The following is a 54,493-nucleotide window of genomic DNA, read 5'->3' as shown; positions in this document are numbered from 1 at the left end:
TCGCGCGGCGATGACGGCGTTCTCGGCATTGACCACGCGCTCGGCGCTGATGGCGAGCTGGTCGCCGTAGAGGCGACCCGTGTTGTGAACAAGCGCCGCCTGAACGCTCACGTTGGCGCCGTCGACCAGGCCGGCATTGTTCAGCTCGCCCGGGGTTTGCACCGACAAGCCCTGGCGGGCCACGATCTGGGCGCCGGCTGCGTTGTCGATGCCGGCGGCCTTGACGCTCAGGTGCCCGTCGCTGTGCACGCTGCCCTTGACCACGAGGCGGCCATCGGTGAGCAGTTCCATCTCTTTCCGGGTAGCCAGGGTGCCGTCCAGGTTGACGCCCAGGCCTTTGTCGGTGCCTCGCAGGAAGATGTGGCGGGCGTACATGCCGCCGATGGCGGCCACGTCGAGCAGGAAGTCCGGTGCGGACCCGGTGCCGGCGATGGGGGTGGCCGTTGCGTCGGCGCCCGAGGCCAGGGCCTTGACTTCGTTGCTGCCGGTGAGCACGGTGAGGTGATCGGCCCAGAGGCCGGCGTTGACTTCAATGGCCCGCGCGAGGATGCGGGCGTGGTCGGCGCCGCTGAGGTCCAGGCCCAGGCCTTCGATGCTGACCATGCCCTGCGTGACACGGAACGCGTCCAGGTGGCCGTTGCTCATCACCGGGACGCCGGTCGTCAGCGTGGCGCCCAGGGCGTTGATGAAGCTGGCGCCGTTGGCGCGGATGCCCGCGGGGTTGGCAACGATCACTTCGGCGCGCTGACCGGCGACTTCGATGGGGCCATTGAGGTGGCTGGGGTGCTGGGAGTTGACCTGGTTGACGATGACGCGGGCGGAGCCGGTGGCCAGGTGCGGGTTGCCCGGAACTGCGCCGCCGATCTGAGTGGATGCGCCCTTGCGGCTGTTGTTGAGAACGGCGCCTTGAGGGCCGATGTCGAACTGGCTGTAGCGGTTGAGCGAAACGCCGCCAGCACTGGGGGTCTGGATGTTGACCAAGGGCACGCCGTTGGCGGTGGAGAGCACCGTGGGGCGGAGCTGGCCGGGGGCATTGCGGTCGGTGATGATCTGCGACCAGGCTTGGCGGCTGGTGAGCGGGCTGCTCAAGGCCAGTGCCACGATCCAATGCAGGGCGCAGGGCAGCCCGTGCGCGGGCTTGCGCTTTTGCTTCTTCTTCACTTGCTCCCCCCCTGATGTCAATCGCCGTGCCCACGCATGGTTCGGGCGATGACATCAGGAAGAGCGCGCGTCCGACATACCGCAGCAGCGGTAGTTCAGCCAGGCTTCATGAATACATCAGCAAAACTGTCGTTCGCCGGCCTCAGAACGAAGCGCTCAAGCTGAAGCCGGCCACGACGGGCGTGGGGCGAAAGGCCGCGGGGCGGCTGATCGGGCGGCCGACGAAGACGTCGTAAGCGAGGACACCGGCACCGCCGCGAATGCCAAGCACGGCGCCCGCCAGGTGATCGCCCGCCAGCCATTCAGCGGAAGGACCGCTGACCTGGCCATAGTCGATGCCGACGTACGCCTCGTGCGCGGTGTCGCCTATTGCTACGGCGAACTCGTTGCGCATCAGCAGACCACGGTCAGCGGACAGGCTGGTCTCGCCGTCGAAGCCTCGCACGGTGTAGCGCCCGCCAATGGCGAAGCGGTCCGGCGCGGCGAGCGGGGTGCCGTTCCATTGGCCGCGCAGCGAGAGTTGGTAGCGCCCACGCCTGTCGGCCAGTCGCCATGGCACCTGCAGACTGGCGTCGAAGGAGGTCACGCGCAGGCGCGAGGTGCCCTCGGCGAATTCTTCTTCCGGCGCCGGCCGCGCATTGAAGGCCGCAGTGCCACGACGGTGCTCGATCTGCAGGTCGAGTGTGGCGTGGTTGAACGCCTGCCGATGGGCGAGGCCGAGCGCCCAACCGCCGGTGGCGCGGCGTTGCGGTTCCACCTCGGCGTCGTTGATGAAGTTGTCGGAGCGCCTGGCCCAGGCCTTCAGGCTCAGGCTGGTCTTGCCGCGAGCGTCGCGATGCAGCACTCGCGAGAGGGTGAGGTCCGCGTTGTCGCTGGAGCCGCTGTAGGTGAAGATCTCGAACGGCCCGGCCACGTTCTGGTGGTAGTTGCTGTGGGACGCCGTGAACCCGAGCAGCCAGCGCCCCCAGGGCAACGAGTAGTGCACGGTCTTGCCGTTGGTGCCGCGAATGCCGGGCACGCCGCCACCCAGGTCGTGGGTGTAGGTCACATAGAACAAGTCATTGAGCGTCCACCAGTGGTCGTAGCTCACGGTGACGCTGCCCTGGTACCGGCCAGTGGCCCGGGTGCCGCTGTCGTCGAGCGAGGCATTCAAGCGCAACGGGTTCGACTGCTGCCAGGCGATCACGAGGTCGCTTTCGTCGGGTGCCACGGCCGGCTCGATGACGATTTCGCTCTCGACGGAGGGCACGCGCTTGAAGTTCTCCAGCGCTTGTTCGATGTCGCGCAGGTTGAGGATGTCGCCCGGTCGTGCGGGCACGGCGTTGATGGCGGTGGCTCGCGCGCTGGTGCCATCGGCGAAGCGCGACGCGCGCAGGCGGCCGGGCACCACGCTCAGGACGAGGCGCCCGGCGTCGAAGCTCTGCGGCTGAACCAGCAGGCGCGTGGTGACGTAGCCGTGAGCGACGAGCGCCCGCTGCGCGCGTTCGGCGGCCACGTCCACCCCCTTGGCGCCCAGACACCTGCCGATAGCCGGGTCGGGGCCGGCGATGAGGTCCTGGAGGATGAACCGGAAGCGATCGCTCCCGGCACCTGTCAGAACGATGTCCCGGATGGGAAAGCACGGCGTTTCCTGCGCAGGCCACTCCAGCGGCGCCAGGGGGGCATCGGTTGCGCCACGCACATCGGCTCCACGCTGAAGCATCTCGCGCTGGCGCTGCTGGCGTTCAGCGGCGCGTCGGTGTTCGATCTGGTCGCGCGAGGCGGTATCGCTAGCGGTCTGCGCCCAGCCAGGCGCGGCGAGCAGATAAAGGACAAAGGCGAGCGAGCGAAGCACAGAGCGGGGTAGGCGGTCCTGAAAGGACGCGCATTACAACCGCTTCGCGCCGTGAAAACCGGTGGGGGGTACGCTGGATCGGCCATTCGCCCGTGGGCCGGTGCGCCTGCATCGCCCACTGTCGCGAACGGCCCCCCCTGGAGCTCGGGGCGTTGCGCCCCGTCACGCCTATTGACGCGGCGCGGTGCCGGCCGGCGCGGCCGGCTGCTGCTGCGTCCCGCTCGACGGCTGCACCGCCGGCTCCGGCGCCAGGCGCTTCAGCTCATCTTCCGACATCACCTCGAACACCCGCACCACGCGCTGCACGCCGTCCACGTTGCGGGCCACGTGGGTGGCGCGCTCGGCTTCCTTGGGCGTCACGCGCCCCATCAGGTAGACGACGTTGTTGTGGGTGGTCACCTTGATGGCGGTGGTGGGAATGTCGCGCGCGTCCACGAAGCCGGCCTTGACGCGGCCCGTGATCAGCGTGTCGGAGGTGCGCTGCGAGAAGCCCGGAGAATTGATCACCTGCAGCTCGTTGACGATGGTGCGCACGTTGTCCACGCCCGAGACGATGCTCTGGGCCTGGGCCTTGGCGGCGTCGTTCTGCACCTCGCCGGTGAGCAGCACCTGGCGGTTGTAGCTGTTGACGTAAACGTTGGCGCGGCCTCCAAGCTGATCGCGCAGGCGGCTGCTCGCGCGCATTTCGATGGTCTGGTCCTCGAGCTGGGTGCCCGAGCTGCGGCGGTCGGACGCCACCAGCGCCGTGCCCACGGCCGCACCGCCCAGCACCAGCGGCGCGCAGGCGGACAGCAGGACGGTGAAGCCGACCGCGCCCAGCACGGCGGTGCCCAGGCGGGATCGGGTCGTGGAAGCTTGAGGCTTGGTCATGCGGGGTTCTCCGTGTCGATGGGGGTGGAATCGGGCAGGCCGAGCAATTGGGAGTCCAGGCCGTCGGCCAGGCAATGCAGCACAAGCAACTGCACCTCGAGCACGCGCGAAGCTTGCTCGTGGGGCACGCTGATGTGCACGTCTGTGTCGCGCAACAGGGTGGCCACGCGGCCGCCGCGCGCGCCGGTGAGGGCCACCACGGTCATCTCGCGCTCGTGCGCGGCCTCGATGGCGGCCACCAGATTGCCGGCCTGGCCGTCGGGGCTGACGACCAGCAACACGTCACCCGCCAGGCCCAGGGCGTGGACCTGGCGCGCGAACATCTGGCGGCCGTCGAAGTCGTTGGCAATGCCGGTGAGCACGGCGGCGTCGGCCGCCAGCGAAAGCGCGGCCAGCCCGGGGCGGTCGCGCTCGTGGCGGCCGAGGATGTGCACCACGAACTGCTGGGCCAGCGCGGCACCGGCGCCGTTGCCGCAGGCGAGGACCTTGCCGCCGCCGGTGAGCCCGGCCAACAAGGCCGACACCGCGGCCTCGACCACAGGGGCCAGGGCCGGTGCGCTCTGGTACTTGAGGTCGGCGCTGTCGATGAATTGCTGCTGAATGCGCTGCAAGAGCATGGGGTGATGATAGCCGTGGGTTTCGTGTCAAAAAGCAAAAGCGTCGCCGGCGTCGAATGCGGCGCGCAGCCATTGAAGTTCGCCACCGTCGCCGTCGATGAGCACGGCGTCGAAGCGCATACGTGGCATGGACCGCTGCCGCGCCAGAAAGTGCCGCGCCGCGAACACGATGCGCCGGCGCTTGGCCAGGCCGATGCTCGCGGCCGCGCCGCCGTAGGCCCCGGAGCGGCGCTGCCGCACCTCGACGAAGACCAGCGTGCCGTCGGGCTCCCGCATAATCAGATCGATCTCGCCGCCACCGCGCCCAGGCGTGCGGAAGTTGCGCTGCACCAGCCGCAGCCCCTGGCGCTGCAGGTGCGCCAGGGCCCTGTCCTCGGCCCGTTGGCCCGCCTCGCGCGTCGCCTTGGGCGCCTCTGATTGAAACCACCGCACGTGTCACCCCCTGTCCTTGAACTGCTTCACGCCGCGCGCGCCGCGGCGGGTGCGCAGCATTTTCCCCAGGGCACGCTGTACATGCTGGCCACCCCTATCGGCAACCGCGCCGACATCGGCCTGCGCGCGCTGCATGTGCTCGATCTGGTGGACAGCGTGGCCTGCGAAGACACGCGCCACACCGCCTCGCTGCTGCAGTCCTATGGCCTGCACAAACCGCTGATCGCCGCGCACGAGCACAACGAGAGCGAGGCCGCGCAACGCGTGATCGCGCTGTTGCGCGAAGGACAGCGCGTGGCCTACGTGAGCGACGCCGGCACACCGGGCGTGAGCGACCCCGGCGCGCGCCTGGTGGCGGCCGTGCGCGACGCGGGCCTGCGCTGTGTGCCCGTGCCTGGCCCGAGCAGCCTCACCGCGCTGCTGAGCGTGAGCGGCCACGCGGGCTGGGACGGCAGTTTCCGTTTCGCGGGCTTCCTGCCGGTGAAGGGGGCCGAGCGCCAGCGCGCGCTGCAGGCCATCGCCGACGACCCGCAAGCCTGTGCGCTGCTGGAGGCACCGCACCGCATGGAGGCGCTGGCGCGCGATCTGGCGGCGGCGCTGGGCCCGCGCCCGGTCACGCTGGGGCGCGAGCTCACGAAACAGTTCGAGGAAGTGGCGCACCTGCCCGCTGACGCCCTGCCCGCCTGGCTGGCCGCCGACGCCCACCGCACGCGCGGCGAATTCGCCTTGCTGGTGCACCCACGCGAGCGCGACACCGACAACGGAGGCGCGCTGCCCGAGGCCGCGCTGCGCGTGCTCGACCGCCTGCTGGTGGACCTGCCGCTCAAGGCGGCCGTGAAGGCGGCCGCCGACATCACCGGCGCACCGCGCAACGCGCTGTACGACGCCGCGCTGGCGCGCCGAGGCGCGTCGAAGAACTAGGGCTCAACCCTGAGGCCGGCGCGGCTCGTCGACCTCCCGGGCCTCCACGTCCACCACTTCACCGCGCGGCGCAGTGTTCGACGACGCCGGGCCGGCGCGCCACACGCCTTGCGAGTACTGGCGCGAGCGCTCGCGCAGGCGGCCGAACACCACCAGCGGCGCGGGCCGGCGCCCGGTGATCAGGGCCCACAACGACATCCCCGCCACCGCCAGCACCGAGGCCAGCAACAGGCTGATGAGGAAGACCGCCGCCGCCAGGCCCAGCGCGAGGCGCAGCACAAGGCCCGCCACACGGCCCAACAGATCGGCGAATGCATTCATGGGAGAAAGAGCGGAAGGGGTCACGTGAGTTCCGGCGTCCCGTGAGGGAAAAGCGAATGAAACCCGCACCTGGGGACAGGCACGGCCATTGCAAGCGCCACCTGTCGGTGCCGCTCATTGGCCACCGGGGACTGCTATTCTCCCCCGGACCCATCCCACACCCATGAAAACGACGCTGACCCGAACCTTCCTGCGCGGCCTGATCACCTTCCTGCCGGCCGCGCTCACGCTGTACCTGCTGTACCTGCTGGTGGTGTGGACCGAGTCGCTGGCCCGCGCCCTGTTCAGCCCCTTCCTGGGCGACTTCTACCTGCCGGGCCTGGGCATCGTGCTGCTGGTGGGCCTGATCTTCGGGCTGGGCGTGCTGGTCTCGCGTCCCGAAGTGACGCGCGTGCTGTCGATCGCCGAACTGCCCTTCACCAACCTGCCGGTGGTCAAGAGCATCTACTCCTCGCTGAAGAACTTCGCCGACTACTTCGCGCCCCACGACAAGGACCAGCCACAGCAGCAGGTGGTGCTGCTGCGCGCGCCCGGCGGCGAGATGTCCATCGTCGGCCTGGTGACGCGCCAGAGTTTCGCCGGCCTGCCCGGCGCCCTCGGCGAGCTCGATCAGGTCGCCGTCTACCTGCCCATGGGCTACATGATCGGCGGCTACACGGTCTTCGTGCCGCGCAGTTGGGTCACGCCGGTGGACATGTCGGTGGAGGAGGCCATGCGCTCCTCGCTGATCGCCTGGATGTCCTCGGCCCGGGAAAACATCCGCGAGCCCTCGCCCGAACCGGGGCGCGAGCCCTACTGAGCCTCCGCGCGGAACTCGCCGGCCCGAACCGCTTCGAAGCGCCATGGCCACGTCCGCCCGCACCCGCCGTTCCCTGCTGCTGGGCAGCGCCGCGCTCATCGCCGCGCCCGCCTGGCTGAGCCCGGCCGTGGCGCAGAAGCCCGGCCTGCGCCCCACCCCGCGCCAGACCGAAGGCCCCTTCTACCCCGTGGCGCTGCCCGCCGACACCGACGCCGACCTGCTGCGCAACGGCCAGGTGCGCTACGGCAAGGGCCAGGCCGCCCGGGTGGAGGGCACGGTGGTCGACCTCGACGGCCGCGCGCTGCAGGGCGCGGTGGTCGAGATCTGGCAGTGCGACGAGGCCGGCCACTACCACCACCCGGGCGACGGCAACCGCGCCGACCCGGCCTTCCAGGGTTTTGGCCGCGTGGCGGTGGACCGCGAGGGCCGCTACCGCTTCCGCACCATCCGACCCGTGCCCTACAGCGGGCGCACGCCGCACATCCACGTGAAGGTGAAGCTGGACCGGATGGAGCTGCTCACCACCCAGCTCTACGTGCACGGTGACCCGGGCAACGAGCGCGACGGCCTCTGGCGCCGGCTCGACGAGTCCGGCCGCGCGGCGCTGACGCGGCCGTTCGAGCCCGATGGCGAGGGCGTGAAGGCCAGGTTTCCCATCGTCGTGCAGGCCTGAGAGGCACGGCAACCCGCGCGCAGCGGCGTGGGGGCCGATACCATCGGCGCCCATCATGGATTCACTCACCCAGATCGCCCTCGGCTCGGCCGTGGCCGTCGCCGTCATGGGCCGGCGCACCGCCGTGTGGAAATCGGCCCTGTGGGGCGCCATTGCCGGCACCCTGCCCGACCTCGACGCCTTCATCGACCATGGCGACGCCGTGCTCAACATGGTGTTGCACCGGGGCGAATCGCACGCGCTGTTCTACCTGACGCTGTTCTCGCCGCTGCTGGCCTGGCTGGTCTCGCGCCTGCACGGCGAGGGCGCGCTGTTCAGACGCTGGTGGCTCGCGCTGTGGCTGGTGCTGATCACCCACCCGCTGCTGGACACCATGACGGTGTACGGCACGCAGCTGCTGCTGCCCTTCACCAACCACCCCTTCGGCGTGGGCAGCGTGTTCATCATCGACCCGGCCTACACGGTGCCGCTGATCGTGGGCGTGGTGTTCGCGCTGGCGGCGCCGCGCATCGGCCTCAAGGCCAACGCCATCGGCCTGCTGCTCAGCAGCGCTTACCTGCTGTGGAGCGTGGCCGCGCAGCAGCACGTGGCCCAGGTGGCGCGCGAGTCGCTGCGCGAGCAGGGCATCCCGGCCGATCGCCTGCTGGTCACGCCCGCGCCCTTCAACACCGTGCTGTGGCGGGTGGTGGCCATGGGGCCGGAGCGGTACGCCGAAGGCCACTACTCGCTGCTCGATGACACGACCACGATCGACTGGCGCCGCTACGACCGCGGCGCCGCGCTGGCCGAACACCACGCCAAGGTCGACGGCCTTCGGCGCATCGCCGCCTTCACCCACGGCTTCTTCCGCGTGCAGGAAGAAGAAGGCCGCCTGTACGTGACCGACCTGCGCATGGGCCAGGAGCCCACCTACACCTTCCATTTCGATCTGGGCACCAAAGCCGAGCGCGCCAACGGCCCACGCCCCGCGCGCCTGGACGGCATGCGCATCGACGTGGAGAAGGGCCTGGACTGGCTGTGGCGGCGCCTGCAAGGCGAGCGCCTGCCGCCGCCTGGCCTGGCGGCGCAGGACGGCTGAACGCCCGGACCGGCGAGCGGCACCGGCGTTCGATACCGGTCGCCGCGATCAGCTCATCAGCAGCGCGATGGCGATGACCAGCACGCCGATGACCAGGTTGACCAGCACCCACTGGCGGATCGAGGCCATCGCCGCGCCGGCGGCCGGCCAGTCGCTGGCCTGCACGGCACGCGACATCCGTTTGAAGAGCGCGAAGCGGATGTGCCCGAAGATCGCGATCATCACGATGCCCAGCGTGGCCATGACCGTCCAGTCCAGCGGCATGGCGAAGTCCACGCCCGCCTGAACCGACTCCTTCGCCACGCGGCCGATCATCCACAGGCCTGTGGCCAGCGCCAGCAGCGCCGCCAGCAGCACGCCGGCAAAGAAGCGCTTCATCACCGCCTGCAGCAGGCGCAGGCGATCGGGCGGCTCCAGCAGTTGCACCGACGGCCGCAGGCACAAGTGCGCGAAAGCCATGCCACCGACCCAGAAGACGATGGACAGGACGTGGAGGAGTTTGAGAACGGCGTAGATCATGGGGGTGCACTATGCCTCACACGTCCGCCGTCACCCCGGCCTGCCGTCGCTGCAGCCGGTAGGGCGGAAGCCCTTGCAGCATGCGCCGGCCGTACCCCTGGCGCAGCAGGCGCGCGTCGTAGCAGACCACCGTGGCTTCGTCGGTCTCGGTGCGCAGCGCGCGGCCGGTCCACTGCAGCAGTCGGGCGCCGGTGGCCGGCACCACCAGCTCGCTGAACGGGTCGCGCCCCTTGCTCTTGAGCCATTCCGCGCGCGCCTGGCCCACCGGGTCGCTGGGCGACGCGAAAGGCAACTTGGTGATGAACACCCACTCGCAGAGCTCGCCCGGCAGGTCCAGTCCCTCGCCGAAGGACTGCAGGCCGAACAGGATGGACGCCTCGCCGTCGCCCACGCGCTGCGCGTGCCGCTTGAGCAGCACCGTGCGCGAGGCCTCGCCTTGCGCCAGCACGCGCTCGCGCAGACGCGCGTGTTCGCCACGCTCGAGCAACTGCTGGGCCGATCGCATCTGCGCGCGCGAGGTGAACAGCACCAAGGCGCCGCGCTTCACCTCACGCAGGTCGGCCAGCAGCAGATCGAGCATTTCCCGCGTGTAGCCGTCCACGTCCTTGGGGTCGGCGCGGGTCTGCACCACCACCAGACGGCCCTGCTTCGCGTGGTCGAAGGGGCTTTGCACCTCGCGCGTGGCCACGGCCGCGTCCCAGGCCAGGCCGGCCTCGTGCAGGAAGTGGTCAAAGCCGCCGCAGGTGACGAGCGAGGCCGAGGTGACCACCGCGCCGCGCACCTGTTGCCACAGGTGGCTGTGCAGCAGGCTGCCCGGCTGCAGCGGGCAGGCGTGCGCGCTCATGGCCACCAGGCCGCGGTCCACGCGCGCCTGCAGCCACTTGGCCTGGGGCGGCGCGCCCTCGCTGGCCATCAGCAGCCACTGGCTCGCGGTTTCGTGCAGGCTTTGCAGGCGCGGCGCGAAGCGGCCGATGCGCGCGTAGTGCTCGGCGCTGCGCGCGGCCTCGCCGGGGTTGTCGCGCGCGTTGGCGCGCAGTTGCGTGGCCAGGGCCTCGGCCAGCTTGAGCAGCCCATGCGCGTGCGCCTGCAGGCTGCCCAGGGGCTCGGTCCAGCCGGGGGGCAGCAGCCCGGCGTCGAAGCGGTGCACCAGCGGCGGCGCCTCGGCGGGCAGCTCGCGCACGGCCGGGCCCAGCAGGTCCATGCCCAGGCGGGCGAGCTCGGCCAGGGCGGCCTTGGCGGCGCGCGCGGCCTCGGCCACGTCGAGGTTGTGCCGGTGAGAAATGGCCTTCGCCACCTCGTCGAAGGCTTTGGGCAGGGGGTCGAGCCAGCCCGGGCGCATCAGGTCCATCTGCGAGGTGAACTGGCCCTGCGCCACGCCGGGCAGGTGGTGCGCCTCGTCGAGCACGAGGTAGCAGTCGGACGGTGCCGGCAGGGCGTGCAGGCCCAGGGTGGCGAGCAGCAGGTCGTGGTTGACCACGATCACCTGCGCCTGCGCCAGGCGGTTGCGCGCCTGGTAGTAACTGCAGCTGTTGTAGGCCGGGCAGTGGCGCGCGGTGCAGGTGTGGCGCTCGGCCGCCACGGGCGCCCACAGCGCGGCGTCGGGCGGTTCGTCCAGGCGGTCGCGGTCGCCGTTCCAGTCGCCCTGGTCGAGCGCGATGGTCCATTGCGCGTACTGGCGCGCGCGCTGGGCCCAGTCGTCTTTCGCGGCGGCGCTGGCCGCGCCTGCGGCTTCCTCGCCGAACAGATCCGCGTCCTGCGCGCCGCCTTCGGCGAGCTGGTCGAGCTTGAGTCGGCAGACGTAGCGCCCGCGGCCCTTGGCCAGCGCGAAGGCAAAAGGCTGCGGCATCAGCGCCGCCAGGGCCGGCAGGTCCTTGTTGATGAGCTGTTCCTGCAGGGCCACGGTGGCGGTGCTGATGAGCACGCGCTTTTGCTGCGCCAGCGCCAGCGGAATCACGGTGGCCGCGTAGGCCGCCGACTTGCCGACCCCTGTGCCGGCCTGCACCACGGCGATGCCCCGGTCGGGCGCGCCCGCCTCGCCCGAGACGCTGTCGTCGCCCAGCTTCACGCCCGACAAGGTCTCGGCGATGAACGCCGCCATCTCGCGCTGACCGGCGCGCGCCCGGAACCCCGGGGCGTGCGAGACCATGTGGTCGAACGCCGCCAGCGCGATGGCCTCGCGCGCCAGCGCCCCCTGGGGCAGGTCCTCTTGGTCGTGGCGGGGCTCGGCGTTCATCATGAAGCCCGGCATTGTCCCAGAGCCGGGCTTTCACCCCGGATGCATGTTGCAGTGCAACAATGGCTCATGGCCACGCTCCCTTCCCACTCTGCGAAAACCTCGCTCGATCTCGCCCTCCAGGGCGGCGGTTCGCACGGCGCCTTCACCTGGGGCGTGCTCGATCGCCTGTTGGAGGACCGCTCGCTGCGGCTCACCGGCATCAGCGGCACCAGCGCGGGCGCCATGAACGCCGTGGCCCTGGCCAGCGGCCTGATGGAGGGCGGCCGCGAAGGCGCGCGCGCCGCGCTGCGCCGGCTGTGGACACGCATCGGCGAGATCAACCCCTTCGGCGGCCTGGCCCACGCGCCCGGCGCCCCGTGGGTCGACCCCGACAGCCCCTGGGCCGCGCCCTGGCTCGGACCCATCCGCTCGTACGCGCAGTGGCTCAGTTCGCAGGCCTCGCCCTACCAGCTCAACCCGCTCAACCTCAACCCGCTGCGCGACATCCTGCGCGACACCATCGACTTCGACCGCGTGCGCGCCTGCCACCGCACGCAGCTCTTCATCGCTGCCACGCGCGTGAAGACCGGCGAGCTGCGCATCTTCCGCCAGGACGAGCTCTCGCCCGACGTGATCCTGGCCTCGGCCTGCCTGCCGCTGCTGTTCCAGGCGGTGGAGATCGACGGCGAGGCCTACTGGGACGGCGGCTACGCAGGCAATCCGTCGCTGCTGCCGCTGGTGCTGGAGAGCCCGGGCGACGACCTGCTGCTGGTACAGATCAACCCCGCCCAGCGCGATGAGCTGCCGGTGCGAGCCAACGACATCCTGGACCGCATCAACGAGGTGACCTTCAACGCCAGCCTGCTCAAGGAGCTGCGCAACATCGTGCTGCTGAAGCAACTCCTGGCCGCCGAGGGCTGGGCCGCGCGCCGACTGCGCAGCCCGGTGTTTCGCCGCATCGCGGCGCTGCGGTTGCACCGGGTGGATGGCGGCCCCGAACTCGCCGCACTGGGCGCGGGCAGCAAGACGCGCACCGACGCGGCCTTTCTGGAGCGTCTGTTCCAGCAGGGCCAGGCGGCGGCCCAGGCCTGGCTCGAACGGCACCGCGCCGACATCGGCACGCGCGGCACGCTGGCGCTGGACCTGGACGCGGCCGGCATGAACTGAGCCAGGCGTCCCCGCTACCCCGGCGAGCGTCTCCCCCGCCAGGGGTAGCGCAAGCGCCCAAGTGCTGATAAGGTCTGCGCCCCTGTTACGTTCGGTCACGCTGATGGGTAAGCACTCGCCGCCCGCCGACACGGGCACCCGACTGCACGCGCTGGACAACCTGCGCGCGCTGCTCATGTGGCTGGGTATCGTGCTGCACGTCGAGGCCATCTACGCCGTGCAGCGCATGCCCAACGCCTGGCGCGACGACCAGCGCACCCTGGTCGCCGACGTGGTGGTGTCGTCCATCCACGCCTTCCGCATGCCGGCCTTCTTCATCCTGGGCGGCTTCTTCGCTGCCTTGCTGGTGCGCTCGCGGGGGCCGGACGGCCTGCTGCGCCACCGCCTGATGCGCCTGGGCCTGCCCTTCGCGCTGTTCTGGCCGCTGCTGTGGCTGGCCTCGGGCGTGGCGGCGCTGTTCTTCATGAACCTCATGGTCCGCGACGAATGGGGACTGGACACCCATGTGGTGCCGCGCCTGCCCATCCTGGACAGCCCCAACACCATCCACCTCTGGTTCCTGTGGATGCTGCTGTGGTTCTGCGTGGCCACGGCCGCGCTGTGGCGGCTGCCGCGCGCCTGGTTCGCGCCCATCGAATCGGCGCTGGCCTGGCTGGCGCGCCAACCGTGGGGCTTCGTGGCGCTGGCGCTGCCGCTGATGCTGGCCAGCGCCGCCTACCCGCGCGGTGTGCTCGCCCCCGCCGGCGCCTTCCTGCCCGAATGGAACGAGTGGCTCTACCACGGCAGCTTCTTCGTCTTCGGCCTGATGCTGCACGGGCGGCAGGCCGAGCTGTTCGCCTTCTTCCAGCGCCACTGGCTGGCCTATGCGCTGGGGGGGCTGGTGTGCTACCTCCTGGCCACCGCGGCCGCGCTTGTGCAGGCCCCGATGCTCCTTTGGGCCTATGCCTACCACTGCATCAGCTGGCTCTGGAGCTTCGCCGCCATCGGCCTGGCGCTGCGCCTGGTGCCCCGCCGCCACGTGGTACTGGGCTACCTGTCGGACAGCGCGTACTGGGTGTACCTGATGCATTACCCGCTCACCATCCTGTTCGGCGCCCTGCTCTTCGAGCTGAGCCTGCCCGTCACAGCCAAGGTGCTCATCAACATCGCCGCCACCACGCTGGTGTGCCTGGGCAGCTACGAGCTGTTCGTGCGCCACGGCTGGATCGGCCAGTTGCTCAATGGCAAGCGATACCCGCGCCGATCGCCCGAAAGCGGCCGCGAGCACCGCGTGACCTGACGCATGCGGATCTCGGCCAGCGTCACGAACCGACCCGGCCAGCACCGGGTCGTGCTGCGCACCGGCGATGCCGAGCACACGCTGGACGTGGCGCCCAAGGCCTCGGGCGCCGGCTCCGCCACCAACGGCGGCGAGTTCCTCATGCTCGCCCTGGCCACCTGCTACTGCAACGACCTTTACCGCGAAGCCGCGCGCCTGGGGGTGGCGCTGGACCGCGTGGAGGTGTGGGCCGAGGCCGAGTTCGAGGGCATCGGCCTGGCGGCGCGCGACGTGCGCTATCACGCCCGGGTACAGTCGCCGGCATCCCCGGACGCCATTGCCCGGCTGCTGCGCGAAACCGACGCGGTGGCCGAGGTGCACAACACGCTGCGGCAAGGCGTTCCGGTCCAATGGATCGCCACCACCCCAGACACCCCATGACCCAGCCCATCGAGCACCAGGAAGCCAACTCCACCGGCGCCTTCTTCGTCCAGCAGAACGGCGAGCGCCTGGCCGAAATGACCTACAGCCGCACCAACCCCACGCTGATCATCATCGACCACACCCACGTCGACGAGCGCCTCAAGGGCCAGGGGGTGGGGCGTCAGCTGCTCGACGCATTGGTGGCCTGGGCACGCGAGACGAAGACGCGCGTCGTGGCCCTGTGCCCGTTCGCCAAGGCGCAGTTCGACAAGGACCCGTCGATCCGCGACGTGCTGGTCTGAGCGCGCTCAGAAGGCGGCTGTCGGAGGACGACTGCGTGGGTCGGCCTCGGGTGTCATCGGCAATGTGCCTCCTCAGGGCTTCGGCGGCTCGACCATCTCCCGCATGCGGCGGCGCAGCGCGCGCTCGCGTCGGGCTTCCTCGCGCCAGTCGTCGCGCACGCCGCGCCACAGTGCCACCGCCATCAGCACGATCACCATCGCGAAGGGCACCGCGAACACGATCGTGGCTGTCTGCACCGCTTTCAACCCACCCGCGAGCAGCAGCGAGATCGCGATGCCGGAGATCAGCGCGCCCCAGATGATCTTCACGCGCGCCGGCGGGTTCTCATTGCCGCCCGTGCTCATCATGCTGAGCACCAGCGTGGCCGAGTCGCCCGAGGTCACGAAGAACACGATCACCAGCACCGTGGCCACCACGCTCATGAGCGCGCCCAGCGGCAGCGCGTCGAACATGGCGAACAGCGCGGTGGACACGTCGGCACTCACCGCCTCGGCCAGCGGAAGGCCGCGCATCACCTCCAGCGTGAGCGCCGTGCCACCGAACACCGAGAACCACAGGAAGCCGGCGAGCGTGGGCGCCAGCACCGTGCCCAGCACGAACTCGCGGATGCTGCGCCCGCGCGAGACGCGCGCGATGAACAGGCCCACGAAGGGCGACCAGCTCACCCACCAGGCCCAGTAGAAGATCGTCCAGCCGCCCACCCAGCCGCTGTCGCGAAAGGGCGTGGTGCGCAGGCTCATGCGCACGAACTCGCTCACGTAGCTGCCCAGCGTGGTGGTGAAGGTGTCGATGATGGCCACCGTGGGACCGAGCACGAACACGGTGAGGGCCAGCAGCGCGGCCAGCACAAGGTTGGTGTTGGACAGCCACTTGATGCCGCGCCCGACGCCGGACACCGACGACACCACGAACAGCACCGTCGTCACCACGATGATGCCCACCTGCCACGCCGGGTTCACCGGCAGGCCGGCGAGCGCGGCCAGGCCGCTGTTGATCTGCAGGGCGCCCATGCCCAGCGAGGCCGCCACGCCGAAGGCCGTGGCGATGACGGCCAGCACGTTGACCACCGGCCCCAGGCCCTTGGCGAAACCCCAGGGCAGCGATTCAACCGCCGTGCTCACCAGCGCCGAGCCGCCCCTGCGGAACTGGAAGAAGGCGATGGCCAGCGCCACCACGCTGTACACGGCCCAGGGGTGCAGGCCCCAGTGGAAGAAGCTGTAGCGCATGGCCGCGTTGGCGGCCTCGGGTGTCTGCGGCGCGATGCCTGGCGGCGGCGAGCCGTAGTGCGAGATCGGCTCGGCCACGCCCCAGAACACCAGGCCGATGCCCATGCCGGCCGCGAACAGCATGGCGAACCAGGACATGAGCGAGAACTCGGGCTCTTCGTCCTCGCCACCGAGCTTGAGGTCGCCGTAGCGGGTGAGGGCCAGTACCAGGGCCATGATCACCAGGCCCAGCACCACCCACAGGTAGAGCCAGCCAAAGTCGCGCGTGATGACGGCCAGCAGCGTGTCGAACACCGAGCCCAGCGAGGCCGGCGAGATCACGCCCCACAAGACGACGGCCAGGATCAGGCCGACCGAGACGATGAGTTGCATGGTTCTTCTCCTCGAATGCGGGACCACACCATACACGCCTGCCCGGCGGAAAAGTCTTTTTCAGGGCGCCCGTCGCGGCGCATCGGAGCGATTCTGGCGGTCCAATCGCACATCGGCCAACAACGAACAGAGGAGAACCGGTGAAGGAGTTGCAAGACGCGCAGCGCAGTGGCGCAAGGATCGAGGTAGACGTGCTCGTCGCGGGCGCGGGCCCGTGCGGGCTGATGCTCGCCAACGAACTGGGCCTGCGCGGCATACGCTGCCTGCTGGTGGACCCGAAGGCCACCACCGCCTTCAACCCGCAGGCCAACGCCACGCAGGCGCGCACCATGGAGCACTTCCGCCGCATCGGCATCGCCGACCAGATCCGCGCCCTGGGCCTGCCGGGCGACCACCCCACCGACATCGCCTACTTCACGCGCTTCGCCACGCACGAGCTCGCGCGGCTGCGCCTGCCCACGGCCGCGCAGGCCAGCGAGCACGTGCGCGGCCTGCGCGGCGCCTGGAACGCGGCCGAGCTGCCGCACCGCGTGTCGCAGAAGTTCGTGGAGGCGGTGCTGCGCGAACACGCGGAGGCCCGCACCGGCCGGCCCGTGGCCTTCGGCTGGAAACTGGTGGACTTCGATCAGGACGACGAAGGCGTCCATGCGCGCGTGGCGCCGGCCGGCGATGGCGGCCCCGCCGTGACGGTGCGCGCGCGCTACCTGGTGGGCGCCGACGGCGCGCGCAGCGTGGCGCGCCAGGCCCTGGGCATTGCCTATGGCGGTGCCACGGGCGTGCAACGCCAGTTCATGGGGGGGCGAATGTTCGCGGTCTACCTGCGCGCGCCCACCTTCTATCAGGCCCTGCCGCACGACCTGGCCTGGATGTACGTCAGCGTGAACCACGAGCGGCGCGTGTTCATGGCCTCGGTGGACGGCCAGGGCGAATTCGCCTTCCACGCCGCCGTGCACGCGCACGAGGACCCGTCCGACTGGACGCACGACGACGCGAAACGCCTGTTCGCGCAGGCCAGCGGCATGGACATCCCCATCGAGGTGCTGTCCACCGGCACCTGGATCGCGGGCCACTCGCTGGTGGCCGATCGTTACCAGCAGGGCCGCGTGTTCCTGGCCGGCGACGCGGTGCACCTGTTCACGCCCACGGGCGGGCTGGGCTACAACACCGCGGTGGGCGACGCGGTGAACCTGGGCTGGAAGCTCGCCTCGGTGGTGAAGGGGCATTCGAGCCCCGCGCTGCTCGACAGCTACGAGACCGAACGCCGCCCCATCGGCCTGCGCAACACCAGCTACGCGCGCGGCTTCGCCGATTCGATCGGCCTGTTCCAGACCACGGCCACGCTGGAAGCCGAAGGCGCTGAAGGCGAGGCGCTGCGCGCACACGCCAGCGAGGTGCTCAACGCGCACGTGCGGCGCGAGTTCAACATCCCGGGCGTGACGTTCGGCGAGCGCTACGACGACTCGCCCATCGTCGTGAGCGATGGCGGTGCGCCGCCACCGGACAGCGCGAACGACTACCAGGCCAGCACCTGCCCCGGTGGGCGGCTGCCGCACGTGTGGCTGGGTGGCGAGCGCTCGCTGTACGACGAACTTGGCTTCGAGTGGACGGTGCTGGCGCCGGGCACGCGGCGCGATGCGGCGCAGGCCCTGGCCGCGTCCGGCGCGGCGGTGGGCCTCGACGTGAAGCTGCGCCTGTGCAACGAACCCGAGGCGCACGAGGCGCTGGGCGACACGGTGCTGCTGGTGCGGCCGGACCAGGTGGTGGCGTGGCGCGGAACGACCGCCGCGGACCCGGGCAAGCTCTGGCAGCGGGTGGCCGCTGGCGCATGAGCGGCCGCCCGCCCGTGTCGACGACAAGGGCGGGCCCGCCATGAGCGCTTGGGTCGGGCGCGCGGGCGTGGCACGATCCACCGCACGCACAACCACGCCCGTCCTGCCATGACCCTGCTGCTGTTTATCGCCGGCCTCGTCGGCCTCATCGCTGGCGCCGAACTGCTCGTGCGCGGCGCCTCGAAGCTCGCGCTCTCCTTCGGGCTGTCGCCCCTGGTGGTGGGGCTCACCATCGTGGCCTTCGGCACCAGTTCGCCGGAGCTGGCGGTGTCGGTCGGCGCGGTGGCCGGCGGCCAGAGCGACATCGCCATCGGCAACGTGGTCGGCAGCAACGTGCTCAACGTGCTCTTCATCCTGGGCGTGTCGGCCCTGATCACGCCGCTGGTGGTGCACGTCCAGCTGGTCCGCCAGGAAGTGCCCATCATGATCGGCGCGGCCCTGCTGCTGGCGCTGTTCGCACTGGACGGCCGCGTGAGCTGGTACGAAGCGGCCATGCTCACCGCGGCCATGGTGGCCTACACCGTGTTCCTGGTGGTGCAGTCGCGCCGCGAGAGCCGGCAGGCGCAGGGCGACTACGACGCCGAGCTGAAGCCCGCGACCGCCGGTGCCTGGGATTCGACACCGCCGGTGCAGATCGGCCTCATCGTGGTGGGCCTGGCGCTGCTGGTGCTGGGTGCCGAGGGTCTGGTGCGAGCGGCGGTGGTGTTCGCACAGCACCTGGGTCTGTCCGAACTCGTGATCGGCCTGACCGTGGTGGCCCTGGGCACGTCCATGCCCGAGGTCGCCACCTCGCTCATGGCCGCGTTCAAGGGCGAGCGCGATCTCGCGGTCGGCAACGTGGTGGGCAGCAACACCTTCAACATCCTGGGCTGCCTGGGCATCTCCGGCCTGGTGGCCGGCGTGGGCGGCCTGCAGGTGCCGGCCTCGGTGCTGGCCTTTGACCTCTGGGTCATGCTGGCCGTCTCGCTGGCCTGCCTGCCCGTGTTCATGACCGGCCGGGAAATCGCGCGCTGGGAGGGGGCGGTGTTCGTGGGCTACTACCTGGCCTACGTCACCTATCTCATCCTCGCCGCGCAGGACCACGCCGCCCTCGGCGCCTTTTCCGTCGCCATGCTCAGCTTCGTCGTGCCCCTCACCGTCGTCACCCTGGTGGCGGTGATGCTGCGGCATACGCCGCGGCCGTGATCCGCCGCGCCTCAGGCGCGGGGCGGGGGCCGGTGACCGCGCCAGTCGTCCCACAGCGGCACCAGCGCCACCACCGTGAGCGCGACGGCGATCGGCACCGTGAAGCCGAAGCCCAGGCGCTTGAAGCCGTAGGCGCCCACCACGCCACCGCCCACGAAGGCGGCCAGCAGCCCGCCCAGCACGCGCATGCGCTCGCGGTCGGCGCGCACGAAGGGGGTGATGTCCTTCACCCGGTTCCAGTACAGCAGCTTGCCCAGCTCGATGCCCAGATCCGTCACCACGCCCGTCATGTGCGTGGTGCGGATGACCGCGTTCGACAGCTTGGTCACCACCGCGTTCTGCAAGCCCATGATGAAGCACAGCAGGGCCACGGTGGCAGGGATCAGCAGGCCCTCGAACCGCGCGAGCCAGGCGCCCATCAGGCCGAAGCAGAGGATCAGCAGGGCCTCCAGCAGCAGCGGCAGCGCGTACTCGCTGGCCAGGGCACGCCGGCGCGCGAAGTTGACCATCACCGCGCAGCACATGGCGCCCAGCAGGAAGGCCAGCACCGCCGCCAGGGCCGCGGCCACCAGCTGGCCTTCGCCCAGCACCAGGTGGTCGGCCACGGACGAGACCAGCCCCGTGACGTGCGAGGTGTACTGCCGCACCGCCAGGAAACCACCCGCGTTGATGGCCCCGGCCACGAAGGCCAGCAGCCAGCCGACCTGCCGGTTGGCGGCCACCGTGCGGTCTCGGCCAACGAGGAAGCGGGCGTAGCGCAAGGGCATGGCGGTATCCAGTTCACAAGGGCCAGACGATGAGCAGCAAGGGCAGGCTGACCGCCACCACCAGCGCCTCCAGCGGCACGCCCAGCCGCCAGTAGTCGCCGAAGCGCAGGCCACCCGGCCCCAGGATCATGGTGTTGTTCTGGTGCCCGATGGGCGTGAGGAAGGCGCAGGAGGCCCCAATGGCCACGGCCATGAGGAAGGGGTCGGCGTCGACCCCCAGCGTGGCGGCGCTGCCGATGGCCACCGGGCACATCACCGCGGCGGTGGCGGCGTTGTTCATCAGGTCCGACAGGAACATGGTCACCAGCAGCACCGTGGCCAGGGCGATCACCGGGTCTCCGCGCGCCACCCAGTCCATCAGCGCGCGGGCCATCAGGTCGGCCGCGCCGGTGCTCTGCATGGCGTTGGCCAGCGGGAACAGCGCGCCCAGCAGCACGATCACCGGCCAGTCGATCGACTCGTAGGCCATGCGCAGGGGCAGCGTGCGCAGCACCAGCGTGGCCAGCACGCCGCCCATGAAGGCCACCGCCGCCGGCACCAGGCCCAGCGCCGCCACGCCCACGGCCAGGGCCATCACCAGCGAGGCCTGAATGGCCTTGCGCCGGTTGGGGATCTGCAGGTCGCGGGTGGCCAGTGGCACGCAGCCCGCTTCGCTGGCGAACTCCGTCATGGCGGCCGTGGGCCCCTGCAGCAGCAGGATGTCGCCCGCGCGCAGGGACATGGCGCGCAGCCGTTCGATGGAGCGGCTGCCCTGTCGGGAGACCGCCAGCAGGTTCAGGCCGTGGCGCGTGCGCAGGCCGATGTCGCTCGCCGATCGCCCCACCAGGGCCGAGCCGGGCAGCACCACCACCTCCATCAGGGCAATCTCTGCGGCATCGCCGCGCGGCTTGTCCGATGCGCGCTCGCCGTCCGACTCGCCTTCGTCACGGCCTTCATCGCGGCCTTCGTCGGCCGATGTCGCCGCGGCCTGGGCCGCCTCCGCCGGATCGGCACCGCCGCCCTCGCCCTCCTCCTCCTCGCGCGCGGGCGGACGCACGGACTCTTCCAGCTTGAGCCCGAGCGAGGACAGCACGGAGGACAGGGAATCGGCCGCCGCCTCGATGACGAGGATGTCGCCGGCCCGCATCACGCGCTGCAGGCTGGGCGCGGTGATGCGCATCTCGTGGCGCACCAGGCCCACCACCTGCGCGCCGGACTTCTCCAGCACGGCCTCGATCTCGCCCAGGGTCTTGCCGACGGACGCGCCGTCCTCGAGCAGGCGCGCTTCGGTGAGGTAGGCCGCGGTGTCGAAGCCCTCCATGCCGGCCGGCTGGCGCCGGGGCACCAGCCGCCAGCCCACCAGCGCGATGGCCAGCACGCCCAGCACGGCCACCGGCACCCCGATCCAGGCGAAGTCGAACATCGCGAAGGGTCCCGGCCCTCCGTCCAGCCCCGCGCGGAAGCCGGCCACGATGAGGTTGGGCGGCGTGCCGATCAGCGTGGTCATGCCGCCCAGGATGGTGCCGAAGGCCAGGGGCATCAGCACCTGGCCCGGGGGCAGCTTCAGGCGCTGCGCCAGCTTGATGCCCACCGGCATCAGCAGGGCCATGGCGCCCACGTTGTTCATGAAGCCCGACAGCAGCGCGCCCACGCCCATCAGCGCGGCCAGGCTGAGCACCGGCCCGGCCTTGTCGGGCAGGGCGCGGCGCGCCAGCACCTCCACCGCCCCGGAGGTCTGCAGCGCGCGGCTCATGATGAGCATGCAGGCCACGGTGATCACGGCCGGGTGGCCAAAGCCCTGGAAGGCCTGCGCGGGCTCCACCAGCCCGGTGAGGACGCAGGCGAGCAGCGCGCTGACCGCCACCAGGTCGTGGCGCCAGCGGCCCCACAGGAACAGGCCCACCACCAGACCGAGAATCGCCAGAACGCTGATCTGATTGCCGGTCATCAAAGCTCGTCGTCCGGGTTGTCGCGCGCCAGGGGCGCGGCCCCTTCGATCAGGGCGTCGGCCCTGGATTGCACGTGCGCCACCATGGCGTCCAGCGCCTGGCGCTGCGGCGGTGAAAGCCCCTCCACCAGCGCGTGGTTGATCGCCGCGATGCGGGGAAAGATGTCGCCGTGCACGCGCCGCCCCTCTTCGCTCAGGTAGATCTGCACCTCGCGCCGGTCGTGCGGCTTGGGGCGGCGCTCGATCAGGCGCTTGCCCGCCAGCGAGGTGATCGTGCGCGAGGTGCGCGCCCGGTCCAGCATGGCGCGCTCGGCCAGCTCGGACGACAGCACGCCCTCGTTCTCGGCCAGGAAGGACAGCACGCGCCATTCGCGCCGCGTCATGCCGTGCCGCTCCTCGCACATCTGCACCACCTTGCGCCCGGCGGTGATGTGGATGCGGTACAGGCGGTAGAGCAGGAAGTCGGCCTGGCGCGCGGGATTGAGCAGGGTGTCGGGGGCGGGCATGGCAGGGACCGAGGGTAATCCCGTAGTACGGTTGATTTCTGCAATCGATTGTGAATCCCTAGCATGGCCGATTCCAAGCGGGACCACCCGCGGCCTGTGCCTGCATCGACACCACACAACGGAGACAAGACCATGACCCTCACCCGCCGACTCATCCACGCCAGCCTGCTCGCCGCCCTCACCGTGGGCGGCAGCGCCTTCGCGCAGGACAAGACCCCGCTGAAGATCGTGGTGGGTTTCCCGCCCGGTGGCTCGGCGGACACCCTGGCGCGCCTGCTCGGCGAGCACCTGAGGGACCAGTACGCCCCCATCGTGGTGGAGAACAAGCCCGGCGCGGGCGGACGCATCGCACTCGGCCAGGTCAAGCGCGCCGAGCCCGATGGCCAGACCGTGATCGTGCTGCCCAGCGGCCCCATGGTGCTGTTCCCGCACGTCTACAAGAAGCTTGACTACGACGCGGTGAAGGACTTCACGCCGGTCTCGCTGATCGCCAACTTCCAGTTTGGCGTGGTGGCCGGCCCGGCCAGCAAGGCCACGAAGATCGGCGACATGGTGCAGATGGCCAAGGCGCAGCCGGGCGTGGCCTCGTACGGCACGCCGGGTCTGGGCACGCTGCCGCACTTCATGGGCGTGCTGTTCGAGCAGCAGGTGGGGGCCAAACTGAACCACGTGCCTTTCCAGGGCGGCGGCCCCGCCAACACCGCGCTGCTGGGCGGCCACATCGACTACAAGTTCGACGTCGTCTCCGAAACCGCCGAACTGCACCGCACGAACAAGGTGCGCATCCTGGCCGTGACGGGCGCGCAACGCGACCCGCAGGTGCCCGAGGTGCCCACGCTCAAGGAAAGCGGCATCGACATGGTGGCCACCGCCTGGTTCGCCATGTACGGCCCCGCCAACATGAACCCCGCCGCGCGCGACCGCCTCTCCAAGGCCGTGGCCGCCGCGGTGAAGGCGCCCGCCCTGCGCGAGCGCCTGCTCGGCCTGGGCTACGAGCCCGTGGGCTCCACGCCCGCCGAACTGGCCGCCGCGCAGGCGGCCGACCTCAAGCGCTGGGAGGCCCCGATCAAGGCCACCGGCATCCAGCTCGACTGAGCATCCGTTTCGATCCAAGGAGTTCTCTTTCATGACCGCACGACGCGCCTTCCTGGGCCTGGCCCTCGCCGCCGCCTTCGCCAGCCCCGCATTGCACGCGCAGGCCAACTGGCCCACGCAGACCGTGCGCTTCGTGAACAACTTCCCCGCCGGCGGCCCCTCGGACATCCTCGCGCGCTCCGTCTCGCAGGTGCTGCAGGAGCAGTTCAAGCAGAGCTTCGTGGTGGACAACAAGCCTGGCGCGGCCGGCAACATTGGCGCGGCCGACGCCGCCAAGGCCGCGCCCGACGGCAACACCCTGCTGTTCGGCATCGACACCACCTTCACCATCAACCCGCACCTCTACCCCAACCAGGGCTTCAAGCCGACGGACCTCAAGCCCGTGATCATCATGGCCTCCTCGGGCCTGCTGATCGGCGTGCACCCGTCCACCAGCCTGAAGACGCTGCCGCAACTGGTGGAGCAGAGCAAGTCGAAGAACTTCAACTTCAGCTCGGCCGGCAGCGGCAGCCCGGGCCACCTGGCGGTGGAGGTGTTCGCCGAGGCCACCAAGCACAAGCTGGGCCACATCCCCTACCGCGGCAACACGCCGGCCGTCACGGCCGTGCTGGCGGGCGAGGTCGACGGCGGCACGCTCGCCACGCCCGGCATGCTGCCGCACGTGAAGGCCGGCAAGATCACCGCCCTGGCCGTCACCAGCCGCCAGCGCTCCACCCTCGCGCCCGAGATCCCCACCGTGGGCGAGCTCGGCCTCACGAGCCTCGAGCAGGAGGTGCTGTACCTGGTGATGGCGCCCGCCGCGACGCCCGACGCGCTGGTGCAGCAGATCGCCAAGGCCATCGCCGACGCGCTGCAACGCCCCGACGTCAAGGCCCGCATGGCCAGCCTGGACCTGTTCTCCGAAGGCCTCACCGGTGCCGCGGCCAGCAAACGCCTGGCCGACATGAACGCGCGCTACGGCGCGCTGGTGAAGGCCACCGGCATGAAAGTGGAATGATCTCGAGATGAGCCGCCCCAACATTCTTTACATCGTCTGCGACGACCTTGGCTACGCCGACCTGGGCTGCTACGGCGGCCGCCAAGCCGGCTTCGGCCGCGTCTCACCGAACATCGACGCGCTGGCCGCCGGCGGTCTGCTGTTCACCGAGGGCTATGCCAATTCGCCCGTGTGCTCGCCCACGCGCTTTGCGCTGATGACCATGCGTTATCAGTACCGCTTGCGCGGCGCGGCCGAGGAGCCCATCAACAGCAAGGCCCGCAAGAGCCAGACCCTGGGTCTGCCGCCCGAGCACCCCACCCTGCCCTCGCTGCTGCGCGCCTCGGGCTACCGCACGGCCCTCATCGGCAAGTGGCACCTGGGCTACCCGCCGGCCTTCGGGCCGCTGCGCTCGGGCTATGAAGAGTTCTTCGGACCCATGGCCGGCGGCGTGGACTACTTCACCCACTGCGCCAGCACCGGCGACCACGACCTGTGGTTCGGTGAAGAGGAGAAGGCCGAAGAAGGTTACCTCACCGACCTGCTCAGCCGCCGCGCCGTGGACTACGTGGACCGCATGGCCGAGGGCGCCAAGGCCGGCACGCCCTTCATGCTGAGCCTGCACTACACCGCGCCGCACTGGCCCTGGGAAACGCGCGACGACGCCCACGTGGCGCCGGACGTGGCGAAGAACCTGTTCCACCTGCACGGCGGCAACGTGGAGAGCTACCGCCGCATGATCCACCACATGGACGAAGGCATCGGCTGGATCATGGACGCGCTCAAGCGCCATGGCCTGGCCGACAACACCATCGTCGTCTTCACCAGCGACAACGGCGGCGAGCGCTTCTCGGACAACTGGCCCCTGGTGGGCGGCAAGATGGACCTCACCGAGGGCGGCATCCGCGTGCCCTGGATCGTGCACTGGCCGGCCCAGGTGCCGGCCGGCGGCAGCACCGCGCAGCACGGCATGAGCATGGACTTCTCGCGCACGCTGCTCGACGCGGCCGGCGTGGCGCCGGCCGACACGCACGCGCCCGACGGCGTCTCGCTGCTGCCCGTGTGGCGCGATCCGCAGCAGCGCATCGAGCGCCCCATGCACTGGCGCATGAACCACCGGGGCCAGCGCGCGCTGCGCGAAGGCGACTGGAAGTACCTGCGCGTGGACGGCCATGACTACCTCTTCAACATCGCCAGCGACGCGCGCGAGCGCGCCAACCTGGCGACGCGCGAGCCCGATCGCCTGGCCGCCATGCGCGCGCGCTGGGAGGCCTGGAACGGCACCATGCCCGCCATTCCCGATGACGCGACGGTGAGCCTGGGCTATTCCTACAAGGACATGCCGCAGCGTTGAGTCGGGCGGGCGCACCCAAGCGCCCGCTACGATCGCCCCCATGACCCGCTGGCACCGCCTGCTTCCCTTCCTGCACTGGCCGCGCCCCGACGCGGCCCTGCTGCGCAACGAGGCACTCGCCGGCCTCACCGTCGGCCTGATGGTGATCCCGCAAGGCGTGGCCTACGCCGCGCTCGCCGGCATGCCGCTGATCACCGGCATCTACGCCGCGCTGCTGCCGGCGCTCATCGCCGTGCTCTTCTCGGCCTCGCCGCGCCTGTCGGTGGGGCCCACGGCCCTCACCTGCCTGCTGGTGAGCGCGTCCCTCACGCCGCTGGCCACGCCAGGCAGCGCCGACTGGGTGCAACTCGCGGTCTGGCTGGCGCTGCTGTCGGGCGTGCTGCAGGTGCTGCTCGGCCTGGTGCGCTACGGCTGGCTGCTCAACCTCGTCAACTCGCCGGTGCTCATGGCCTTCACGCAGGCCGCGGCGGTGCTGATCATCGCCTCGCAGTTGCCGGCGCTCACCGGCTTTCGCAGCTGGCACGCCATTGCCGAACAGGCCGGCTGGCACGCGCCAGGCCTGGCCTTCGGACTGCTGTCGCTGGCCGCGCTGATCGGCGTGCGCCGCCTGCGCCCGGGCTTTCCCTCCGTGCTGGCGGTGGTGCTGATCAGCGCCGGCGTGAGCCGCGCGATCGGCTTCGAGGCAGGCGGCGGCGCGGTCATCGGCACCCTGCCTCAGGGCCTGCCGGCGCCGTTCCTGCCCGGCTGGCCCGGTTGGGAAACCCTCGGCGGCCTGGTGCTGCCCACGCTCATGATCACGCTGGTGAGTTTTCTGGAAACGGCCAGCAGCGCCAAGGTGGACAACGCGCGCCAGGGCCGGCGCTGGAACCAGGACCAGGACCTCATCGGCCAGGGCCTGGCCAAGCTCGCCGCCGGGTTTTCCGGCGCCATGCCCACCAGTTCCTCGTTCTCGCGCTCGGCGCTCAACCTCTATGCCGGGGCGCGCACCGGCTGGGCCACGGTGTTCTCGGTGGTGGTGGTGGCGGTGGCGCTGCTGGTGGCCATGCCGCTGCTGCACCATGTGCCGCTGGCGGTGCTGGCGGCCATCGTGGTGCTGCCGGTGTGGGGCCTGCTGCAACCGGCGTCCTTCGTGCGCCTGTGGCGCCTGTCGCGCGTGGAGGCGGTGATCGCCGGTGCCACCTTCGCCATCACCCTGCTGGCGGCGCCGCGCCTGTACTGGGGCGTGCTGGCGGGCGTGGTGATGGCGCTCACGCACTTCCTCTATCTGCGGCTGCACCCGCGCATCATCGAGGTGGGCCTGCACCCCGACGGCAGCCTGCGCGACCGCCACCTGTGGCAACTGCCGCCACTGGCCCCGCGCCTGTATGCCCTGCGCATGGACGCCGCGCTGGATTTCGCCACCGCGAACGCGCTGGAGCGCGCCGTGGCCGAGCAATTGCAGGTCTACCCCGGCACGCAGCACGTGCTGCTGATCGCCCACCCCATCAACTGGATCGACGCCACCGGCGCCGAGGCCTTCGGCCGCCTGCGCGAGCAGCTCGACGACCGCCGCGTGCACCTACACCTCGTGGGCGTGAAGCTGCCGGTGGAACGCGTGCTGGCCGCGGCGGGCCACCTGGACCCGAACGAGCGCCTGCACCTCTACCGCACCGAGACCGAGGCGCTGCAGGCGATCGCGGGGGGCGCCCTCGTCGGCCCCGGGCACGCGCCCACGAACTGACGCCGACCTGTCGATCGGCTCAAGACCGGCGCGGTCGCGCCGAAATGGCGGTTGGTCGTACATTTCGAAACAGCCCGGTGCTCACACCCGCTCGGAGGAACGGTTGAACCTCGTTCACGGATCCGCGGAGGCTTCAGACGAGTTCGCTCAGCTCGACGCGTTCGCGCAGCTCGTGCAGGGCGCGCTGCTGCGCTACGACTTCGACGCCCGGGGCCAGGGCGCGCTGGTCTACATCAGCGAAGGCTGCGTCGACCTGTGGGGCGTGGACGCGCGCACCATCCTCGCGCACGAGGCGGTGATCTGGCTCATGGCGCCGCGTGAGCAGCGCCGCCTGCTGCGCGGCGGCTTTCGCGAGGCCACCCGGCGCGGCACCCCCTGGGCGCACGAGTGGCGCATCGTCGACGCGCAGGGCCGCCACAAGTGGCTGCGCGGCATGGGCAAGCCGCGCCCCCAGCCCGATGGCCGCGTCCACTGGACCGTGCTGGTGAGCGACGTGACTGACAGCGTGCGCGCGCGTTCGCTCGACCTCGCCAGCGACGACCGTTTCCGCCGCATCTTCGACAGCCTGCCCAGCGTCGCCGTGCAGGCCTACGGGCCCGACATGGTGGTGCGCTACTGGAACAAGGGCTCCGAGCGCGTCTACGGCTACCGCGCCGACGAAGCCATCGGCCGCAGCATGCTGGAGCTGGTGATTCCGCCGGCGCTGCGTGGCAGCTTCGACCGCAACTTCCACCGCTCGCTGGACGGCCGCGCCACGCTCAACACCGGCGTGCACTGGCTGCTGCGCAAGGACGGCAGCACGGTCGAGGTGCACGCCAGCGAGATCATCACCGAGCACCCCGAGCGCGGCGTCGAGATCTTCTGCATCGACTTCGACCTGAGCGACCGCCGCAAGGCCGAGGACGAGCGCCTCACACTGGAGGCGCAGCTGCGCGAATCGCAGAAGCTGGAGGCCCTGGGCACGCTGGCCGGCGGCGTGGCGCACGACTTCAACAACATCCTCGCGGCCATCCTGGGCAACGCGCGCCTGGCCCTGGACGACGCGCGCGATATGCCTGCCGTGGCCGAGAGCGTGGGCGAGATCCTCAAGGCCGGCGCGCGCGCCAAGGAACTGGTGCGCCGCATCCTGGCCTTCAGCCGGCGCCAGGCCTTGCAGCGGCGCGTGATGCCGCTGCAGTCGGTGGTGGACGAATCGGTGCGCCTGCTGCGCGCCACCATCCCCAAGGGCGTGGAGCTGCGCGTGCTGTGCGACCCCGACACGCCCTACGTGCTGGCCGACCCGACGCAACTGCAGCAGGTGCTGCTGAACCTGTGCACCAACGCCTGGCAGGCCATGCCCGAGCGCTCGCGCGGCTGCCTGCAGATCGAACTGCAGCCGCACGCCGGCCCGCCGCCCGCCGCCGCGGGCGTGGTGCTGGCCCAGGGACCGGCCGAGGACTGGCCCGCGCTCAACGTGCGCCTGAGCGTCAGCGACAACGGCGTGGGCATGGACGAGGCCACCATGGCCCGCCTGTTCGAGCCCTTCTTCACCACCAAGCCGCCGGGCGAAGGCACGGGCCTGGGGCTGGCGGTGGTGCACGGCATCCTGCGCGACCACCAGGCGGCGGTGCAGGTGCGCAGCCGGCCCGGCGAGGGCACGGTGTTCGACCTGTATTTCCGCGCGGCGGCCCTGGAGGCGGGCGAAGGGGAAGCGCCTGCCGTGCCGGGCCCCGCGCGCGCCACGCCGGCGGCGCGCGGCACGCGCATCCTCTACGTGGACGACGACGAGCTCATCGCCGACCTGATGCAGCGCCTGCTGCGCCGCGCGGGGCACGAACCGCGCGTCTTCACCAGCCCCATCGAGGCGCTGCGCGCGGTGCGACACGACGAGGTGGACTACGAACTCGCGATCCTGGACTACTCCATGCCCGGCATGAACGGCGTGGAGCTGGTGCGCGCGCTGCGCGAGCGCCACCCCGGCGTCGCGGCGGCCATCACCTCGGGCCACATCAGCGCCGAGCTGCGGCGCGAGGCCTCGGCGGCCGGCGTGACCGAGCTGATCGACAAACCCAACACCGGCGAGGACCTGCTGGAGGCGATCGACCGGCTGATCGAGCGGCTGCACCAGCCCTGCGCGCCGGAGTGAGGCCGTCGGCCGGCGCCTCAGGCGGTGCTGCCGTCGCGCGCGCCCAGCGCGTCGTCGAGCAGGCGCCGCGCGGCAGCGAAATCCAGGTCGTCAATGGCCCGCGCGAGCGCCCGCACACGCTCGTCACCGAGCCGCACCGCGAGCGCGGCTCGGCAGGCTTCGAAGGTCTCCACGCCGTCCAGGTCCTGCGCCTGCAGTTGCTCGGCCAGGCGCTCGATCCGCGCGGCGGTCGCGGCGGTCTCGGCTTCACTGGCGGGTGCCGCCGACACGGGCGGTGGTTTCACCGCCCCGTCCGCGGGCGCGGCAGCCCGCACGGCGTCGAACGCGGTGCGCACGGCGGCCAGCGCGGGCGTGGCTGGAGCGGGGTCGGCGCCCGGCTCCAGCGCGGCCTCCAGCGCGGTGGCTGCGCGGGCCAGGCCCTGAGCCCCCAGCACACCGGCGCTACCGCGCAAACGGTGGGCGCGGGCGCGCCAGACCGCACGGGCGGCTGCGTCCCAGCCGGTGGCGACGTCGGGTGTCAGCGCAGCCCAATCGCCGTGTTCGGCCAGCAGGCGCGTGAGCAGGCGCTGGAACAGCACGTGGTCGCCACCGAGCTGGCGCCGCGCGGCCTTGATGTCGATGCCGTCGATGGCCGGCCAACCCGCTGGCCCCGGTGGTTGCGGGACCGGCCGCGGCTCGGCGGGCACCGCCAGCGGCGCGGGCGCCGTCGTGGCCCGGCGCGCCGAGGCGGCGCGGCGCACCGCCTCGATCAGTTCCTCGGGGTCGATCGGCTTGGCCAGGAAGTTGGTGAAGCCCGCCTGCAGCGCGCGGCGGCGCTCGTCGGCCAGCGCGCCGGCCGTGAGCGCGATCACCGGCAGGTCCACCAGGCGCAGGTCGTTGCGGATGCGGTCGGTGGCCTCCAGGCCATCCATCACGGGCATCTGCACGTCCATGAGCACCACGTCGAAGGCGGCCGGCGAGGCGCGCAGCCAACCCAGGGCCTGTTCGCCATCGCCACAGGTCTGCACGCGCGCGCCCTGACGCTCCAGCATGCGCCGCGCGATGTCCAGGTTGATCTCGCTGTCGTCCACCAGCAGCACGGTCAGGCCCGCGAGGCTGTGGGCGTCGCTGGACGCCGGGGCCGGCGCGGGCTGCGGCAGGTCCGAGGCCTCGGCCGGGCGCAGCGCCACGCGCAGCCAGAATTCGCTGCCGCGGCCGGGTTCGCTGTTCAGCCCCACCTCGCCGCCCATGAGCTCGACCAGGCGGCGCACGATGGACAGGCCCAGTCCGGTGCCACCAAAGCGGCGGGTGGTGGTTTCGTCGGCCTGGGTGAAGGGCTGGAACAGCCGCGCCTGCACCTCGGGCGGTATGCCGATGCCGCTGTCGCGCACGCTCAGGCGCAGTTGCGGGCCCTCGCCGCCGCCCAGCACCTCGGCGCTGATGACGATGCCGCCCTGCTGCGTGAACTTGAGTGCGTTGCCCACCAGATTGACGAGCACCTGGCGCAGCCGCGCGGCGTCGCCACTCACGTAGGGCGGCACGTCGTCGGGTACGCGCAGCGACAGCGTCAGGCCCTTCTCGCGCGCCGGCAGCGCGTAGACCGATTCCACCTCGCGCAGCAGGCCGCAGAGCGCAAAGGGCTCGTCGGCCAGGCGCATTTCGCCCGCCTCGATCTTGGCCAGGTCGAGCACGTCGTTCACGATGCCCAGCAGCGAGCGGCCCGCCGTCTGGGCATTGGCCAGCAGCGCGCGCTGCTGGGCGTCCAGCGGCGTGTCGGCCAGCAGGTGGGCCACGCCCAGCACGGCGTTGAGCGGGGTGCGGATCTCGTGGCTCATGTTGGCCAGGAAGGCACTCTTGCTCTGGCTGGCGGCCTCGGCCGCGCGCGTGGCTTCGCGCAGGCTCTGCTCGATGGCCTTGCTCGCGCTGATGTCCTGCGCGGTGCCATACATCCATTCCGGTTCACCGTCGGCGGTGCGCGTCTGCAACTGGCCGCGGTCGAGGACCCAGATCCAGTGGCCATCGGCGTGGCGCATGCGCACCTCGCACTCGTAGAACGGCAGCTCGCCCTCGATGTGGCGCCGCAGGCGCTGGCGCGCCAGGGCCAGGTCCTCCGGGTGCGCGTGGTCTGCCCAGGCCGTCACGTGCGAGGGCCGCAGCTCGTCGTAGTCGTGGCCCAGCATCTCGGCCCAGCGCTCGTTGAACCGCGCCTCGCCGGTCTGGATGTTCCATTCCCAGGTGCCGGCGTTGGTGCCGGTCAGGATGCTCTCCAGGCGCCGCCGTTCCGTGGCCTGCAGCGCCAGCGCCGCCTCCAGTTCGCGGCGGTTGCGGTTGCGCTCGGTCACGTCGTCGACGATGGCGTACCAGCCGTGCACCACGCCGTGGCGCGCGTCCGGCAGGTAGTTCAACCGCAGTTCGCGCGACTCGCCCGTGGCGGGGTTGGCCACGGACACCTCGAACACCTGCTGGCGGCCGTCCAGCACGGCCTCGATCCGTGGCCGCAGGCGCTCGTAGATCGTCTCGCCCACGGCCTCGCGCACGCTGAAGCCGGCCAGCGCGCCGCCACGGGGCCGGTGCCAGCGCAGGTTGGCGCGGTTGGCCACCCGGTTGATCTGATCGCGGTCCCAGTAGCTGATCATGGACGGCACGGCATCGAGCACCGTGCGCTGGAAGCGCTCGGCGTCCTCCAGCCAGCGCGTGCGCTCGGCAACCCGCTCTTCCAGGTGGGCGTTGAGTTCGGCAGTCAGGCGGTGGCGGCGGCGCAGGCTCAGCCAGAGCCACAGCAGCGCGGCGACCAGCAGGGTGCCCAGCGCCCCGATCCAGGCCACCAGGGCCGGGCTCGGCAGGTTGAACTGGGCGGCAAAAGAGGGCCGCGCCTCCGTGTGGATGGCCCAGGAGCGGCCGAACGGCACCCGCAGCAGGGCCTGGGTCGCGGCACCGGCCTGCGGCGCTTCTCCCAGGGCCGCCGTGCTGAAGAAGGGCTCGGCCCGTTCGGGCTCGGTGATGTCGGTGAGCGTGAGCGCCAGGTGCTTCTCATGCAGGGCCAGGCTGTCGATCACCTCGCCGAACACGAGCGGCGCATAGACCCAGCCGTAGGCGGCCGCGTCGCGGGCCTGCGGGGTGTCGATGGGCGCACCGCGGCGAAACACCGGCAGCATCACGACGAAGGCGGGCGCCCCGGGGGCCTGCACCAGCGTCGTCGGGCCCGTCATCAGCGGCCGGTTGCGCTGCACGGCAGCGCTGGCCATGGCGCGGCGGCCCGGCTCGGGCGCGACATCCAGGCCGACCGCCTGGTGGTTGCGTTCCAGTGGCTCCACCAGCTCGACCACGATGCGCTCGCCCGTGTTCGGCTCGTGGCTGCGGATCGGTGCGTCCGCCACGCCCAGGCGCTGGCGCAAGGCGCGGTAGGCCGACTCGCCGCCGGCCGGCACGCGGCGCATGAAACCGAAGCCGCGCACGCCGGGGTACTCGCGTTCGAGGTCACGCGAGCGGATGTAGTCGCGAAAGTCCGCCACGTCGAGTCCGTACTCCCCGGCCTGCTGGGCCACGCCGCGCGCCGCCCGCAGGCCGTGTTCGACGAGGTCGAAGCGCTGCGCGATGTCGTCGGCCAGTTCGCGCGATTGCTGTTCGAACCGGGCCTTCACATAGGCTTCATTGGCGCGCTCGCGGTGCGCCACGGCGGCGGCCGTGAGCAGGCCGCCGCACACGATGGTGAGGCACACCCACAACCAGGAGCGGGAGTCGACGCGCCAGATCTGCATGCGGCGTTCAGAGTTTGAAGACGCGCACGGTCTCGGTGACGGTGGCGGCCTGGGTCGCCAGCGAGGCGGCGGACGCGGAGAGTTGCTCGACCATGGCCGCATTCTGCTGCGTCAGGCTATCCAACTGCGCCACGGCCGCGTTCACCTGACTCACCCCCTGGGATTGTTCGTTCGAGGCGGCGCTGATCTCGGCCACCAGCGCGCTCACGCGGCCGATGCTGCCGGCGCTGTCCTGCACGGTCACGCGCGTCTCGCCCACCAGCTGCGCGCCGGCCTGCACCTGCTGCTGCGAGGCCTGGATCAGCGACTTGATCTCTTTCGCGGATTCGCGCGCGCGCGCCGCCAGCGAGCGCACCTCGCCCGCCACCACGGCGAAACCGCGGCCGTGTTCGCCGGCGCGCGCGGCTTCCACTGCCGCGTTGAGCGCGAGCAGGTTGGTCTGGAAGGAAATGCCATCGATCACGCCCACGATCTCGGTGATGCGCTCGCTGGCGGACTGGATGTCGGCCATGCGCCGCGCCACCGCCTCGATGGCCTCGCCACCGCGCTCGGCCTGGCCGCGCGCCTCGCGCGCCAGCTCGGCCGCGCGGCCCGCCGAATCGGCGTTGGCCTTGATGGTGGCCGTCATCTGTTCGAGCGAGGCCGCCGTCTGTTGCAGGTTGCTGGCCTGCGCCTCGGTGCGCGAGCTGAGGTCGGCGCTGCCCGCGCTGATTTCGCGCGTGGCGTGGTGCATGCCCTCGACCTGCGTGCGCACGTCGCTCACCACGGCCTGCAGGTTCACGTTGAGTTGGGACAGGCCGCGGTGGATGCGCCCGATCAGGCCGCTGGCGCTGTCGGCGCGGCGCGTGGCCAGGTCGCCGGCGGCGAGCCGGTTGGCCGACTGAAGGATGCGGCCCAGCGGCTGGTCGCCCCGGCGCTGCAGCCAGGCCCCCGCGGCCAGCGCGGCCACACTGGTGATGCCGATGGCGGCGGCGTGGCTGGGCAGGTACGCGCCCAGCAGGGCGCCGGCCGCGCCCATGGCCAGCAGCGACAGCGAGGTGCGCTGCGCGAACACCCACTGCGCCGCGCGCCCCAGGCGCGCCAGGGGCGCGCGGCGCTGCAGCTCGCCGGCGGCCAGCACGTGCACGGGGCGTCCGGCGGCGGCCTCCTCGCGCATGCGGGCGTACAGCGCCTCGGCGGCCTGCACCTGTTCGCGCGTGGGCTTGGTGCGCACCGACATGTAGCCCGTGGTGCGCCCGCCGTCGATGACCGGCGTCACGTTGGCCAGCACCCAGTAGTGGTCGCCGTTCTTGCGGCGGTTTTTCACCAGGCCGGACCAGGGATGGCCGCCCTGGATGGTGGCCCACATGTCGCGGAAGGCCTCCTGCGGCATGTCGGGGTGGCGGATCATGTTGTGCGGATGGCCGATGAGCTCCTCGCGCTCGTAGCCGCTGACCTCGACGAACGAGGGGTTGCAGTAGACGATGCGGCTCTTGAGGTCGGTGGTGGAGACCAGGGTCTGGCCTTCCTGCATCGGGTACTCGCGCTGCGTGACGGGTCCGTTGTTGCGCATGGGGGTCTCCAGTGGGGATGCCAGGGCTTTCGGCGGAAAAACGACCAGCTTGTGTCAGGAAACCCGGATTCCGACGGCCGGGAGGCCACCCGGGCGCCGCGCGGCGCCTCAGGCGGCGCGCGCCAGGGAGTCGAAGTCGGCGGGCGGGCGGCTGTCGAACAGCGGGGCGCGCGGCAGCTGAAGCAGGTGGCGCCGCGCCCACCAGCGCAGCACGCGCGGCAGTTCCGACCAGTGCCACAGGCTGGGTTGGGCGCGCAGGCCCTCGGCTGGCGGGTCGTCGAAGGCAAAAACCTCCAGATCGGCGCGCCAGCGCGCCAGCTGGCTCACCAGCGCCCGGCCACCCGCGCGATCGAGCCGCGCGTCGACAACCACCAGCACCGGGGGGTGCAGCAAGGCGATGCGCAGCGCGTCGATCGGGTCGGCCGTCCAGCGCACGCAGGCCGCCACGGGCCAGGAGGCGACCTGGGCGCGCACGTCCTCCAGGATCTGGCCACGCGGACACACCGCGAGCACCACCAGGGCGTCGTCCTGCGGCAGCGGCAAGCTCGGGTTGTGCATGTCGATCTCCTGGTCCATGGCGAGCGATGGTGCGCGCCGCGCCGCCGCGGCGCTGCGGGGAAATCTGGATGCGCGGGCAGCGGAAAAGCCCACTGCGCGTGTCAGAGGTCGTCCGCGCTGATCAATCCTTCACGGATCGCCAGCCGCACCAGCGCGGGCAGGTCGCTCACGCCCAGCTTGGCCATGAGCCGGCTGCGATAGCTCTCCACCGTCTTGGGCGAGAGGTGCAACTGCTCGCCGATGGCGGCGCTGGTGTGGCCCTGCACCACGAGCTGGATCACCTGGCGCTCGCGCACCGACAGCGAGGCCAGGGGGTTGCTGTCGTCGGTCTGCGTGAGTCCTTCCACCGCGAGCTGGGCCACCGGGCCGCCCAGGTGCTTGCGGCCGCCGGCCACGGCCTCCACGGCCTCCAGCACCTCGCGCGCGGGCGAGCCCTTGAGCACGTAGCCGAAGGCGCCCAGGCGCATGGCCTCCGCCACGTGGCGGGGCTGGGCCGACATCGTGAGCATCACCACGCGCGCGGGTGACTTGCGCTGCACGAGCTGCTCCAGCAGCTCGAAGCCCGAGCGCAGGCCCAGGTGCAGGTCCAGCAGCACCACCGAGGGCGAGAGCCGCACGATCTCGGCCAGGGCCGCGGTGGGGTCGGCGGACTCGCCGACCACGCGGTGGCCGGCGTCCTCCAGCACGGCCTTCAGGCCATCGCGCAGCATGGCGTGGTCGTCAACCAGGTAAATGTCGCTCATGGGTCTCCTCTCTGTCGTGCGTGTCAGTTCTCGGGGTCGTTCAGGGCGTCCAGTTCGCCGAAGACGCTGTCGGGGCGGGCCGTCCAGATCAGGGTGACGCGTGTGCCGCCCCCGCTGCGCGCGCGCGCGTTGAGCCGCGCGCCGATGGCCAGCGCGCGCTCGCGCATGCCAACCATGCCCAGGTGACCGGGCCGGCCGAAGGCCATCTCCTCGGCAAGCCCCGTGCCATCGTCGACGACGTCCAGCCTCAGGTGGGTCGCGTCGCCCTCGATGCGCACCACGATGCGGCTGGCCGCGGCGTGCTTGAGCGCGTTGGCCACGGATTCGCGCGCCACCATGAAGGCGGCGTACTCCACATCGTCGGGCCAGCGCTGCGTGATCACCTCGCCCACGGTCTGCAGGTGCAGCGTCACGGGGTCGGCCTCGGCCACGCGCTGGCGGATCTCGTTGTCCAGCGCAGCCGTCAGGCCCAGGTCTTCCAGCATGGGCGGGCGCAGGCGCACCAGGGCCTGGCGCACCTCGGCGATGGCGTGGTCGATCTGGCGGCCCACGGTGGCCGAGCGTTCCTGCGCGCGCGGCGGCAGCAGCTCCCGGCTCATCTGCGCCAGCGAGTCGAAGGACAGGCGGATCGCGCCCAGGGTCTGGCCGAGCTGGTCGTGCAGCGTCTGGGCCAGCTCGCGCGTGGTGTTCTGCTCCTGCGTCAGCAGCCGCTGGGTGAGTTCGGAGAGTTCGAGCTGGTAACGCGCCAGGGCCTGCTCCGCGCGCACGCGCTCGGTCACGTCGCGCAGGATGGCGGTGAGCAGTTTCTGGCCACGCACGGTGATGTGCGAGATGGAGGCCTCCAGCTCCAGCTCGGCGCCGTCGGCGCGCACGCCCTTGACGCGGCCGAAGCCCATGGGCCGGGTGCTGGTGGTCGACTTGGAAAAGCGCTGCATCAGCGCCAGGTGCTCACCGCGGTGCTCGGCGGGCAGCAGCGTGTCCAGCGGCTGGCCGATCATGGCCTCGGCCTCGCGGCCGAAGATGCGCGCGGCCGCCGGGTTGAACAGGCTGATGCGCCCGTGCAGGTCCACGCTGATGACGGCGTCGCTGGCGGAGTTGATCAGCGCCGACAGCACCTCGCCCTGCTCGCGCAGGCGCATCTCGCTCAGGCGCTCCACGGTGAGGTCGCGCACCTGGGCCAGCAGGCCGATGGGTTCGCCGTCGGCGCCGAACACCTTGGTGAGTCGCCACTCGCCCCAGATGTCGCTGCCGTCGCGGCGCAGCAGGTGGGTCTCGAAGGTCCACGGCCCTTGCCCGGCGATCATCGCCGGACGGATGGCATGGCGCGCGCTGTTGGCCGGGTCCTTGTCGCGAAAGATCTCGTCCACGTGGCGGCCCTCGGCCTCGGCCGCGCTCCAGCCGAACATGCGCTCGGCGGCGTCGTTCCAGAACAGCACGCGAAAGTCCATGTCCACCAGGTACACGGGCGAAGGCAGGTACTGCAGCACGGCCTGCAGGCGGCTGGCGTCGTGCAGCACCTGGGTCAGGGTCTGCTCGCTGCGCGAGCCGCCGCTGCCCTGCACCGGCAGCCGGCGCATCTGCTCGGCGATGACGCGCAGCACCGTGCCGGGCGCGGCGTCCGACTGCGGGCCCAGGCGCTCGGCCACCACGTCGATCATCTGGTTGAAGGGCCGCGCGAGCCGGCTGGAGAGCCAGAACCCGCCCAGGCCGACCAGCAGCACCGTGAGGCCGCCCCACACCAGCACGTAGCGCTCCAGCTCGCGCACGGGCGCCAGCGCCTGGCCCAGCGGCTGCCAGGCCACCACCTGCCAGTCGGTGCTCAGCGGCAGCAAGGGGCGGTCGACCACGTGGCGCACCAGCAGGATGGCGTCGCCGTCTTCCGTCTCGAACACGCGCGGTGTCCCCGTGGGCGTGCCCAGCAGATCCAGCCACTGCGCCGGCGACAGCATGGGCCGCTGGCCCAGCAGGCGCTGACCGTCCACGTTGGCCAGTTCCAGCTGCAGGCCGCGGCGGGCCTGGGCCGGGCCCAGCACGTCTTCGCGGATGCGGTCGTAGAAGCTGGCGTCCAGGTGCGCGGCCAGCACGCCGGCCGGGGCGCCCGTGGTGTCCAGATAGGGCATGGCGATGTCGGCGAGTTCCGCGGGCACCGGCCGGTCCAGCGCGGCCAGGGGCTCGCGCAGGGCCACGGGCGGGTGCAGGCTGCCGAACCAGGCGCCCTCGCGGCCTTTGAGGAACACGGGCCGCGGCGCAATGGAGACGCCTTCGAGCAGGCCGTCGCTGGCGGCGAGCACCTCGCCTTCGGCGTTCGTGGCCCCGATCCACACGTAGCTGCGGTTGCGCTCGCGCAGCCGGTCCATCTGCGTGCGCCAGTGCGAGGGCGAGGCCAGTTGCTGCGGCAGCAGCGCCAGCAGGTCCATCTCGGCGGTGGCGCGGGAGAGCGAGCGCGCGAGGCGGTCGGCGTAGACGGACGCCGCCTGCTCCACGCGCTGCCCGGCGCGGCGCTCGAGTTCGTCGCCCACGACACGCTCCACCGACCACACCATCAGTGCCAGCAGCAGCAAGGCCACCGCCGCGGGCAGCAGCGGCAGCCAGAGTTGTACCGAGCGTTTGCGGTTTCCCGCCATGCCGGGGTGTCCTCCTCACCCGCCCCGCCAGCCTCCCTGACGGTCATTTGATCGGGCGTGCGGCGACTCTACGTGACAGAGCGCGATGTGCACAGGGGGTATACAGACCTTGCCGGGCACAGCGCTCGCCCGATGCGCGGAGCGTGCGACAGGTCACGCCTCAAGGATGGTGTCACACCGGCTCGGCCGCACGGCGCGCCGGCGGGATCGCGCCCGCCTCGGCCAGGCGCCTCAGGGACTCGTCGTCGAAGCCGAACTCGCGCAGCACCTGTTGTGTGTGCTCACCCACCAGCGGCGCGGGACCGTTGCGCGTGGGGCTGTGGCCGTCGAAGTGCACCGGACAGCCCACCGCCTTGTCCAGGCCGGTGCGCCGGTCGGGGTTGTCGATCACCATGCCCACGGCGCGGGTTTGCGGGTGGCTCAGGGCCTGGCCCACGTCCTGCACAGGGCCTACGGGCACGCCAGCGCCAGCCAGGGCCGCCGTCCAATGGGCCACGGTGTTCGTGCGCAGCACCTCGGTCATCAGGGCCTCCAGCGCGTGCCGATGGCCCAGGCGCGAGGCGCCGGTGCCAAAGCGCGGGTCGTCCGCCCACTCGGGGTGGCCCAGCGTGGCGGCGATGCGCAGCCAGTTGGCCTGGTTGCCGCCGCCGATGGCTATGGCGCCGTCGGCACAGGCGAAGGTCTGGTACGGCGCGATCAGCGGGTGCGCCGTGCCCATGGGTTTGGCCACCACGCCCTTGGAGAAGTACGCCGCCGCGAACCAGTAAGTCTGCTGCAGACAGGCCTGCAGCAACGACGTGTCGACCCGCCCGCCGCGCCCGGTGCGCAGGCGGCGGATGTAGGCAGCCAGCACGCCCAGCGCGGCCAGGATGCCGGCGTTCACGTCGGCCACCGAAATGCCGGGCTTGACGCCCGCGCGGCCCTCCTCGCCAGTGACGCTGATCAGCCCCGAGAAGGCCTGCAGGATCAGGTCGAAGCCACCCTGCTGCGCCAGCGGGCCGACGCGGCCGTAGCCCGAGATGGCGGCGTAGATCAGGCGTGGGTTGGCCTGCATCAGCACCTCGTGTCCCAGGCCCAGGCGCTCCATGGTGCCCACACGGAAGTTCTCCGTCACCACGTCCACCTGCGCCACCAGGCGCAGCAGCGCCTCGCGGCCCTCGGGTGTGCGGATGTCCAGCGCCACCGAGCGCTTGCCCCGGTTGATCATGGTGAAGGCTGGCGACAGGCCCGGGTCGCCCGGGCGCTGGTAGCCGCGCGCGTCGTCGCCGCCCGGGAAGCGCTCCAGCTTGATCACGTCGGCGCCCATGTCGGCCAGCATCAGGCCGCACACCGGGCCGGCCATGATCTGCGACAGCTCCAGCACCTTCAGGCCCGCGAGCGGGCGCTCGAAGTCCTCGGAAACGTCGTTGGATTCATTCATTGGTGTTGACTTGATGTGGTCCAGGTCAGGGCGCCGCGGAACCGGCTTTGCCGGGCCGCAGGTGCCGCCCCCTGGGGGGTCGCGCGAAGCGCGGCAGGGGGTGTCAGTTGTCCATCTTGATGCCGGCGGTTTTGATCACGCCGCCCCACTTGGCGTGGTCGGCGCGGATGCGCTCGACGAGCCAGGCGGGCGTCTGCGCGACCGCGTCCTCGACGCCGTAGCGCTCCAGCGTGGCCACCACCTCGGGGTCGGCGATGGTCTGGGCCATGGCCTGCTGCAGGCGCTGCGCGATGGCCGCGGGCAGTTGCGGCGGCGCCACCATGGCGAACCAGGGCGTGGCCTCGTAGCCCGCCACGCCCTGCTCGGCGATGGTGGGGATGTTCTTCAGGCTGGACGAGCGCTTCGCCGAGGTGACGGCGATGGCGCGCATGCGCCCTGCCTGGATCAGCGGCAGCGCGGGCGCGATGGTGGCGAAGGCCACCTGCACCTGGCCGGCCATGAGGTCGTTCATCGCGGGCGCTGCGCCCCGGTAGGGCACGTGGCGGATCTGCGTGCCGGTGAGCTGCTTGAACAGCTCGCCTGCAAGCTGATGCGGCGAGCCGATGCCGGAGGACGAGTACGCATAGGCCTCTGGTTTCTCCTTCAGCAGCTTCACCAGCGAGGGCACGTCGGTGGCCGGCACCTCGTTGTTGACCAGAAGCACCAGGCCACTGGCGCCCACGTAGCCCAGCGGAGTGAAGTCGCGCACCGGGTCGTAGGCCACGCTGCGCAGGTTGGGGATGATGGCCATGCTGCCGGTGTCGGCCAGGTAGAGCTGGTAGCCATCGGCGGGCTGGCGCGCCACGTAGGCCGCGGCGATGGCGCCGCCCGCGCCGGGGCGGTACTCGAACACCACCGGCTGGCCCAGCAGCTTTTCCAGCCGCACGGCCAGGGTGCGGGCCACGATGTCGGCCGCACCGCCGGTGCTGTAGCCGATATGCAGCTTGAAGGCCTGCGAAGGCCAGGTGTCGGCGTGCAGCGCGGGCAGGGCCAGCACCGCCGGGGCGGCGCCCGCCAGGCGCAACAGGGTGCGTCGTTGAATGCTCATGTCTTGTCTCCTTCGTTGTGATCGATGGCGGGGGCTCTGCGGCCCCTCGCGCTTCAGCGTCCCTTGAACACGGGGGCGCGGCGTTCCTGCCAGGCGGCCATGCCCTCGCGCAGGTCCTCGCTGGCCAGGCTGGTGCGGTGGCGCTCGTCGCTGGCGGCCACGTCGAGTTCGCCGCGCGCGATCTGGTTGAGCGAGCGCTTCATGCCCGCCACCGCCAGCGGCGCCTGCGCGGCCAGGGTGCGCACCAGGGTGTCCACCGCGTCGTCCAGCGCCTCGGGGGCCACCACATCGGTCAGGTAACCGATGCGGTGCATCTCCTCGGCCTTGATGGTGGTAGACGTGAGAAAGAGGCGGCGCGCCGCGTTGGTGCCCAGCCGGTGCGACCAGCGGATCAGGCCCTCGGTGTAGTAGTGCAGACCCAGTCGGCTGGCGGGCATGAACATCTCGCAGTCGCTGCGGCCGACGCGGAAATCGCAGCTCAGCGCCAGATCGGTGGCGCCGCCATAGACCGGGCCGTTGAGGCGGCACACGGTGGGCACGCGAAGGTTCTCCAGCTCCAGCGTCATGGCCGGGAAGTCGGGCAGCGGACGCTCGGCCCGGCCCGCGGGGGCGATGGCGCCGCTGCGCTCGCCGAGTTCGTCCAGGTCGTAACCGCTGCTGAAGGCACGGCCGGTGCCCGTCAGGACGAGCACGCGCACGGACGGATCGCGTTCCACCTCGGCCCAGATCTCGCGCAGACGGATCACGTCTTCGGCCTGCAGGCGGTTGAGTACGCGCGGGCGGCGCAGGGTCACGGTGGCCACGCCATCGGCGATGACCAGTTCGGGAAGATCGCTCAGACCTTCTTCTCTTGCATTCATCTTGGTCTCCGTACTGTTTGTATAAATTTATATGGCTGACTTTTAACCGTCAAGTGGATTTTCTATCAGGGTAAACCGCGAGGCATGAATTCCTGCATGGCGCTGGCCCCGTACACTGCCCACCCATGAACGACACGACGACCCTGGCCGAACCCACGGCGGCCACCGTGACCGACGAGGTGCGCCGGGCGCTGGAGGACGACATCCGACAGGGCCGCCTGCGCCCCGGCGACGCCCTGGACGTGAAGGCCGTGGCCGAGCGCTTCGGCATTTCGCGCACGCCGGCCAAGGAGGCGCTGCTGCAATTGGCCGCCGCCGGTCTGATGAATTTCTCGCCGCGGCGCGGCGCGGTCGTCACGCGGCTGGAGCCGCGCGAGATCTTCGGCATGCTGGAGGTGCTGGCGGTGCTCGAAGCCGAAGCGGCCCGCCTGAGCGCGCGCCGCATGAGCAACGAACAGCGCCACGCGCTCGAGGCCGTGCAGGTCGAGGCCGGGCAGGCCGCCGAGCGTGACGACATCGCGGCATACACCGAGCTCAACGTCCGCCTGCACGGCCTCATCTACCAGGGCTGCGACAACGCCTACCTGGCCGGCCAGATCGTGCGCATCCGCGAGCGGCTGGCGGCCTACCGGCCGGTGTCCTTCGAGCGCCCGGGCCGCATGCTGGCCTCGCACCGCGAGCACGGCGCCATCGTGCGCGCCATCGTGCGCGGCGATGAGCCCGAGGCGCAGCGCGCCATGACCGAACACATCACGGTGGGCGGCACCGCCCAGGCCGAGCTGATGCTGCGCATGCGCTGATCGGCGCGGGCCTCGCCGATCAGCCCAGCCCCAGCAGGTGCGCCAGGTCCTTGCGCGGCGCGGGCTTGTCCAGCATCAGGTGCCGCTCCAGGTCGCGCAGGTGCCGGTCCATCAGCGCCACCGCGCCATCGGCGTCGCCGCGCGCGATGCGCTCGACGATGCCCTCGTGCTCGTCGTGCTCGCAGGCCGCGTTGCCCGGTGGCTGGTGCAGCGCCACGATGAGCGAGCAGCGCGAAACGATCTCCACCAGGTAGCGGTGCAGGATGGGGTTGCCCGAGAGCTCGGCCAGGCGCAGGTGGTAGGTGCTGGCCAGGCGCGCCCAGGCGGGCTGGTCGTGCCGGTGCATCACCTTCGTTTCAGCCTGCAGCTGCGCGCGCAGGGCCTTCAGGTCCGCCGGGGTGGCGCGCTCGGCCACCAGGCGCACGATGGCCGCCTCCAGCGCGCGGCGCGCCTCGAAGATCTGTTGCGTTTCCTCGCGCGTGGGCACGGCCACGGTGGCGCCGCGGTTGGGCCGCAGCTGCACGATGTGGTCGTGCGCGAGCCGCTGCAGCACCTTGCGCACCACCGCGCGGCTCACGCCGAAGAGCTCGCACAGCGGCGCCTCGGGCAGCTTGGTGCCGGGCGGCAGGCGCTGGCTCATCACGCTCTCGAACACGGCGCGGTAGATGCGCGCCTCGACGTCGTCGCCCTCGGCGTCGGCCAGCGCACCGGCGGCACGCGGGGCGGGCGGGTCGAGGTCGAGATCGGCCGCGCGGGTGGCGGCGCGGCGCGGCGGCTTTTTCTTTGACGGGGCGGCGGCGTTCGGCATGGCGCGCAGTCTGCACCAAATGGCGGGGTCAGAGGGCGGCGTGGATCTCGCCCGCGAGGCGGATGAGGGCGAGGTCGCTGCCGGGCGCGCCGAGCAGGGAGACGCCCACCACCTCGCCCTCGGGCGTGTCCACCGGCAGGCTCACCTGCGGCAGGCCCGCCAGGCCGGCGATGCAGGTGATGGCCATGGTGCGCAAACGCACCGCGTCCACCTCGGCGGGCGCGGCGTCGCGGCGCGGTGCCAGGCTGGCGGCCGAGGGCAGCACGGCCACGCCGTCCTCACCCAGCAGGTCGCGCACGGCGGCGCGGATGCGCGCCCACTGCACTTGCGCGGCCTGGGCCTGCGCATCGCTCACGCGGCTGGCGCCGGCCCAGCGCCCGGCGATGGCCTCGCCGAACGACGGTTGCGCGGAGGTGATCCACCCGCCGTGCACGCGCCAGCCCTCGTGCGCGCCGGCCGTGGCATAGACCTGGCGCCAGTCGGCCAGGGCCTGCTCGCCGGCCCAGCGTGAGGCCTCGGGCACCACGCCCAGGCGCGCGGCCAGTGCGTCGCGCACGCGCGCCAGCGGATCGGCGAACAGCGGGTCGGCCAGTTCCCAGGCGTCCATGGGCAGCAGCACGCGGCGCGGCGACCAGGCGCTGGCGGGCAGCAGCACGCGGCCCACGCGCTCGAAGCTGTCGAAAGCGTGCGCCAGCCAGGTGACGGTGTCGAAGGACGGGTGCAGCGGCACCAGGCCCTCGGCGCTGACCAGGCCGTGCGTGGTGCGCAGGCCCCACAGGCCGCCGTAGCTGGCGGGCACGCGGGTGGAGCCACCGGTGTCGGTGCCGAGCGCGAAGTCCACCAGGCGCGCGCCCACGGCCGCGGCCGAGCCGCTGGACGAGCCGCCGGGCACGCGGTCCGGGTAGCGCGTGTTCAGCGGCGTGCCCAGGTGCGCGTTGTCGCCGTGCAGGCTGTAGGCCAGTTCGTCGGTGAGCACCTTGCCCATGAGCGTGGCGCCGGCGCCGAGCAGGCGCTCGACCACGGGCGCGTGCGCCGTGGGCACGGGGTGGGTGGCCAGCCAGGTCGGGTTGCCCGCGCCCGTGGGGTGGCCGGCGACGTGGAACACGTCCTTGGCCGCGAATCTCAGGCCGCTCAGCGGGCCCTGCGGCGCGCCGTCGACGACGAAACGCCCGTGCGGCACCCAGGCGCCGACGCTGTCTTCAATGGGAAAGGTGGTCACTGAACAATCCTCCGTGCTGCGCACTGCGGGGCTGAGCGCCTTGGGAACGGCCCGGCGGCGCTCATGCCAATGCCTTGGGTTCGTGCGCGGCCAGCGTGGCCATGTGTTGGGCGATCTCGCCGGGCGTGGTGAACCAGACCTCGCCCCGGTCGCGCGCCGCGGCCAGGTGCTGCAGGGCGCGGCGCAGGTGGCGCAGGCGGTAGGGCTGGCCCACCAGGTAGGGGTGCAGCGCGATGCCCATCACCAGCGGCTGGGCGCGCGCCTGATCGAGCATCTCGTCGGTGTTGTCCACGATCATCTGCGCGAAGTCCTTTCCGTCCATCTGGCGCGCCACGATCATGGGAATGTCGTTGAGCTCCTGCGGGTAGGGCACGGACCACAGCGTCTGCCCGCCGCGCGTGCGCATGGGCACGGGCTGGTCGTCGTGGCACCAGTTGAGCGTGTAGTGGTAGCCGGTCTCGGCCAGCAGGTCGGGCGTGAGCCGGCTCTCGGATATCCAGGGCGACAACCAGCCACGCGGCTCCACGCCGCTGTGCACGCGCATCTGCTGGCGGCAGTGCGCCAGCAGCGCGCGTTCGCCGGCCTCGTCGAGCGCGGCCTGGCGCTCGGCGTTGCTGTGGCCGTGGCCCACGAGTTCGTCGCCGCGCGCCACGAAGGCGGCCACCAGTTCGGGGCAATGCGTGTAGAGCGCGGTGTTGATGAGCACGGCCGTGGGCAGGGCCAGGCTGTCGAACAGCTCCAGGCAGCGCCAGGCGCCGACGCGGTTGCCGTACTCGCGCCAGCTGAAGTTGAGCACGTCGGGTTGCGGCGATGCCGGGCCGATGGCGGCGCCCAGGCCTTCGCCGAAGGCGAAGTGCTCGATGTTGAAACCGATGTACACCGCCAGGCCTGCGCCGTTGGGCCAGCGGTAATGCGGGCGCTGCGTGATGGCGCGGTAAGGGAAGCGGCCGTGGTCCGGCAGGGGGCCGAGGTACTGGGCAGTCACTTCAGCGGCCTCCGGTTCAGCGAGGGCTCCAGCAGCCACTCGGCGCTGTCGTTCCACACCTGCATCTCGGTGATGAGGCCGTGGCTGACCACGTAGCGGTCCACGTAGCGGTTGGCCTCGAAGGGCGTGCCGTCCGGCCATTCACCGTACAGCGTGCCCAGGCTGTAGACCACGGTCTCGGCCGCGCTGCCACCGGCCACGGTTTCGGTGCGCTCGATGCGCTTCTTCACCCAGCGGTAGCGGCCCGCGTTGAAGGCCGCGCACTCGGCGGGGTCGGCCATCTCGCGGTGGCCAGTGAAGCGGATGCGCAGGCCCGGCGCGACGAAGCGCCGCGCGCCGGCCGGGTCGGGGACCATGAGGATGCGCAGGTACTCGTCCACGACCTGCGCGGGCGTGAGCTGGGCTGTGGGGACAGCGGTGTCGGACATGGGGCGGCTCCACGGATCGCGGCCGGTGCGGCGCACCGGCCTGGGGCGTTTCGCACCGACACGGACCCGCGCCGGCACGCTATCGGTGTGTTCGCAAGTCGTGTGCCAGATTGTCAACAATCCATATTCAGGAATGAAAACACCACAAAAGCAAAATTGAGAACACTGGCACAGGACTTGCGACCGGGCGCAGCGTTTCCCCCCACCGTCCCCGTCCCCCTTTTCAGGAGTCCCCGCCATGTCCCTCTTCTCCTCCTTCCCCACCCGGCGCGGCGCGCTGGCGGCTGGCATCGCCCTCGCGGCGGCCTCGTTCGGCGGCGCGGCGCTCGCCAACGAGCCCATCAAGTTCGGCCTGGTCACCGCGCTGTCGGGCCAGTCCGCCCTGGCCGGCGAGGCCATCACGCGCGGCATGCAGATCGCCATCGACGAGATCAACGCCAAGGGCGGCGTGCTGGGCCGCAAGCTGGAACTGGTGCGCCGCGACGACGAGGCCAACCCCGCCAAGGGCGTGGTGGCCGCGCGCGAACTCATCTACCGCGAGAAGGTGGCCGTGGTCTTCGGCGGTCTGGACACGCCGGTGTCCATGGCCATCGTGCCACTGATGAACCAGGAGAAGGTGCCCTTCATGGGGCCCTGGGCCGCGGGCACGGGCATCACGAAGAACGGCGCCAACCCCAACTTCGCCTTCCGCGTCTCGGCGGTGGACGAGATCGTCGACGAGGGCATGCTGGCCTACGCGCAGAAGACCTTCGGCGCGAAGAAGCCCGGCCTGATCCTGGTGAACAACCCCTGGGGCGAGAGCAACCAGAAAGGCCTGGCGGCGGCCATGGCGGCGAAGAACGTGACGCCCGCGGGCATCGAGAAGTTCGAGGCCAACGACGTGGACATGGTGCCGCAGCTCACGCGCCTGAAGGCTGGCGGCGCGGACGTGCTCTTCATGGTGGGCAACGTGGGCCCCTCGGCGCAGGTGGTCAAGTCGCTCGACCGCATGGGCTGGAAGGTGCCCGTGGTCTCGCACTGGGGCCCGGCGGGCGGGCGCTTCACCGAACTCGCCGGCCCCAGCGGCAAGGACGTGCACTTCGTGCAGACCTACAGCTTCTTCGGCAAGCAGTCGCCGGTGGGCGAGCGCGTGATCAAGGCCATGGTGGCCAAGTACCCGAACGTGAAGGGCCCGGCCGACATCACGCCCGCCGTGGGCGTGGCCAACGCCTACGACGGCACGCACCTGGCGGCGCTGGCCATCGCGGCGGCCGGCTCCACCGAGGGCGACGCGGTGCGCCAGGGCTTCTACAAGATCGGCAAGTACGAAGGCCTCATCAAGACCTACGACAAGCCCTTCAGCGCCACGCAGCACGACGCGGTGCTGAGCAGCGACTACGTGTGGGCGCAGTTCATCGACAACCGCATCGTGCCCGTGGGCATGACCACGAACTAAGCCCCCACGCTCCGCCGCTGCGCGGGTCGCTGCCCCCCGAGGGGGCTGACCCGCCTTGGGGCGGCCCGGCGGCGGGTCGTTCACTGAAGAACCAAGGAACTTCATATGTTGGCGATCTCCGCGCTCATCAGCGGCCTCGGGCTGGGCAGCATGTACGGCCTGATGGCCCTGGGCTTTTACGTGACCTACGCCGTCAGCGGCACGGTCAACTTCGCCCAGGGCAGCTCGATGATGCTGGGCGCGGTGCTCACCTTCAGCTTCGCGCAGACCTTCGGCTGGCCCCTGTGGGCGGCCATCGCGCTGGCGCTGGCGCTGTGCGCGCTCTACGGCCTGCTGGTGGAATGGCTCGCGGTGCGGCCTTTCGTGAACCGCGGCTCCGACGCCTGGCTCATGGCCACCGTGGCCCTGGGCATCGTGCTCGACAACCTGGTGATGTTCACCTACGGCAAGGAGCCGCGCAGCCTGGCCTCGCCCCTGGCCCAGTCGCCGCTGGAGATCGGTGGCCTGGGGCTGGGGGTGTACCCGCTGCAATTGCTCATCCCCGTGGTGGGTCTGGCGCTGGCCGCGCTGCTGCACACCCTGTCGCGTCGCACGCGCTGGGGCACGGCCCTGCTGGCGGCGGTGCAGAACCGCGCGGCCGCGCGGCTCATGGGCATTCCCATCCGGCGCGCGGTGGCGCTGGCCTTCGCGCTGTCGGCGCTGTTCGCGGGCATCGCGGGCGTGCTCATCGCGCCGCTGTTCAACGTGGCGGCCGACATGGGCACGCTGTTCGGCCTCAAGGCCTTCGCGGTCGCCATCCTGGGCGGCATCACCAGCGCCTGGGGCGTGATGATCGCGGGCCTGATCTTCGGCCTGGCCGAGGCCACCATCACCGCCACGCTGGGCTCGGGCTACACGCAGATCCTCAGCTTCGCGCTGGTCATCGCGGCGCTGGCCTGGCGCCCCAACGGCCTGTTCGGCCGCGCGGAGGTGAAGAAGGTATGAGCCTTGCCGTTTCCCGCACCACGCCCCGCCCGCTGGGCCTGGGCACGCCGTCGCAGATCGCGGCCGTGCTGGCGCTGCTGGCCGTGGGCGCCGTGCTCGCGCTCACCGTCAACGGCTACTGGGTCTTCGTGCTCGCCAACGTGGCCCTGCTGGCCATCGTGGGCATCGGCCTGAACGTGCTGCTCGGCCTGTCGGGTCAGGTGTCCTTCGGCCACGTGGGCTTCTACGCCATCGGTGCCTACACGGTGGCCATCCTCACCACCCAGGCCGGCTGGAGCTTCTGGGCCGCCTGGCCCGTGGCCGCGCTGCTCGGCGGCTGCGCGGGCGCGCTGCTGGCGCTGCCGGCGCTGCGCGTGAAGGGGCCCTACCTGGCCATGGTCACCATCGCTTTCGGCTTCATCGTGGAGCACGGCATCGTGGAGGCCGGCGCGCTCACCGGCGGGCAGAACGGCATCATGGGCCTGGCAGCGCCTTCGCTGGGCTTCGCGCAGGGCGAGCGCGCGGTCGCCCTGCTGGCCATCGCCACGGTGGGTGTCGCGCTCGCGGGCTACGCCTGGTTGTCGCGCGGCACCTGGGGCGCGGGCCTGCGCGCGGTGCGCGACGCCGAAACCGCCGCCGAATCGATCGGCCTGAACCCGCTGTTCATCAAGACCGTGGCCTTCGCCGTGTCGGCCGTGCTGGCCGCCGCCGCGGGCGCGCTGTTCGCGCCGCTGTCGGGCTTCGTCACGCCGCACACCTTCGGCTTCCTGCAGTCCATTCTGTTCGTGCTGGTGGTGATGCTGGGCGGCGCGGGATCGGTGGCCGGGCCGCTGGTGGGTGCCGTGGTGGTGGGCCTGCTGCCCGAGCTGCTGTCGGGCCTGGAGGAGTACCGCCTGCTGTTCTTCGGCGCCCTGTTGCTGGTGGTGCTGTGGGCCGCGCCCGACGGCGTGGTCGGCGGCCTGCAGCGCCTGCGCGTGCGCTTGTGGCCCGCGGCCCCACCGGCGGCCGAGCCCGGCGCGGCGGCACTGGGCCTGCACGCACGCGCGCGCGCCGGCCTGGCGGCCCGAGGCATCACCATGCAGTTCGGCGGCGTGCGCGCGGTGGGCGACCTGAGCCTGCGCGCCGAGGCCGGCCAGGTGACCAGCCTGATCGGGCCCAACGGCGCGGGCAAGTCCACCGCGCTCAACGTGCTCGGTGGCTTCTACCAGCCCACGGCGGGCGGCTTCTCGCTCGGCGCGCGCGAACTCGCGGGCCAGTCGGCGGTGCGCATCGCGCGGGCCGGCGTGGCGCGCACCTACCAGACCTCCCAACTCTTCGGTTCGCTGAGCGTGCTCGACAACGTGGTGCTGGCCATGGGACGGGGGCGCCTGGGCCCGCTGCTGGGCGCGTCGCGCCGCCGCGCACCCGGGCACCTGCGGCGCGCGCGCGAGCTGCTGGCCTTCTGCGGTTACACCGGCTCGTCGCACACCCTGGCGGCCGACCTGCCGCACGTGGACCGCCGCCTGGTCGAGGTGGCGCGCGCCCTCGCCACCGATCCCGACGCGCTGCTGCTCGACGAGCCGGCCGCCGGCCTCTCGCGCGAGGACAAGGAACGGTTGGGCGCGCTGCTGCGCCGCATCGCCGACGCCGGCCTGGCCGTGCTGCTGGTGGAGCACGACATGGCCCTGGTCATGGACATCAGCGACCAGGTGGTGGTGCTGGACGCGGGCGAGCGCCTGGCCGCGGGCACGGCGGCCGAGGTGCAGGCCGACCCGGCCGTGCAGGCCGCATATCTTGGCGAGGGCCTCGACGCTGGCGTCGCAGCGCAGGCGCGGGTACCGCTGGACAGCGAGGAAGCCCTGGGCGTCGGCGCCCTGGTCGCCGGCTACGGCGCCGAGCCCGTGCTGCACGGCATCGACCTGCGCGTGCGCCGCGGCGAGGCCGTGGCCCTGCTGGGCGCCAATGGGGCCGGCAAGTCCACGCTCATGAAAGCGATAGCGGGCCTGCACCGCCCGGTGCGCGGTGGCATCCACCTGGACGGCGCGGCCTTGCACGAGCTCGGCGCCGAGCAGGTGGTGGCGCGCGGCGTGGTGCTGGTGCCCGAGGGCCGGCAGGTGTTCCCCGAGCTGAGCGTGCTCGACAACATCCGCCTCGGCGCCTTCCTGCGGCCCGAGGACCGCGAGGCGCGCGTCGAAGAACAGCTCGAGCGTTTCCCGCGCCTGCGCGAGCGCCTGCACCAGCGCGCCGGTCTGCTATCGGGCGGAGAGCAGCAGATGCTGGCCATCGCACGCGCGCTGATGTCGCGCCCCCGCGTGTTGCTGCTGGACGAGCCCTCCCTCGGCCTGGCGCCCAAGGTCATCGCCGAGCTGTTCGCCGCGCTGGACCGCCTGCGACGCGAGGGCATGACCCTGCTGCTGGTGGACCAGATGGCCGGCCTGGCGCTGGCCCTGGCCGACCGCGCCTATGTGATGGAGGGCGGGCGCATCGTGGCCCAGGGCACCGCGGCCGAGATCGCGGCCGATGGGGCGCTGGCCGCGGCCTACCTGGGCGAGCGCGCGGTGGTGCCGACGGCGGCCATGGCCGAGGCAGGGCTCGAACGCGTGGCCTGAGACCCGCCACGCGCCGACCGCCCGAACCCGGACGCGGGCCTCCCGCCACGGGCGATTTGCACGCCTGGCGATCGGCCGCTAGAGTGGCCCTTTCCGGGGATGCACCCCACACAAGGACCCGCGCCACGACGCGGGTGGGAGGCCAGACATGCAACCAGCCAGCAGCGAGCGAGCGATCGTGGAAGGCCATGCCTTGTGGGACGACGCGCCCTGCGGCCTGCTCGCACTGGACACGGGCCTGCGCGTGCAGGCCATCAACGACACGCTGCTCGGCTGGCTCGGCCACAACCGGGCGGACATCGAGGGCCTGTCCAGCGGGGCCGGCGCGGATTTCCCCACACTCGCCCACCTGCGCGACGAGAGCGACCTGCGGCAACTGCGCGACCACCTGCACGAACTCCGCACGCACGGCCGCGCGCTTCCCATCACGCTGCGCCTGTTCGGCAAGGACGGCGCCTTCTTCACCGTGGAGCTGATCTCTCATGCGGTGCGCGACGCGAGCGGCCGATTCCTGCGCTCGCACACCGCCGCGGTCGACGTCACGGGCCGCGACCGCATCGAACGCCAGATCATCGCCCGCCTGCGCCTGCTGCAGGCCATCACCGACCGCACGCCCTCGCGCCTGGCCTACTACGACAAGGACCTGGTCTGCCGCTTCTGCAACGCCGCCTACGCGGCCGGCTACGGATTGAGTCCCGACGAAGTCATCGGCATCGACCTCAGCCGCGTGCTCTCGCCCGAGGTGCTGCCCGAGGTGCTGCCGCGCGTGGCCAAGGCGCTCAACGGCGAATCGCTGAGCCACGAAGCCGAGCGCCCCGGCGCGGACGGCACGCCCCACTACTACGAGGTGCACTACCTGCCCGACAGCCACGATGGCGGCGTGCACGGCTTCTTCATCGAGCTCATCGACATCACCGAGCGCCGCCGCACCGAAGACTTCGTCTTCAACGCCAACCTCGACCTCGAAGAACGCGTGGCCCAGCGCAGCGCCGAGCTCCACGCCAGCGAGCAGCGCTTTCGCCTGATGTCGCACGCCATCCGCGACCACGCCATCTTCTTCCTCGACCCCGACGGCGGCGTGGCCGACTGGACCGACAGCGCGCAGCGCCTGCACGGCTTCGATCGCGGGCAGATCCTCGGCCGCTCGCTGGACGCGCTGTTCGAGCCACAGGACGAACAACTCGCCGGGGCCGACACGCAGGTCATGCTGGACGTGTGCCTGGAGGAAGGCCACGCCGAGCACGAGGGCTGGAGCCACCGGCAGAACGGCACGCGCTTCTGGTCACACGCCACGCTGACGGCCCTGCGCAACGAACAGGGCGAGCTGCAGGGCGTCTCGGTCATCACGCGCGACCTCACCGAGTCCAAGCGCCTGGCCGACGTGATGGCGCGCCTGAACGAGGAGTTGCAACACCGCGTGACCGAGCGCACCCGACAGCTCGACGCGGCCAACCGCGACCTCGACGCCTTCTCCTACACGGTGGCACATGACCTGCGCGCGCCGCTGCGCCACATCGGCCAGTACGTCACACTGACGCAAGAGGGGCTGGACCCGGCGCAGCACCACGAGCTGCTGCAGTTCCAGACCGCCATCGGCAACGCCGGCAAGCGCATGGGCCAGATGATCGACGGCCTGCTGGAGTACGCGCGCCTGGGCCGCGTGGCCATCGAGCCGGTGCCGGTCTCGCTCACGCCGCTGATCATGGGCATCGTGGGCCGCCTGCGGGCCGAGAACGCACCGCGCGAGATCGAGTGGGTCATCGACCCGGCGCTGCCCGTGGTGGCGGGTGATCCGATCCTGCTCGCCGAGGTCTTCGGCCAGTTGCTCGACAACGCGGCCAAGTTCACGCGCCGTGTGCCCCAGGCGCGCATCGAGGTGGGGCAGCTGCCCACCGTGGGCGGGGTGCGCACGCTCTTCGTTCGCGACAACGGCGTGGGCTTCGACCTGGCCAAGGCCAAGTCGCTGTTCGTGATGTTCCAGCGCCAGCACCACTCCATGGACTACGACGGCGTGGGCATGGGCCTGGCGCTGGCGCAGCGCGTGGTGCAACGCCACGGGGGCCGGCTGTGGTGCGAAACGGCGCCCGACCAGGGCTGCACCTTCTTCGTGGAGCTGCCCGCGCCGGCGACGGATCTGGCACTGCCTTAGGGCGGACCGCAGTCCGTGCCCCCGGCCCCATCGGCGGCCAGGAGGACCCGCCACAGCGCGGGCTGCACCGGGCCGCCGGCCGGCCGGTGCAGGCCGTGGTCGGCCCCGGCCCAGCGCCGCGCGCACAGGCGCACCGGGCGATCGGCCGCCTCGCGCGCGAAGCGCTCGTGGGCCTCAGGGGGAATCAAGGCGTCGGCCTCGCCCCACCAGTGCCACAGCGTCCAGGGCTCGGCCGTGAGGGGCCCGAACAGGCGCCAGGCCAGCAGGTCCCGCCAGTGGCCCAGGCTGCGGCCGTGCAGCAACTCCTCGTCGGGGCGCGCGCTGCGGCTCGCCGTCCGGATCTCGTCCCAGGCGAAGGCCTGGCCCAGCCGCTGCGCCTGCAGGCGCAGCGTGTCGGCCGGATCGAGCCCCGTGGCCGACAGCAGCACCAGGCCGCGCAGCGACGGGCCCAGGGCCCGGCCCAACGCGGGCAGCAGGTCGCCACCCTCCGAGATGCCCACCACCCAGGTCGGCCGCTCGGGTTCGCGCGCGCGCAGCGCGGCCAGCGCGGCCAGTGCATCGGCCTGCCAGCGGCTGGGCCGGTCGTCGCGCGCGAAGGCCTCGCCGCAGCGCTCGGGCGCGGTGCGAACCCAGGGGTTGGTGAAAGGCTTGTGCAGCACCCAGAGTTGCGCGCGCTCCAGGCCCTCGAAGTAGGCCGGGGCAATGGGGCCCAGGCCGTCGCAGCCCGAACCGGGCACCACGACCACGCGCGGCGCGCCCGCGCCCGCCGAGGCCTCACGCCGCAGCACGGGCACGCGGCGCCCCGGCGCCGAGCCGGGCAGGTCCATGCGGGTCCAGAGCGCGCGCGGCGCCGATGCCGACGCC

The 54,493-nt window shown here is 71.5% G+C and carries 45 protein-coding genes; 20 read left to right on the top strand and 25 right to left on the bottom strand.

The features are described 5' to 3' along the window. The 5 genes from GTO19_RS19220 to GTO19_RS19200 form a co-directional block, all read right to left on the bottom strand. On the bottom strand, positions 1–1,161 hold a 1,161-nt coding region (locus tag GTO19_RS19220; RefSeq protein WP_291023765.1), incomplete at its 3' end, for a filamentous hemagglutinin N-terminal domain-containing protein. Positions 1,162–1,303: 142 nt separating this feature from the next. Continuing rightward, positions 1,304–2,995 (bottom strand): ShlB/FhaC/HecB family hemolysin secretion/activation protein, encoded by a 1,692-nt coding sequence (locus GTO19_RS19215; protein ID WP_291023763.1) that lies wholly within the window; start codon positions 2,993–2,995, stop codon positions 1,304–1,306. Between the two features lie 168 nt (positions 2,996–3,163). Further along, complete coding sequence (locus GTO19_RS19210; protein ID WP_291023761.1) at positions 3,164–3,865, bottom strand: BON domain-containing protein; 702 nt, start codon at positions 3,863–3,865, stop codon at positions 3,164–3,166. Next, on the bottom strand, positions 3,862–4,482 hold the full coding sequence (locus GTO19_RS19205; RefSeq protein ID WP_291023759.1) for an SIS domain-containing protein: 621 nt from the start codon (positions 4,480–4,482) through the stop codon (positions 3,862–3,864). The genes GTO19_RS19210 and GTO19_RS19205 overlap by 4 nt, the downstream gene beginning before the upstream one ends. Positions 4,483–4,509: 27 nt before the next feature. Continuing rightward, positions 4,510–4,914 (bottom strand): YraN family protein, encoded by a 405-nt coding sequence (locus GTO19_RS19200; protein WP_291023757.1) that lies wholly within the window; start codon positions 4,912–4,914, stop codon positions 4,510–4,512. A gap of 81 nt (positions 4,915–4,995) precedes the next feature. On the opposite strand from GTO19_RS19200, the gene rsmI reads away from it, so the two are divergent. Continuing rightward, positions 4,996–5,835 (top strand): 16S rRNA (cytidine(1402)-2'-O)-methyltransferase, encoded by an 840-nt coding sequence (gene rsmI / locus GTO19_RS19195; RefSeq protein WP_291023756.1) that lies wholly within the window; start codon positions 4,996–4,998, stop codon positions 5,833–5,835. Positions 5,836–5,838: 3 nt separating this feature from the next. On the opposite strand, the gene GTO19_RS19190 is transcribed toward rsmI, so the two are convergent. After that, positions 5,839–6,156, bottom strand: coding sequence for a hypothetical protein (locus GTO19_RS19190; protein WP_291023753.1), 318 nt, complete (start codon positions 6,154–6,156; stop codon positions 5,839–5,841). Positions 6,157–6,319: 163 nt separating this feature from the next. Between GTO19_RS19190 and GTO19_RS19185 the strand changes: the two genes are divergently transcribed. Genes GTO19_RS19185 through GTO19_RS19175 form a run of 3 tightly spaced genes read left to right on the top strand, consistent with a single transcriptional unit; the run spans position 6,320 to position 8,706 of the window. Continuing rightward, positions 6,320–6,955 (top strand): DUF502 domain-containing protein, encoded by a 636-nt coding sequence (locus GTO19_RS19185; RefSeq protein WP_291023750.1) that lies wholly within the window; start codon positions 6,320–6,322, stop codon positions 6,953–6,955. A 43-nt stretch (positions 6,956–6,998) separates the two neighbouring features. Continuing rightward, positions 6,999–7,628 carry a protocatechuate 3,4-dioxygenase gene (locus GTO19_RS19180; protein ID WP_291023748.1) on the top strand — a complete coding sequence of 210 codons (630 nt, stop codon included), beginning with the start codon at positions 6,999–7,001 and terminating at the stop codon, positions 7,626–7,628. A gap of 55 nt (positions 7,629–7,683) precedes the next feature. Continuing rightward, positions 7,684–8,706 carry a metal-dependent hydrolase gene (locus GTO19_RS19175; protein WP_291023745.1) on the top strand — a complete coding sequence of 341 codons (1,023 nt, stop codon included), beginning with the start codon at positions 7,684–7,686 and terminating at the stop codon, positions 8,704–8,706. A 48-nt stretch (positions 8,707–8,754) separates the two neighbouring features. On the opposite strand, the gene GTO19_RS19170 is transcribed toward GTO19_RS19175, so the two are convergent. Further along, positions 8,755–9,225 (bottom strand): CopD family protein, encoded by a 471-nt coding sequence (locus GTO19_RS19170; RefSeq protein WP_291023743.1) that lies wholly within the window; start codon positions 9,223–9,225, stop codon positions 8,755–8,757. 16 nt (positions 9,226–9,241) lie between these two features. Continuing rightward, complete coding sequence (gene dinG / locus GTO19_RS19165; protein WP_291023741.1) at positions 9,242–11,458, bottom strand: ATP-dependent DNA helicase DinG; 2,217 nt, start codon at positions 11,456–11,458, stop codon at positions 9,242–9,244. Between the two features lie 69 nt (positions 11,459–11,527). Between dinG and GTO19_RS19160 the strand changes: the two genes are divergently transcribed. The 4 genes from GTO19_RS19160 (at position 11,528) to GTO19_RS19145 (ending at position 14,590) form a co-directional block, all read left to right on the top strand. Then, the gene (locus GTO19_RS19160; RefSeq protein WP_291023739.1) at positions 11,528–12,607 is read left to right on the top strand and encodes a patatin-like phospholipase family protein; all 1,080 of its coding nucleotides are present in this window, start codon (positions 11,528–11,530) and stop codon (positions 12,605–12,607) included. A 103-nt stretch (positions 12,608–12,710) separates the two neighbouring features. Then, positions 12,711–13,886 carry an acyltransferase family protein gene (locus GTO19_RS19155; protein ID WP_291023736.1) on the top strand — a complete coding sequence of 392 codons (1,176 nt, stop codon included), beginning with the start codon at positions 12,711–12,713 and terminating at the stop codon, positions 13,884–13,886. Positions 13,887–13,889: 3 nt separating this feature from the next. Further along, entirely contained in the window at positions 13,890–14,306 is a 417-nt protein-coding gene (locus GTO19_RS19150) for an OsmC family protein (protein WP_291023734.1), read from the top strand. Next, the gene (locus GTO19_RS19145; protein ID WP_291023731.1) at positions 14,303–14,590 is read left to right on the top strand and encodes a GNAT family N-acetyltransferase; all 288 of its coding nucleotides are present in this window, start codon (positions 14,303–14,305) and stop codon (positions 14,588–14,590) included. Before GTO19_RS19150 ends, GTO19_RS19145 begins: the two co-directional genes overlap by 4 nt. A 72-nt stretch (positions 14,591–14,662) precedes the next feature. Here the strand turns inward: GTO19_RS19145 and GTO19_RS19140 are convergent, their stop codons facing one another. Next, positions 14,663–16,189: a BCCT family transporter gene (locus GTO19_RS19140; RefSeq protein WP_291023729.1), complete on the bottom strand. Its 1,527-nt coding sequence runs from the start codon at positions 16,187–16,189 to the stop codon at positions 14,663–14,665. 140 nt (positions 16,190–16,329) lie between these two features. Here GTO19_RS19140 and GTO19_RS19135 point away from each other — a divergent pair, with 140 nt between their 5' ends. Both GTO19_RS19135 and GTO19_RS19130 read left to right on the top strand, forming a co-directional pair. Continuing rightward, complete coding sequence (locus GTO19_RS19135) at positions 16,330–18,018, top strand: FAD-dependent oxidoreductase (RefSeq protein WP_291023727.1); 1,689 nt, start codon at positions 16,330–16,332, stop codon at positions 18,016–18,018. A 108-nt stretch (positions 18,019–18,126) separates the two neighbouring features. Next, positions 18,127–19,203: a calcium/sodium antiporter gene (locus GTO19_RS19130; protein ID WP_291023724.1), complete on the top strand. Its 1,077-nt coding sequence runs from the start codon at positions 18,127–18,129 to the stop codon at positions 19,201–19,203. An 11-nt stretch (positions 19,204–19,214) separates the two neighbouring features. Here GTO19_RS19130 and GTO19_RS19125 read toward each other — a convergent pair whose 3' ends face one another. From GTO19_RS19125 to GTO19_RS19115, 3 genes are read right to left on the bottom strand one after another with little or no spacing between them, the layout of a single operon-like run. Continuing rightward, on the bottom strand, positions 19,215–19,970 hold the full coding sequence (locus GTO19_RS19125; RefSeq protein ID WP_291023722.1) for a YoaK family protein: 756 nt from the start codon (positions 19,968–19,970) through the stop codon (positions 19,215–19,217). Positions 19,971–19,983: 13 nt separating this feature from the next. Further along, positions 19,984–21,897 (bottom strand): SLC13 family permease, encoded by a 1,914-nt coding sequence (locus GTO19_RS19120; protein ID WP_291023720.1) that lies wholly within the window; start codon positions 21,895–21,897, stop codon positions 19,984–19,986. Further along, positions 21,897–22,403: a MarR family winged helix-turn-helix transcriptional regulator gene (locus tag GTO19_RS19115; RefSeq protein ID WP_291023717.1), complete on the bottom strand. Its 507-nt coding sequence runs from the start codon at positions 22,401–22,403 to the stop codon at positions 21,897–21,899. Before GTO19_RS19115 ends, GTO19_RS19120 begins: the two co-directional genes overlap by 1 nt. A 132-nt stretch (positions 22,404–22,535) precedes the next feature. Here GTO19_RS19115 and GTO19_RS19110 point away from each other — a divergent pair, with 132 nt between their 5' ends. The 5 genes from GTO19_RS19110 (at position 22,536) to GTO19_RS19090 (ending at position 29,673) form a co-directional block, all read left to right on the top strand. After that, positions 22,536–23,498: a tripartite tricarboxylate transporter substrate binding protein gene (locus GTO19_RS19110; protein ID WP_291023715.1), complete on the top strand. Its 963-nt coding sequence runs from the start codon at positions 22,536–22,538 to the stop codon at positions 23,496–23,498. A gap of 31 nt (positions 23,499–23,529) precedes the next feature. Then, entirely contained in the window at positions 23,530–24,495 is a 966-nt protein-coding gene (locus tag GTO19_RS19105) for a tripartite tricarboxylate transporter substrate binding protein (protein ID WP_291023712.1), read from the top strand. A 7-nt stretch (positions 24,496–24,502) separates the two neighbouring features. Further along, positions 24,503–25,828, top strand: coding sequence for a sulfatase-like hydrolase/transferase (locus GTO19_RS19100; protein WP_291023710.1), 1,326 nt, complete (start codon positions 24,503–24,505; stop codon positions 25,826–25,828). A 40-nt stretch (positions 25,829–25,868) separates the two neighbouring features. Then, positions 25,869–27,548: a SulP family inorganic anion transporter gene (locus GTO19_RS19095; protein ID WP_291023707.1), complete on the top strand. Its 1,680-nt coding sequence runs from the start codon at positions 25,869–25,871 to the stop codon at positions 27,546–27,548. Positions 27,549–27,651: 103 nt separating this feature from the next. After that, positions 27,652–29,673, top strand: coding sequence for a PAS domain-containing sensor histidine kinase (locus GTO19_RS19090; protein ID WP_291023705.1), 2,022 nt, complete (start codon positions 27,652–27,654; stop codon positions 29,671–29,673). A 17-nt stretch (positions 29,674–29,690) separates the two neighbouring features. Here GTO19_RS19090 and GTO19_RS19085 read toward each other — a convergent pair whose 3' ends face one another. The 8 genes from GTO19_RS19085 to GTO19_RS19050 all read right to left on the bottom strand — a co-directional run bounded on the left by GTO19_RS19085 (position 29,691) and on the right by GTO19_RS19050 (position 42,254). Further along, positions 29,691–33,410 carry a CHASE domain-containing protein gene (locus GTO19_RS19085; protein WP_291023702.1) on the bottom strand — a complete coding sequence of 1,240 codons (3,720 nt, stop codon included), beginning with the start codon at positions 33,408–33,410 and terminating at the stop codon, positions 29,691–29,693. A 7-nt stretch (positions 33,411–33,417) separates the two neighbouring features. Next, entirely contained in the window at positions 33,418–34,962 is a 1,545-nt protein-coding gene (locus tag GTO19_RS19080) for a PAS domain-containing methyl-accepting chemotaxis protein (protein ID WP_291023699.1), read from the bottom strand. A gap of 108 nt (positions 34,963–35,070) precedes the next feature. Continuing rightward, positions 35,071–35,538 carry a hypothetical protein gene (locus GTO19_RS19075; RefSeq protein WP_291023697.1) on the bottom strand — a complete coding sequence of 156 codons (468 nt, stop codon included), beginning with the start codon at positions 35,536–35,538 and terminating at the stop codon, positions 35,071–35,073. An 83-nt stretch (positions 35,539–35,621) separates the two neighbouring features. Continuing rightward, the gene (locus GTO19_RS19070; protein WP_291023694.1) at positions 35,622–36,263 is read right to left on the bottom strand and encodes a response regulator transcription factor; all 642 of its coding nucleotides are present in this window, start codon (positions 36,261–36,263) and stop codon (positions 35,622–35,624) included. A gap of 23 nt (positions 36,264–36,286) precedes the next feature. Then, positions 36,287–38,887: a PAS domain S-box protein gene (locus GTO19_RS19065; protein ID WP_291023693.1), complete on the bottom strand. Its 2,601-nt coding sequence runs from the start codon at positions 38,885–38,887 to the stop codon at positions 36,287–36,289. Positions 38,888–39,059: 172 nt separating this feature from the next. After that, positions 39,060–40,307: a CaiB/BaiF CoA-transferase family protein gene (locus GTO19_RS19060; protein WP_291023691.1), complete on the bottom strand. Its 1,248-nt coding sequence runs from the start codon at positions 40,305–40,307 to the stop codon at positions 39,060–39,062. 103 nt (positions 40,308–40,410) lie between these two features. Beyond that, a complete protein-coding gene (locus GTO19_RS19055) occupies positions 40,411–41,394 on the bottom strand; it encodes a tripartite tricarboxylate transporter substrate binding protein (RefSeq protein ID WP_291023689.1) in 984 nt (327 codons plus the stop codon). Positions 41,395–41,447: 53 nt separating this feature from the next. Next, entirely contained in the window at positions 41,448–42,254 is an 807-nt protein-coding gene (locus tag GTO19_RS19050; RefSeq protein ID WP_291023687.1) for an enoyl-CoA hydratase/isomerase family protein, read from the bottom strand. 125 nt (positions 42,255–42,379) lie between these two features. Between GTO19_RS19050 and GTO19_RS19045 the strand changes: the two genes are divergently transcribed. Next, positions 42,380–43,054 carry a GntR family transcriptional regulator gene (locus GTO19_RS19045; protein ID WP_291023684.1) on the top strand — a complete coding sequence of 225 codons (675 nt, stop codon included), beginning with the start codon at positions 42,380–42,382 and terminating at the stop codon, positions 43,052–43,054. A gap of 19 nt (positions 43,055–43,073) precedes the next feature. Here the strand turns inward: GTO19_RS19045 and GTO19_RS19040 are convergent, their stop codons facing one another. The 4 genes from GTO19_RS19040 to GTO19_RS19025 form a co-directional block, all read right to left on the bottom strand. Beyond that, positions 43,074–43,862, bottom strand: coding sequence for a GntR family transcriptional regulator (locus GTO19_RS19040; protein ID WP_291023682.1), 789 nt, complete (start codon positions 43,860–43,862; stop codon positions 43,074–43,076). Positions 43,863–43,890: 28 nt separating this feature from the next. Further along, on the bottom strand, positions 43,891–45,081 hold the full coding sequence (locus GTO19_RS19035) for an amidase (protein ID WP_291023680.1): 1,191 nt from the start codon (positions 45,079–45,081) through the stop codon (positions 43,891–43,893). A 61-nt stretch (positions 45,082–45,142) separates the two neighbouring features. Continuing rightward, on the bottom strand, positions 45,143–46,066 hold the full coding sequence (locus tag GTO19_RS19030; RefSeq protein WP_291023677.1) for a polysaccharide deacetylase family protein: 924 nt from the start codon (positions 46,064–46,066) through the stop codon (positions 45,143–45,145). Further along, positions 46,063–46,494 carry a nuclear transport factor 2 family protein gene (locus tag GTO19_RS19025; protein WP_291023676.1) on the bottom strand — a complete coding sequence of 144 codons (432 nt, stop codon included), beginning with the start codon at positions 46,492–46,494 and terminating at the stop codon, positions 46,063–46,065. The genes GTO19_RS19030 and GTO19_RS19025 overlap by 4 nt, the downstream gene beginning before the upstream one ends. 238 nt (positions 46,495–46,732) lie before the next feature. Between GTO19_RS19025 and GTO19_RS19020 the strand changes: the two genes are divergently transcribed. The 4 genes from GTO19_RS19020 (at position 46,733) to GTO19_RS19005 (ending at position 53,629) form a co-directional block, all read left to right on the top strand. Then, on the top strand, positions 46,733–47,929 hold the full coding sequence (locus GTO19_RS19020; protein WP_291023674.1) for an ABC transporter substrate-binding protein: 1,197 nt from the start codon (positions 46,733–46,735) through the stop codon (positions 47,927–47,929). A gap of 105 nt (positions 47,930–48,034) precedes the next feature. After that, positions 48,035–48,913, top strand: a complete 879-nt coding sequence (locus GTO19_RS19015) for a branched-chain amino acid ABC transporter permease (protein ID WP_291023672.1) — start codon at positions 48,035–48,037, stop codon at positions 48,911–48,913. Further along, positions 48,910–51,480: an ATP-binding cassette domain-containing protein gene (locus tag GTO19_RS19010; protein ID WP_291023670.1), complete on the top strand. Its 2,571-nt coding sequence runs from the start codon at positions 48,910–48,912 to the stop codon at positions 51,478–51,480. Before GTO19_RS19015 ends, GTO19_RS19010 begins: the two co-directional genes overlap by 4 nt. A gap of 148 nt (positions 51,481–51,628) precedes the next feature. After that, positions 51,629–53,629 carry a PAS domain-containing protein gene (locus tag GTO19_RS19005; protein WP_291023668.1) on the top strand — a complete coding sequence of 667 codons (2,001 nt, stop codon included), beginning with the start codon at positions 51,629–51,631 and terminating at the stop codon, positions 53,627–53,629. On the opposite strand, the gene GTO19_RS19000 is transcribed toward GTO19_RS19005, so the two are convergent. After that, positions 53,626–54,493: alpha/beta hydrolase (locus tag GTO19_RS19000; RefSeq protein WP_291023665.1), on the bottom strand; the 868-nt coding region annotated here is incomplete at its 5' end. The genes GTO19_RS19005 and GTO19_RS19000 overlap by 4 nt on opposite strands.

It is taken from the genome of Hydrogenophaga sp. (genome assembly GCF_011772445.1).
GTDB lineage: Bacteria > Pseudomonadota > Gammaproteobacteria > Burkholderiales > Burkholderiaceae_C > Hydrogenophaga.
The sequence above is the reverse complement of the archived record's forward strand: the minus strand, read 5'-3'. Positions and strand labels throughout refer to the sequence as shown.

Bases quoted from the DNA above. Each gene is read 5' to 3' on its own strand.
- GTO19_RS19210 (WP_291023761.1), bottom strand. From the start codon at position 3,865: ATGACCAAGCCTCAAGCTTCCACGACCCGATCCCGCCTGGGCACCGCC.
- GTO19_RS19205 (WP_291023759.1), bottom strand. From the start codon at position 4,482: ATGCTCTTGCAGCGCATTCAGCAGCAATTCATCGACAGCGCCGACCTC.
- rsmI (WP_291023756.1), top strand. From the start codon at position 4,996: ATGCTGGCCACCCCTATCGGCAACCGCGCCGACATCGGCCTGCGCGCG.
- GTO19_RS19190 (WP_291023753.1), bottom strand. From the start codon at position 6,156: ATGAATGCATTCGCCGATCTGTTGGGCCGTGTGGCGGGCCTTGTGCTG.
- GTO19_RS19185 (WP_291023750.1), top strand. From the start codon at position 6,320: ATGAAAACGACGCTGACCCGAACCTTCCTGCGCGGCCTGATCACCTTC.
- GTO19_RS19180 (WP_291023748.1), top strand. From the start codon at position 6,999: ATGGCCACGTCCGCCCGCACCCGCCGTTCCCTGCTGCTGGGCAGCGCC.
- GTO19_RS19175 (WP_291023745.1), top strand. From the start codon at position 7,684: ATGGATTCACTCACCCAGATCGCCCTCGGCTCGGCCGTGGCCGTCGCC.
- GTO19_RS19170 (WP_291023743.1), bottom strand. From the start codon at position 9,225: ATGATCTACGCCGTTCTCAAACTCCTCCACGTCCTGTCCATCGTCTTC.
- dinG (WP_291023741.1), bottom strand. From the start codon at position 11,458: ATGAACGCCGAGCCCCGCCACGACCAAGAGGACCTGCCCCAGGGGGCG.
- GTO19_RS19160 (WP_291023739.1), top strand. From the start codon at position 11,528: ATGGCCACGCTCCCTTCCCACTCTGCGAAAACCTCGCTCGATCTCGCC.
- GTO19_RS19155 (WP_291023736.1), top strand. From the start codon at position 12,711: ATGGGTAAGCACTCGCCGCCCGCCGACACGGGCACCCGACTGCACGCG.
- GTO19_RS19150 (WP_291023734.1), top strand. From the start codon at position 13,890: ATGCGGATCTCGGCCAGCGTCACGAACCGACCCGGCCAGCACCGGGTC.
- GTO19_RS19145 (WP_291023731.1), top strand. From the start codon at position 14,303: ATGACCCAGCCCATCGAGCACCAGGAAGCCAACTCCACCGGCGCCTTC.
- GTO19_RS19140 (WP_291023729.1), bottom strand. From the start codon at position 16,189: ATGCAACTCATCGTCTCGGTCGGCCTGATCCTGGCCGTCGTCTTGTGG.
- GTO19_RS19130 (WP_291023724.1), top strand. From the start codon at position 18,127: ATGACCCTGCTGCTGTTTATCGCCGGCCTCGTCGGCCTCATCGCTGGC.
- GTO19_RS19125 (WP_291023722.1), bottom strand. From the start codon at position 19,970: ATGCCCTTGCGCTACGCCCGCTTCCTCGTTGGCCGAGACCGCACGGTG.
- GTO19_RS19120 (WP_291023720.1), bottom strand. From the start codon at position 21,897: ATGACCGGCAATCAGATCAGCGTTCTGGCGATTCTCGGTCTGGTGGTG.
- GTO19_RS19115 (WP_291023717.1), bottom strand. From the start codon at position 22,403: ATGCCCGCCCCCGACACCCTGCTCAATCCCGCGCGCCAGGCCGACTTC.
- GTO19_RS19110 (WP_291023715.1), top strand. From the start codon at position 22,536: ATGACCCTCACCCGCCGACTCATCCACGCCAGCCTGCTCGCCGCCCTC.
- GTO19_RS19105 (WP_291023712.1), top strand. From the start codon at position 23,530: ATGACCGCACGACGCGCCTTCCTGGGCCTGGCCCTCGCCGCCGCCTTC.
- GTO19_RS19100 (WP_291023710.1), top strand. From the start codon at position 24,503: ATGAGCCGCCCCAACATTCTTTACATCGTCTGCGACGACCTTGGCTAC.
- GTO19_RS19095 (WP_291023707.1), top strand. From the start codon at position 25,869: ATGACCCGCTGGCACCGCCTGCTTCCCTTCCTGCACTGGCCGCGCCCC.
- GTO19_RS19085 (WP_291023702.1), bottom strand. From the start codon at position 33,410: ATGCAGATCTGGCGCGTCGACTCCCGCTCCTGGTTGTGGGTGTGCCTC.
- GTO19_RS19080 (WP_291023699.1), bottom strand. From the start codon at position 34,962: ATGCGCAACAACGGACCCGTCACGCAGCGCGAGTACCCGATGCAGGAA.
- GTO19_RS19075 (WP_291023697.1), bottom strand. From the start codon at position 35,538: ATGGACCAGGAGATCGACATGCACAACCCGAGCTTGCCGCTGCCGCAG.
- GTO19_RS19070 (WP_291023694.1), bottom strand. From the start codon at position 36,263: ATGAGCGACATTTACCTGGTTGACGACCACGCCATGCTGCGCGATGGC.
- GTO19_RS19065 (WP_291023693.1), bottom strand. From the start codon at position 38,887: ATGGCGGGAAACCGCAAACGCTCGGTACAACTCTGGCTGCCGCTGCTG.
- GTO19_RS19060 (WP_291023691.1), bottom strand. From the start codon at position 40,307: ATGAATGAATCCAACGACGTTTCCGAGGACTTCGAGCGCCCGCTCGCG.
- GTO19_RS19055 (WP_291023689.1), bottom strand. From the start codon at position 41,394: ATGAGCATTCAACGACGCACCCTGTTGCGCCTGGCGGGCGCCGCCCCG.
- GTO19_RS19050 (WP_291023687.1), bottom strand. From the start codon at position 42,254: ATGAATGCAAGAGAAGAAGGTCTGAGCGATCTTCCCGAACTGGTCATC.
- GTO19_RS19045 (WP_291023684.1), top strand. From the start codon at position 42,380: ATGAACGACACGACGACCCTGGCCGAACCCACGGCGGCCACCGTGACC.
- GTO19_RS19040 (WP_291023682.1), bottom strand. From the start codon at position 43,862: ATGCCGAACGCCGCCGCCCCGTCAAAGAAAAAGCCGCCGCGCCGCGCC.
- GTO19_RS19025 (WP_291023676.1), bottom strand. From the start codon at position 46,494: ATGTCCGACACCGCTGTCCCCACAGCCCAGCTCACGCCCGCGCAGGTC.
- GTO19_RS19020 (WP_291023674.1), top strand. From the start codon at position 46,733: ATGTCCCTCTTCTCCTCCTTCCCCACCCGGCGCGGCGCGCTGGCGGCT.
- GTO19_RS19015 (WP_291023672.1), top strand. From the start codon at position 48,035: ATGTTGGCGATCTCCGCGCTCATCAGCGGCCTCGGGCTGGGCAGCATG.
- GTO19_RS19010 (WP_291023670.1), top strand. From the start codon at position 48,910: ATGAGCCTTGCCGTTTCCCGCACCACGCCCCGCCCGCTGGGCCTGGGC.
- GTO19_RS19005 (WP_291023668.1), top strand. From the start codon at position 51,629: ATGCAACCAGCCAGCAGCGAGCGAGCGATCGTGGAAGGCCATGCCTTG.